General features: G+C 70.2%; 43 protein-coding genes (1 of these 43 running past the window's edge). 19 read left to right on the top strand and 24 right to left on the bottom strand.

Going from position 1 to position 57047, the window contains the following annotated elements; genetic code table 11:
- Window positions 1–115 precede the first annotated feature (115 nt).
- The 6 genes from tagF to phnD all read right to left on the bottom strand — a co-directional run bounded on the left by tagF (window position 116) and on the right by phnD (window position 9476).
- Window positions 116–772 (bottom strand): type VI secretion system-associated protein TagF, encoded by a 657-nt coding sequence (gene tagF, locus ACTJLF_RS14635; RefSeq protein WP_440883328.1) that lies wholly within the window; start codon window positions 770–772, stop codon window positions 116–118.
- Window positions 769–4371, bottom strand: a complete 3603-nt coding sequence (gene tssM / locus ACTJLF_RS14640; protein ID WP_132802558.1) for a type VI secretion system membrane subunit TssM — start codon at window positions 4369–4371, stop codon at window positions 769–771. The genes tagF and tssM overlap by 4 nt, the downstream gene beginning before the upstream one ends.
- Window positions 4368–5738, bottom strand: coding sequence for a DotU family type VI secretion system protein (locus tag ACTJLF_RS14645; protein WP_126183939.1), 1371 nt, complete (start codon window positions 5736–5738; stop codon window positions 4368–4370). The genes tssM and ACTJLF_RS14645 overlap by 4 nt, the downstream gene beginning before the upstream one ends.
- A gap of 121 nt (window positions 5739–5859) precedes the next feature.
- Window positions 5860–7191 carry a type VI secretion system baseplate subunit TssK gene (gene tssK, locus ACTJLF_RS14650; RefSeq protein ID WP_126183940.1) on the bottom strand — a complete coding sequence of 444 codons (1332 nt, stop codon included), beginning with the start codon at window positions 7189–7191 and terminating at the stop codon, window positions 5860–5862.
- Window positions 7192–7380: 189 nt separating this feature from the next.
- Window positions 7381–8442 (bottom strand): phosphate/phosphite/phosphonate ABC transporter substrate-binding protein, encoded by a 1062-nt coding sequence (locus ACTJLF_RS14655; RefSeq protein WP_132752054.1) that lies wholly within the window; start codon window positions 8440–8442, stop codon window positions 7381–7383.
- A complete protein-coding gene (gene phnD / locus ACTJLF_RS14660; protein ID WP_019655679.1) occupies window positions 8439–9476 on the bottom strand; it encodes a phosphate/phosphite/phosphonate ABC transporter substrate-binding protein in 1038 nt (345 codons plus the stop codon). The genes ACTJLF_RS14655 and phnD overlap by 4 nt, the downstream gene beginning before the upstream one ends.
- Window positions 9477–9637: 161 nt before the next feature.
- Between phnD and ACTJLF_RS14665 the strand changes: the two genes are divergently transcribed.
- From ACTJLF_RS14665 to ACTJLF_RS14675, 3 genes are all read left to right on the top strand, one after another.
- Window positions 9638–11530, top strand: coding sequence for an ATP-binding response regulator (locus ACTJLF_RS14665; protein ID WP_126183942.1), 1893 nt, complete (start codon window positions 9638–9640; stop codon window positions 11528–11530).
- A gap of 381 nt (window positions 11531–11911) precedes the next feature.
- A complete protein-coding gene (locus tag ACTJLF_RS14670; RefSeq protein WP_440883329.1) occupies window positions 11912–12982 on the top strand; it encodes an ABC transporter substrate binding protein in 1071 nt (356 codons plus the stop codon).
- Window positions 12979–14970, top strand: a complete 1992-nt coding sequence (locus ACTJLF_RS14675; protein ID WP_354327503.1) for a hybrid sensor histidine kinase/response regulator — start codon at window positions 12979–12981, stop codon at window positions 14968–14970. Before ACTJLF_RS14670 ends, ACTJLF_RS14675 begins: the two co-directional genes overlap by 4 nt.
- Before the next feature lie 223 nt (window positions 14971–15193).
- Here ACTJLF_RS14675 and ACTJLF_RS14680 read toward each other — a convergent pair whose 3' ends face one another.
- A complete protein-coding gene (locus ACTJLF_RS14680) occupies window positions 15194–16159 on the bottom strand; it encodes a GlxA family transcriptional regulator (protein ID WP_354327502.1) in 966 nt (321 codons plus the stop codon).
- Between the two features lie 99 nt (window positions 16160–16258).
- On the opposite strand from ACTJLF_RS14680, the gene ACTJLF_RS14685 reads away from it, so the two are divergent.
- A complete protein-coding gene (locus ACTJLF_RS14685; RefSeq protein ID WP_019655673.1) occupies window positions 16259–16897 on the top strand; it encodes a cysteine hydrolase family protein in 639 nt (212 codons plus the stop codon).
- Window positions 16898–17110: 213 nt separating this feature from the next.
- Here ACTJLF_RS14685 and ACTJLF_RS14690 read toward each other — a convergent pair whose 3' ends face one another.
- From ACTJLF_RS14690 to ACTJLF_RS14710, 5 genes are all read right to left on the bottom strand, one after another.
- Complete coding sequence (locus tag ACTJLF_RS14690) at window positions 17111–22477, bottom strand: two-partner secretion domain-containing protein (protein ID WP_440883330.1); 5367 nt, start codon at window positions 22475–22477, stop codon at window positions 17111–17113.
- 254 nt (window positions 22478–22731) lie between these two features.
- Window positions 22732–24450, bottom strand: coding sequence for a ShlB/FhaC/HecB family hemolysin secretion/activation protein (locus ACTJLF_RS14695; protein ID WP_019655671.1), 1719 nt, complete (start codon window positions 24448–24450; stop codon window positions 22732–22734).
- Window positions 24451–24472: 22 nt separating this feature from the next.
- Entirely contained in the window at window positions 24473–26527 is a 2055-nt protein-coding gene (locus ACTJLF_RS14700; RefSeq protein WP_260310460.1) for a CHAT domain-containing protein, read from the bottom strand.
- 253 nt (window positions 26528–26780) lie between these two features.
- Window positions 26781–28982, bottom strand: coding sequence for a catalase HPII (katE, locus tag ACTJLF_RS14705; RefSeq protein ID WP_440883424.1), 2202 nt, complete (start codon window positions 28980–28982; stop codon window positions 26781–26783).
- A 66-nt stretch (window positions 28983–29048) separates the two neighbouring features.
- The gene (locus ACTJLF_RS14710; protein WP_019655668.1) at window positions 29049–29198 is read right to left on the bottom strand and encodes a hypothetical protein; all 150 of its coding nucleotides are present in this window, start codon (window positions 29196–29198) and stop codon (window positions 29049–29051) included.
- 224 nt (window positions 29199–29422) lie between these two features.
- Between ACTJLF_RS14710 and ACTJLF_RS14715 the strand changes: the two genes are divergently transcribed.
- Window positions 29423–30241, top strand: coding sequence for a transglutaminase-like domain-containing protein (locus tag ACTJLF_RS14715; protein WP_440883331.1), 819 nt, complete (start codon window positions 29423–29425; stop codon window positions 30239–30241).
- Between the two features lie 21 nt (window positions 30242–30262).
- Here ACTJLF_RS14715 and ligD read toward each other — a convergent pair whose 3' ends face one another.
- From ligD to ACTJLF_RS14730, 3 genes are all read right to left on the bottom strand, one after another.
- Entirely contained in the window at window positions 30263–32875 is a 2613-nt protein-coding gene (gene ligD / locus ACTJLF_RS14720; RefSeq protein ID WP_440883332.1) for a DNA ligase D, read from the bottom strand.
- A gap of 21 nt (window positions 32876–32896) precedes the next feature.
- Window positions 32897–33907, bottom strand: a complete 1011-nt coding sequence (ku, locus tag ACTJLF_RS14725) for a non-homologous end joining protein Ku (protein WP_440883333.1) — start codon at window positions 33905–33907, stop codon at window positions 32897–32899.
- A gap of 72 nt (window positions 33908–33979) precedes the next feature.
- Window positions 33980–34987 (bottom strand): succinylglutamate desuccinylase/aspartoacylase family protein, encoded by a 1008-nt coding sequence (locus tag ACTJLF_RS14730; RefSeq protein WP_440883334.1) that lies wholly within the window; start codon window positions 34985–34987, stop codon window positions 33980–33982.
- 172 nt (window positions 34988–35159) lie between these two features.
- On the opposite strand from ACTJLF_RS14730, the gene ACTJLF_RS14735 reads away from it, so the two are divergent.
- Window positions 35160–35426 (top strand): hypothetical protein, encoded by a 267-nt coding sequence (locus ACTJLF_RS14735; protein ID WP_126183953.1) that lies wholly within the window; start codon window positions 35160–35162, stop codon window positions 35424–35426.
- Here the strand turns inward: ACTJLF_RS14735 and rpe are convergent.
- Window positions 35416–36111: a ribulose-phosphate 3-epimerase gene (gene rpe, locus ACTJLF_RS14740; protein WP_019655662.1), complete on the bottom strand. Its 696-nt coding sequence runs from the start codon at window positions 36109–36111 to the stop codon at window positions 35416–35418. The genes ACTJLF_RS14735 and rpe overlap by 11 nt on opposite strands.
- A 60-nt stretch (window positions 36112–36171) precedes the next feature.
- Here rpe and apaG point away from each other — a divergent pair, with 60 nt between their 5' ends.
- The 5 genes from apaG to thiL all read left to right on the top strand — a co-directional run bounded on the left by apaG (window position 36172) and on the right by thiL (window position 42081).
- On the top strand, window positions 36172–36567 hold the full coding sequence (apaG, locus tag ACTJLF_RS14745; protein WP_440883335.1) for a Co2+/Mg2+ efflux protein ApaG: 396 nt from the start codon (window positions 36172–36174) through the stop codon (window positions 36565–36567).
- Window positions 36568–36634: 67 nt separating this feature from the next.
- Window positions 36635–38626: a site-specific recombinase gene (locus ACTJLF_RS14750; protein WP_440883336.1), complete on the top strand. Its 1992-nt coding sequence runs from the start codon at window positions 36635–36637 to the stop codon at window positions 38624–38626.
- Between the two features lie 17 nt (window positions 38627–38643).
- The gene (locus tag ACTJLF_RS14755) at window positions 38644–39888 is read left to right on the top strand and encodes a cation:proton antiporter (RefSeq protein WP_038115212.1); all 1245 of its coding nucleotides are present in this window, start codon (window positions 38644–38646) and stop codon (window positions 39886–39888) included.
- Window positions 39885–41093: a YbdK family carboxylate-amine ligase gene (locus tag ACTJLF_RS14760; protein WP_019655658.1), complete on the top strand. Its 1209-nt coding sequence runs from the start codon at window positions 39885–39887 to the stop codon at window positions 41091–41093. Before ACTJLF_RS14755 ends, ACTJLF_RS14760 begins: the two co-directional genes overlap by 4 nt.
- A 31-nt stretch (window positions 41094–41124) precedes the next feature.
- Complete coding sequence (gene thiL, locus ACTJLF_RS14765) at window positions 41125–42081, top strand: thiamine-phosphate kinase (RefSeq protein ID WP_440883337.1); 957 nt, start codon at window positions 41125–41127, stop codon at window positions 42079–42081.
- 128 nt (window positions 42082–42209) lie between these two features.
- Here the strand turns inward: thiL and ACTJLF_RS14770 are convergent, their stop codons facing one another.
- Both ACTJLF_RS14770 and ACTJLF_RS14775 read right to left on the bottom strand, forming a co-directional pair.
- A complete protein-coding gene (locus ACTJLF_RS14770) occupies window positions 42210–42920 on the bottom strand; it encodes a DUF3053 domain-containing protein (RefSeq protein WP_019655656.1) in 711 nt (236 codons plus the stop codon).
- Between the two features lie 36 nt (window positions 42921–42956).
- Complete coding sequence (locus tag ACTJLF_RS14775; protein ID WP_354327496.1) at window positions 42957–43853, bottom strand: LysR family transcriptional regulator; 897 nt, start codon at window positions 43851–43853, stop codon at window positions 42957–42959.
- A gap of 97 nt (window positions 43854–43950) precedes the next feature.
- On the opposite strand from ACTJLF_RS14775, the gene ACTJLF_RS14780 reads away from it, so the two are divergent.
- Together ACTJLF_RS14780 and ACTJLF_RS14785 are read left to right on the top strand one after the other, a co-directional pair.
- Entirely contained in the window at window positions 43951–44985 is a 1035-nt protein-coding gene (locus ACTJLF_RS14780) for a tripartite tricarboxylate transporter substrate binding protein (RefSeq protein ID WP_132802522.1), read from the top strand.
- A 21-nt stretch (window positions 44986–45006) separates the two neighbouring features.
- A complete protein-coding gene (locus tag ACTJLF_RS14785; RefSeq protein WP_019655653.1) occupies window positions 45007–46722 on the top strand; it encodes an FAD-dependent oxidoreductase in 1716 nt (571 codons plus the stop codon).
- Between the two features lie 21 nt (window positions 46723–46743).
- Here ACTJLF_RS14785 and ACTJLF_RS14790 read toward each other — a convergent pair whose 3' ends face one another.
- Window positions 46744–48213: an MFS transporter gene (locus ACTJLF_RS14790; protein ID WP_440883338.1), complete on the bottom strand. Its 1470-nt coding sequence runs from the start codon at window positions 48211–48213 to the stop codon at window positions 46744–46746.
- Window positions 48214–48417: 204 nt separating this feature from the next.
- Here ACTJLF_RS14790 and ACTJLF_RS14795 point away from each other — a divergent pair, with 204 nt between their 5' ends.
- Window positions 48418–48945 carry a phosphatidylglycerophosphatase A family protein gene (locus tag ACTJLF_RS14795; protein ID WP_026346494.1) on the top strand — a complete coding sequence of 176 codons (528 nt, stop codon included), beginning with the start codon at window positions 48418–48420 and terminating at the stop codon, window positions 48943–48945.
- A gap of 40 nt (window positions 48946–48985) precedes the next feature.
- Window positions 48986–49498, top strand: coding sequence for a CinA family protein (locus ACTJLF_RS14800; protein WP_440883339.1), 513 nt, complete (start codon window positions 48986–48988; stop codon window positions 49496–49498).
- Between the two features lie 20 nt (window positions 49499–49518).
- On the opposite strand, the gene ACTJLF_RS14805 is transcribed toward ACTJLF_RS14800, so the two are convergent.
- Window positions 49519–50703 carry an Acg family FMN-binding oxidoreductase gene (locus tag ACTJLF_RS14805; protein WP_354410836.1) on the bottom strand — a complete coding sequence of 395 codons (1185 nt, stop codon included), beginning with the start codon at window positions 50701–50703 and terminating at the stop codon, window positions 49519–49521.
- Window positions 50704–50791: 88 nt separating this feature from the next.
- Here ACTJLF_RS14805 and ACTJLF_RS14810 point away from each other — a divergent pair, with 88 nt between their 5' ends.
- Window positions 50792–51286 (top strand): nuclear transport factor 2 family protein, encoded by a 495-nt coding sequence (locus ACTJLF_RS14810; protein WP_019655648.1) that lies wholly within the window; start codon window positions 50792–50794, stop codon window positions 51284–51286.
- On the top strand, window positions 51283–51603 hold the full coding sequence (locus ACTJLF_RS14815) for a GNAT family N-acetyltransferase (protein ID WP_019655647.1): 321 nt from the start codon (window positions 51283–51285) through the stop codon (window positions 51601–51603). The genes ACTJLF_RS14810 and ACTJLF_RS14815 overlap by 4 nt, the downstream gene beginning before the upstream one ends.
- Window positions 51604–51817: 214 nt before the next feature.
- On the opposite strand, the gene ACTJLF_RS14820 is transcribed toward ACTJLF_RS14815, so the two are convergent.
- Both ACTJLF_RS14820 and ACTJLF_RS14825 read right to left on the bottom strand, forming a co-directional pair.
- Entirely contained in the window at window positions 51818–53071 is a 1254-nt protein-coding gene (locus tag ACTJLF_RS14820) for an MFS transporter (protein ID WP_440870528.1), read from the bottom strand.
- A gap of 102 nt (window positions 53072–53173) precedes the next feature.
- A complete protein-coding gene (locus ACTJLF_RS14825) occupies window positions 53174–53965 on the bottom strand; it encodes a YecA/YgfB family protein (RefSeq protein WP_019655645.1) in 792 nt (263 codons plus the stop codon).
- Between the two features lie 58 nt (window positions 53966–54023).
- On the opposite strand from ACTJLF_RS14825, the gene ACTJLF_RS14830 reads away from it, so the two are divergent.
- A complete protein-coding gene (locus ACTJLF_RS14830) occupies window positions 54024–55811 on the top strand; it encodes an FMN-binding glutamate synthase family protein (RefSeq protein WP_184605736.1) in 1788 nt (595 codons plus the stop codon).
- Window positions 55808–56728, top strand: coding sequence for a hypothetical protein (locus ACTJLF_RS14835; RefSeq protein ID WP_019655643.1), 921 nt, complete (start codon window positions 55808–55810; stop codon window positions 56726–56728). Before ACTJLF_RS14830 ends, ACTJLF_RS14835 begins: the two co-directional genes overlap by 4 nt.
- Here the strand turns inward: ACTJLF_RS14835 and ACTJLF_RS14840 are convergent.
- On the bottom strand, window positions 56725–56967 hold the full coding sequence (locus tag ACTJLF_RS14840) for a hypothetical protein (protein WP_440883340.1): 243 nt from the start codon (window positions 56965–56967) through the stop codon (window positions 56725–56727). The two genes, ACTJLF_RS14835 and ACTJLF_RS14840, sit on opposite strands and share 4 nt — an antisense overlap.
- On the bottom strand, window positions 56964–57047 hold the 3' portion of the coding sequence (locus ACTJLF_RS14845) for a type VI secretion system amidase effector protein Tae4 (RefSeq protein WP_440883341.1). The gene runs 513 nt beyond the window's last position; 84 of the gene's 597 nt are visible here — the last part of the coding sequence; its start codon lies off the right edge, out of view — the gene reads right to left on this strand; the stop codon is at window positions 56964–56966. The genes ACTJLF_RS14840 and ACTJLF_RS14845 overlap by 4 nt, the downstream gene beginning before the upstream one ends.

Genomic DNA, 57047 nt, shown 5'->3' on the forward strand with positions numbered 1-57047 from the left:
AGACAGCAGGGTCGCCTTTTCTTTGCCTACTTTCTTTTGGCGAAGCAAAAGAAAGAAGGTCGCCCGCCGGGGCGAGACCCGGCTCCGAAACCCAAAACAAGAAGAGGCGTACATCTCACCCCTCCTCGGCAAAGCCCAGAAACAGAGCTTCAAACTGCTCATCCCGAGGCAACCCGGTACTGAGCATCCGTATCCCACTCTCAACAGAAGGATCACTCAACCACAACGAAGCCCCCGCCACCGGCAACTCCAGAGACTCCACAACCCCTTCCCGACCAACCGAAGAAAAAGCAACAACATCCGCCAAAAACAACCTCTGCAACACAGCATCAAACCGCACCGCATCCAGATCCCCATCAAGCCCCTCCAACGCAGCCTGCGTCGCATGAGCCCACCACTCCAGCGCAGCAGCCAGCGCTTCCCCCCGCAGGGTCCCGGGCGAGTTCGCGCTCAACTCCACCGCAATGGCAAACGGAAAGTACCGCCCCACCCCATCCACGGAAGGCATGAGCACCCCGATCCACGCCTGCTCGCCAGCCACCTGCCGCCCCAGCGCAAAGCACCAGATGGGCGCTTCGAGATACCGCTCGGTCCAATCCGCCCGATCCCGCAGCCGCGACATGCCCCGCTGCAGCCACTGGTCCCACACGGCGCGGAACGCCTCAGGCAGCCGCCGATGCGCGAAATCCCCCATGCCAGGCAATTTCCCGAACCACCCGGGCAGCGCAGCGGCGGGAGCAAGCAGCGACGACGAAGAGGACTCGACGCTCACAGCCCCTCCGGACATGAGAACTCGCGCAGCTCGCGCAGTCGGATCGGGTGCTGTACGCTGTTGGTCGTCACCTCGAAGCGTGTCTTGCGCGCGCCGACCTGGAAGGTGATGAAGAACTTCTCGGGCGCGTCGCCCGCTTCGAGCTGGCCGTCGTCGAGCGTGCGGAATAGAGCCCACGGGCCGTCCACCGCGGAGCCGGAGCTGCCGGTGGTCGAGGGCGGGCTGACCTGGATGCGCACCTGGTTGCTGCCCTTGGGGCCGGGCCACTGCACGGCCATGGGCACGACGGGGCCGTGCGCGTATTTCACGAGCTGGCCGTCGACGTCGAGGATGAACTGGGTGATGCCCGCATCCATCTCCACCGGCTTGAAGTCCAGCCGCATCGACGGGCCCCGGCCGCCGCCGCGGAAGAAGATCTCCTTGATGCGCGCGGCGCGCTCGAACTGCGCGATCGCCTGGGTGGTGATGGCGCCGCGCTCGGCCACGGGCTTGTAGCGCCACGGGCGCGTGCTGGTGTCGACGATGGCGGCCAGGCGCTTCTGGAAGAAATCGTCCATCAGGCCGCCGGGGCCGAACATCTGGCCGAAGTCCTCGGGCAGCACGTCGCGCTTGCTGCTCTGCACGAAGGGATAGCGGCCGGCGATCGCACGCGCGCAGAACTCGGTGACGGGGCGCAGGTCCTGGCTGAGGTTGCCGCGCTCGGCCACCTGCGCCTGCGCGGCGCCGGCCTGGCTCAGGTTCTCGACCATGGAGCGCACGGGCTCCGGCAGGCGGCCGGCGTCGGACTTGAGCTTGCCGGCCACGTCGCCCGGCGGCGGCGAGGTGCGGCCCTTCACGGCCGTGTCGACGGCGTTGAGGTACACGTAGACCTCGTTGAAGAGCTTCAGCGCATCGTCGATGGGCGCCGGCTGGTTGGGGCCGCCCGCGGTGACGAGCCGGCGCAGCGCCTCGAATCGGTCGTCCACGATGCTCTCGATGCGCTTGCCCGGGGCCACCTGCCGGCCGGGGTCGGCGCCGAACAGGTCTTCCAGGCCCTTGCGGGTGTTGCGCACGGTCTCGGTGGCCTTGCTGACCACGTCCTTGTTGGCGTCGGCGGCGGGGATCAGCGTGGTCTGCTTGACCACGGCGCGCAGGAAGTTCGCGAGCGGCGAATCGACGCCCGAGAGGATGCGCGCGGTCTCGATGTTCTTCTCCAGCCCGTTCACGCGGATCAAACGCACGTCGGCCAGCAGCGCCTCCCATTGCTTGACGTACTCCTCCAGGTAGAGGCGGCGCACGCGGTCGGTTAGCGCGCCGAGCGCGGCGGCGTCGCGCAGGCGGTCGGCGGCGTTGCGGTCCTGGCCGAGCACCCACGGGTCTTCGTTCGCGAGCAGGCCGGTGAGCACCACCACTTCGTTCTGGAAGCGCTTGTGGTAGCCGTCGTAGGTGAACATGCCCGGCACGCCCTCGGACAGCGGCTTGCCGCTGATGCGCTCGAACACCAGCGGACCCGACGGGCCGGTGGCTGCCGCCACGCTGAAGGCCGGGATGTCCTTGCTGGCGCGCTGGCGCTTGAGGCGGCTGAACACGCGCTGCTCCAGCGGGTAGCTCGCGAGCACGGCGCGCACGCTGCGCACCAGGTTCTCGTCCATCTTCAGCGGCGAGCGCGGCGGGCCCTGTGCGATGAGCACGTCGAGCTGGTCTTCCAGCTGCTTGCGCTGGTCCTCGGGAATGCCGCGGTCGAGGTTGCGCGCCCAGTCGAGCGTGATCCAGGCCTTCAGCGCCTCGGCGTCGAAGTGCTCGGGCTGGTAGAGCATCAGGTAGGTCTTGAGCGCCTCGTAGGTGAACTCGAGGTTGTCCTTCTGCGCGGTGCGCAGCTGGTCCTCGATGCGCTTGGCGATCTGCGGCAGGAAGGCGTCGTTGAGCGCACGCTGGTGCGTGAGCATGGCGGCGGCGTCGAGCTTGTCGCCCTGGTAGAGGCCCAGCGTCATCGACAGCGGCTCGTCGCCCTGGCGGTTCTCGGGCGTCTTCCAGATGTCGCGCAGGCTCTGCAGCACGGGCGCGACTTCCACCAGGTTCTGCACGCGCGCGGGCAGCGCAGCGAGGTTCTGCCGGGCGGGCTCGACGCGGGCCTCGACCGACTTCAGGTAGTTCATGTTCTGCAGCGTGCTGTAGCCCCAGGCCGCGAGCAGGCCGACGGTGACCAGCGTCATCGCCGTCACGCCGATCACGCGCAGCGTGTGGCGGCGACGCTCCAGCTTCACGTCGGCGCCGGCCAGGCGCTGCTCGGGAAACACCACGTCGCGCAGCAGCGAGGTGAGGAAATAGCTGCGCCCGCTGGACTTCTGCGGCGCGAGCATCGCGCGCTCGATGCCGAAGCTGCGCGCCAGGCTGCCCATCACGCGGTCGATGGGACTGCCTTCCTGCGTGCCGCTGGTGAAGTACACGCCGCGCACCCATGGCGGCTGCGCGAAGCGCGAGCCGGTGAACACCTGCTCCAGCAGGTCCGACAGCAGCGGCCCGATGGAGCCGAACTGCGCGGGAAAGCCGAAGATCGCCGCGCGGCGGTTGCCGTCGGTCTCGCGCTGCATGCGCGCGATGAGGCCGTCGTTCACGCGGTTGTGCAGCAGCGCGAACTCGCGGTTGAAGGCGGCGGAGAGTCCCTTCTCCTCCACCTGCAGATTCTCGTCGGCCGGCAGCGTGAAGCCGAAGACCTGCGCGCGCTGCTCCTTGCCGAGGTCGTCGAAGTAGTCGGTGAAGCCGTAGAGCAGGTCGCTCTTGGTGACGAGCACATACACCGGCAGCCGCGTGGTGAGCTTGCCGTCGAGCTCCAGCAGGCGCGCGCGGATCGATGCCGCGAGCTGCGTGCGCGCCTCGGGGCCCTGGCTCAGCAGGTCGGCCACGCTGACGGTGAGGAACACGCCGTTCAGCGGCCGGCGCGGGCGCACCTTCTTCAGCAGCCCCAGGAAGCCTTCCCACGCGCTCTTGTCTTCCGACTGGTGGCTGTCCTGCGTGGTGTAGCGGCCCGCGGTGTCGATGAGCACCGCCTCGTCGGTGAACCACCAGTCGCAGTTGCGCGTGCCGCCCACGCCGCGGATCGCGCCGGGACCGAACTTCTCGGCCAGCGGGAAGCTCAGGCCCGAGTTGACCAGCGCGGTGGTCTTGCCCGCGCCGGGCGCGCCGATGAACACGTACCAGGGCAGGTCGTAGAGATAGCTGCCGCCCGAGATGGAAAGCCAGTCGCGCCAGCCCGGCTTCCTGCCGGCGGCGTGCAGCCGCATCTGCTTGAGCGTGGCGACGGCCTCGCTGAAGCGCGTGTCGAGGATCTTCTGCTCGCCGTTGACCGGCGCATCGGCCTTGGCGGCCGGCGCCTTCATGAGGCCGTCGGTGAGATGCCGGCTCGCGCGGCGGGCGCGCCAGCGGCGGTACAGCGCGCGCAGCACCACGACGAGCACGATGACGCCGATGACGATGGCGCGCGTGGTCTCGCTCTCCAGCGGCGCGAGCGAGCCGATCTTCACCAGCGGACCGATCCACCAGATCAGCAGCGCGACGACGATCAGCGCCAGCAGCGTGAGCAGCAGCGGGCTGAAGAGGAAGCCGAAGATTTTCTTGATCATTTCGTCGCTCCCGTGGCCGGAGCAGGAACGGCGGCCGGCGCGACAGCAGTCGGCGCGGGTGTGACGCCCTCGGGGCCCGTCAGCAGCACGATCTCGACGCGGCGGTTGCGCGCGCGGTTGGCCGGCGTGTCGTTGGGCGCCACCGGCTCGGCGTCGGCCTTGCCGTCGGAACGCATGCGGGCCGGGTCGACCAGCGTGGAGAGCGCGCCCTTCACCGCATCGGCGCGCGCGGCCGACAGGTGCCAGTTGGACGGATAGCGCAGCGAGCGGATCGGCTGGTTGTCGGAGTGGCCGGTGATCAGCACCTCGCCCTTCACCTCGGACAGCGCCTGGCCGATGCGGCGCAGCACCGGCAGCGACTGCGGCATCGGGTCGGCGCTGCCGGAGCCGAAGAAGGAGTCGCCGCGCAGGCGCACCACGCTGCGGTCGGCCTCGTCGGTCACCGTCACCAGGCCCTGCTTCACCTCGGGCTCGAGGAAGCGCGCGAGGCGCGGCGTCTTCGCCGGCAGCGCGGGCGGCGCGATCTGGATGTTGGGCGCGCGCAGGCTGGACACCGCGGCGTAGGTGGTGTCGGAACGATGGTTGAGCGTGAGCCGCAGCCCGAACCATGCGAGCGCCAGCAGCAGCGCGAAGCCCGCTGCGAACACCCAAAGCGGCAGCGACTCGCGCAGCCGCACCGTGCCGGCGCCCTGCCCGCGCCAGTGCGGCGAGAGCTCGGCTTCCACGGGCGGACGGTCCTTCGCGATGAGGTCGGCCAGGCGCTGGCGCACCGAGTCGAGCTGCGCGCGGCCGTTGTCGATCACGCGGTAGCGGCCCTCGAAGCCGAGGGCGAGCACGCTGTAGATCAGCTCCAGCAACTGGCGGTGCGTGGGCACGTCCTGCGCGAGCTTGGCCAGCAGCTGGAAGACCTTCTCGCCGCCCCAGGTCTCGTTGTGGAACTGCACCAGCAGGCTCTGCTTGTTCCAGCCGGCCTGCACGCCCCAGGGCGTGTTGGCCACGGCCTCGTCGAGCGCGGTGCACAGCACGTAGCGCGCGGCCAGCACCGATTCGTTGCCCACGCCCGCACGGCGCGCGCTGGCGTCGAACTGGTTGACCGCATCGGCGGTCGATGCACGCAGCGCCGGCACGTTGGGCGGCTGCGCGAGGTTGCGCAGCTTGCCGATCAGCACCAGCAGCTTGCCGGCGGCCGACACCAGTGGATTGAGCAGGCCAAGTTCACCAACGTCGGCGGCGGGTGTCGGATCGGCCCCTCCGAAGAAAGGCGCGGGCGCGGGCGCACTCGGCGTGCCCGCCGGCGTGCGCGGCTTGGGCTTGATGACCGTGCGCTCCGACTCGAACGCTGCGAAGGGATCGGGAGGTGTGCTCATGATGGCTCCACGCTGACGGCGCCAATTCGTGAAATGCCGCGGAACCGGCTTTGCCGGGCAACAGGCGTTGCCCCCTCGAAGGGGGTTGGCGTAGCGGCACGAAGTGCGCGAAGACTGGGGGTCATGCTCGTATTGCCCAGAACTGGAGATCGAGCCCGGGGAAATCGCCTGCGATGTGCATCGCGATGCCCCCCGACTGCTCTAGCTGCCGCCACAGGTCGCTGTTGCGCGTCTCCAGCTCGAAATAACTGGCGCCCGTGTGGAAGGGAATCTGCCTCGGCGCCACCGGCATCGGCGTGAGCGTGACGCCCGGCAGCGCGAGGTTGACGAGGTCACGGATGCGCTCGACCGGCCCGATCTTGACCTGCGTGGGAAAGCGCGCGCGCAGCGCCTCGCTGGGCATGCTCGCGCTCACCGCGAGCACGAAGGTGGCCTTGCGCTGCAGCTCCACATCGGTGACCACCGCCACGCGCACACCGTGCTTGCGGTCGTGCAGGTCGATGCGGATGGCCGACTGCTCGAACACCATCGACAGGCTGCGGCGCAGGTCGTCCATGAGCGGACGGAAGCTCATCGCGAGGTCGTCGTGGATGTAGGGACCGAAGCGCGACACGCGGCGCGAGTCGCGAAAGCTCGCGAGGTCGCCCGCCAGGCCCAGCGCATGCTCGAAGAAGTGCTGCGGATGCAGCATCGCGCTCTTCGCGAGATGCGCGAAAACGGCCTCGTTGCGGTTGACGGCCTGCAGCAGCATGAAGTCGGCGATCTCTGCCACGCCGCCGGTGCCGCCCTGCGTGAGCCGGCCGGCCAGCGCCTCGCCACGCTGGCGCAGCAGGCCCAGCAGTTCGTCGAGCCAGGCGCGGATGACGGCATGGCCGGCCACGTCGAGCAGCGGCGGCAGCATCGCGCGATCGAGCTGCACCTGGTTGTCGACGCGGCGCTCGACCACGCGGGCCACGCCGAGGGTCGTCCACGCATCGGTGGCCTCGCTCGCGCGCATCAGGCGCGTGTGGAGCTGGCCCAGCTGCAGCATCGCGGTGCGCTCGCCGGCGGTGTTGGAGTCGGGCACCTCCGACTCGAGCACGCGGTGGCGCACCAGCTCCTCATACTCTTCCGCGTCGGCCTCGCGCGCGCCCGCGCGGCGCAGCGGCAGCGCGAGCACCACGGCCTCGTCGCGCATGGTGGATGGAATGTCGATGGGCTCGGGCAGCGGGTCGACCGCAGGCATGTCGAAGACGGTGCCGTCGCCGAACACGCCCACCGCGCGCACCAGCGCCAGCTTGCCCAGCGTGAGCGCGGCCGGGTCGATCTCCAGCTCGGCGAAGCCCCAGGCGTAGGGCGTGGTGGAACGCAGCAGCACGTGCCGCGCGTGATCGGCATGACGCTCGCTCTGCTGCAGGTGCTGAGGCTGCAACAGCATCCCCTCGCTCCAGACCACTTTTGTTCGCCAACTCATCCGCACTCCGTCAACGGCAAGGGTTGCCTGAAAGAAACACGAAGTTTCCGGCTCGGGGGGCTGGTGGCAAATCCGCCTTAAGGCCTAGCTAACGGCCTAGGCAGGGGCTCTGGAGCTACGGCGAAGGGAGTAGAGATTCGCCCTGCGCAGGCGGGTGGCCCGGCGGACGGGCAGCGGAGGACGGACGCTTCAGCGGGAGGCGGGCCGCAGCATCTCGACCTGCTCGGCGTAGGTCTTCTCGATGCGCTGCAGCCGCTGCTCGCGCGCGGCCTCGTTGACCCACGCGGCGGCCATGGCGTGTTGCCTGCCGAGCTGGCGCTCCAGCTGCGCCTGCGGCAGCAGCGCGCTGTCGTCGGCGGCGATGTAGCCGTAGGCCGCGCGCAGGCTCTTGAGCACCTCGCGCTCGGCGTCGCCGCGCGTGCCCTTGGCCTTGCCGTAGCCGGTCAGGAAGTTCTGCAGCCGCGCCTGGAACTCGGGCGGGAAGTCGCGCCGCACCACCATCTGCGCGCCTGGCGGCGGCTGCGACTCCCAGATCACCTTCAGCCGCTCGGCCTCGATGGGGAACTGCTGGCGGAAGCGCTCCAGGTCGGTGGTGTTGTTGGTCGCCACGTCGGCGTCGCCGTTGGCCACGGCCAGCGCGGTGGCCTGGTGGGTGCCGACGAACTCGCTGCGAAAGCGCGTCTCCATCTCGATGTTGTTCGGCAGGAAGAGCTGGCTCTGCGGCACGATGAAGCCGGTGACCGAGCGGCTGTCGCCGCGCGCCAGGCGCCACTTCTCGGGCTGCGCGAGCAGGCCCTCGAGCGTGTTGAGCGGGCCTGCCTTGCGCACCAGCAGCACCGCGCGGTGCTCGGGCATGCCGGGGTGCCGCGCGATCTGCGCCACCACCTTCATGCGACGCTGCATCACGGCGTCCAGCGCCATCTTTCCGGACAGGAAGGCCATGTCGATCTCGTCGCGGCCGATGGCGCGGTCGAGCTCTTCGTAGGTCGGCACCGAATACATGCTGACCGGCATGCCGAGCGCGCGGCCCAGGTCGTTCATGAGCGGCGTCCACAGCGCGCGCGACTCGACGGTGCCGCCCAGCGGCAGCACGCCGAAGCGGAGCATCCGGATGGCGGGCGACGGCGCGCCCTTCTCGGCCGGCGCCACCGCGGCTCCTGTCGCCGTGCCCTGCTGCGCCACGGCCGGCATCGCGATGAGGAAGGCCAGCAGCACGGCCACCGCGCGCCACAGCCCGGTGCGCAGCGTCATGGCGACACGTCCTTCAGCACGCTGACCTGCTCGGCGTAGCCGCTCTCGATGCGCTGCAGCCGGGCTTCGCGCGCGGCGTCGTTCACCCACTGCGCGGTCATGGCGTTCTGCTTCGCGAGCTGGTAGGCCAGCTTGGCGGCCGGCTGCAGCGAGCTGTTGTCGGCCGCCACGAAGCCGGCCAGATCGTGCAGCGACTTCAGCACCACGCGCTCGGCGTCGCCGCGCGGGCCCTTGCCGCGCCCGTAGGCCACCAGGAAGGCCTGCACGCGCTTGCGCAGCTCGGGCGTGTATTCGCGCCGCACCACGATCTGCGCATGCGGGATCAGGTCGGACTCCCACAGCACCTGCAGCCGCTCGGTCTCGGCCGGAAAGCGCGTCTTGAAGCGCTCGAAGTCGGCGGTGTTGTTGGTGGCCACATCGGCCTCGTTGTTGGCCACGGCCAGCGCTGTGGCCTGGTGGGTACCCACGATCTCGCTGCGGAAGCGCGTCTCCATCGCGATGTGGTTCGGCAGGAAGAGCTGCAGCTGCGGCACGATGAAGCCCGACACCGACTGCTTCTCGCCGCGCGCGAGCCGCCAGCGATCGGGCTGCTCCAGCAGGTTCTTCAGCGAATTGAAGGGCGGCGCCTTGCGCGACAGCAGCAGCGCGCGGTAGCCCGGCAGGCCGTCATGGCGCACCACCTGCGCCACCACCTTCATGCGCCGCTGGGTGACGGCGTCGAGCGCCATCTTCCCGGAGAGGAAGGCCATGTCGACCTCGTCGCGCTGGATGGCCTGCTCCAGCGCCTCGTACGAGTTGACCGACAGCACGCTCACCGGCCGGTTGATCGCGCGGCTGAGCTCGGCCAGGAGCGGGTCCCAGTCGCTGCGCGATTCGAACGCACCGCCCAGCGGCAGGATGCCGAAGCGCACCGGGCCGTCCAGCGGATTGACCTGGGCGGGCGCCGCGAGGGGCAGCGCCGTGAGCAGCGCCAGGGTGCCCGCGCGGAGCACGGCGGCTGAGAACTCGGCGAATCGGCGCAGGGAAGCCAGCATTTCTGAAGCGAAAGACATAGGGCCGGCGCGCATCGGCGGGTCTAACATGGCAGCGCGGACGCCATTAAATATCAATTGCAAACATTTGTTGTGATGTTTTTCCCAGCTTTCCTGCCCCGGAACGCCCTCCTAAGCTCGGCGCCCATGCCCGCGATGCCCTCATGAACTGGAACTTCCGCGTCATCAGGAGCCTGGGGCGCCTGACCTTCGCCCAGCAGCTGATCCTGCTGGCGATGGTGCCGGCGGCCCTGGCCACGCTGGCAGCCATCGCCGTGCTGACGCGCCAGCACCTGGGCAACCTCACCGAGTTGATGCGCGCCAACGCGCAGACCGTGGCGCTGCAGGTGGCCACGGTGGCGCAGGCGCCGCTGGCGCGCATGGACCGCCGCGCGCTTGCGCGCACCGCCCAGTCGGGCACCTACCAGCCGAACGTGCAGCAGGTGCAGATCTGGACGGAGGACGGCGAGATCGTCGCCAACTCCGAGACCATGGACCGCGCCCGCGCCGAGGGCCTGCAGGTGGTGGTGCCCATCGTGAGCGACGACGGCCGCCACAACGGCAAGGTGATGGTCGAGATGAGCCTGGCGGCCGTGCAGAGCGCGCGGCGCTCGGTGTGGCTCAACGTGGGCCTGGTGCTCGCGGTCAGCCTGGTGGGCGTGGGCCTGGCCGGCTGGTGGGCCGCCAGGCGCATCAGCGAGCCGATCCGCGCGCTGGGCAAGGCGGTCGACAGGCTGGGCGCGGGCGAGGACGCAAGCGTGGCCATCGAGGGCACGGCCGAGGTGCGCCACCTGCAGCAGGGCTTCAACGAGGCCGCGCGCGCGCTCGCCGAAAGCCACCGGCTGCTGCAGAGCCGCATCAACGAGGCCACCGCCGAGCTGGCGCGCAAGAACCAGCTGCTCGAAGTGGCCAGCCAGGCCAAGACCCGGCTGCTGGCCGCCGCCAGCCACGACCTGCGCCAGCCGCTGCACGCGCTCACGCTCTTCTCCGACGGGCTGGCCAACGGCGAGAGCGATCCGGTGAAGCTGCAGCGCATCGGCCACATCCGCGAGTGCGTGGATTCGCTGGACCGCCTCTTCTCCGAGCTGCTGAACCTGTCGCAGCTGGACGCGGGCGTGCTGCAGCCGCAGTGGATCGACTTCCCGCTCGACCGGCTCTTCGAGGAGATCAGCCGCAACTTCCGCCCGGTGGCCGAGCAGCAGGGCCTGCGGCTGGTGGTGCGCAAGACCGACGTGTGGGTGCGCTGCGACTACGTGATGCTCTCGCGCATCCTGAACAACCTGGTGTCGAACTCGCTGCGCCACACCATCGAGGGCGGCGTGCTGATCGGCGCGCGGCGGCGCGGCCGGGGCGTGCGCATCGACGTGGTCGACACCGGCGTGGGCATCGCCGCGCACCACCAGGCGCGGGTGTTCGAGGAGTTCTACCAGGTCGAGCCCGCGGGCCGGCAGGCGGCATCGCGCGGCGCGCGCGGCATGGGGCTGGGCCTGGCCACGGTGCAGCGGCTGGCCGAGCTGCTCAACACGCGCGTGGATCTGACATCGAAGCTGAACAAGGGCACCTGCGTGCGGGTGCTGGTGCGCTCGGCCGCCGCCGCGCTGCCGGTGCCCGCGGCGGCGCCCTCCCTCGCCGCCATCGAGGAAGAAGAGAGCCTGGCCGGCGTGCGCATCCTCGTGATCGACGACGAGCGCACCATCCTCGAGGGCCTGACGGTGGTGCTCTCCAACTGGGGCGCCGAGGTGCTGCCCGCGCAAACCCGCGCCGAGGCGCTGACCATGGCCGACGGCTGGGCGCAGCCGCCCGACGTGGTCATCAGCGACCTGCTGCTGCAAGGCGGCGACAACGGCCTGGACGTGATCGCCGCGCTGGAGCGCCATCCGCGCGGCATCGGCCCGGGTACCGCCCGCCTGCTTGTGACCGGCGAGACCAAGCCCGACCGCCTGCGCGAGGTAGCGAGCGCCGGCATCACGGTGCTCTACAAGCCGGTGTCGCCGCGCGTGCTACGCCAGGCGATCCAGGCGCAGCGAGCCGCGGCAGCGCAGGCAGCCAGCGCTTAAAAGCGCTCTCCTAGCGCGAAACACCGCGGAACCGGCTTCGCCGGGCCGCAGGTGTTGCCCCCGGAAGGGGGGTGGCGAAGCGACACGAAGTGCGCGAAGCCTGGGGGTGAGGCAAGTGCTACCGCGGAACCGGCTTCGCCGGGCCGCTGGTGTTGCCCCCGGAAGGGGGAAGGCGCGCGCGACACGAAGTGCGCGAAGCCTGGGGGAGAACCAGGTACTCCGTCAGGCATAGGCCTTGCGGCCACCGCCGCGAGGAATTCGTCACACCGGCAGGGCGCCGCGGACGCTGACATAAGCCCTCCGCCTTATCGCGCGAAGAAGGGGGCGTCCTTACATTGGGTCATTCGCCTCTCGCTGCGGAAGCAGTCCATGTTTGTTGCCGTGATTCCCGTCCTCCCGCCCTCCTCGAGAAGGCCGTGGCGCGCCGTCCGCATCGCGCTGGCGGCGATGCTCGCCTGGGCCGCGGCGGCCGGCGGCGCGGCGGCCGCGAGCCTCACGGTGCTGATGGGCGACGACATGGCGGCCTCTTCCGAGTTCGTGCAGCAGCTGCGCGCCGACCAGGAGCCCGGCGGCAGGTTCGAGCTGGTGCGCATCCCGCCAGGCGGTGCGGCCGCCGCGCAGCCCGAAGCGGCGGCCCTCGCTCCCGCCCCCGATCAAGAGCGCGCCGCCAACGCGGGCGTGCGCACGCGCAGCCTGCGCAGCGCGGCCGCCGATGCGCCGCTCACCATGGCCGTCGGCCCTGCCGCCGCGCGCGCCGCCATCGAGCGGCCGGGCCAGGAGCCGCTGGTGCTGGCGATGCTCAGCCGGCTCGAATACGAGACGCTCAAGGCCTCCAGTCCGGCATTGCGGCGCGGCGACCGCCGCGTGGGCGTGCTGCTGCGCGACCCGGCCATGGCCGACCAGCTCGCGCTGGTCAATGCGGTGCTGCCGCAGAAGCACCGCGTGGGCGTGGTCGCCACGCCGGAGTCGGAGCCGCTGGTGCGCGAACTGCAGCGCGCCGCCCAGGGCGCGAACCCGGCATGGGACCTGCGCGTGGAATACGTGCCCGACGCGCGGTCGATCGCCTCGGCGCTGCGGCTGGTGGTGCCGCAGAGCGACGCGCTGATGGTGCTGCCCGACCTGATCGGCGACAACCAGGCGGCCACGCTGTCGGTGCTGCGCGCCGGCGCGAGCGCGGGCCTGCCGGTGTTCGGCGCCAGCGAGGGGCTGGTGCGATCGGGCGGGCTGGCAGCGGCGGTCTCCACGCCCTCGCAACTCGCACAGCAGGCGCGTCAGCTCGGGCAGAAGGTCGCGAGCGCCGCCGCGGCCGGGGCGGGCAGCAGCAGCAACGCACCGCTGGTGGAAGCCGCTACGCCGGCCGCCGTGCGCGTCAACGCCACCGTGGCACGCGGACTCGGCCTGCGCCTGCCGGAGGAACGGGAACTGACCGACCGGCTCGCGGCCCCGCGATGAGCAGCGCTCCACCTTCCCTCGACCCGGCCGAGCCCACGGGGGCGGAGGGTGCGGATGCGCCGGCCGCTTCGGCTTCGCCGCCGCCCGCGTCCTTCCGCTCGCCGCACACGCTGGTCCTGCGCGGCAACCTCCAGCGCGACCTGTTCCGCCTCGGCGTGGTGCCGTGCGCGGCGGTGGCGCTGGCGCTCACCGGCTGGTTCACGCACAACCGGCTGCAGACGCTCGAAGCCGCCTTCGACGCCGAAGGCCAGTCCGTCGCGAAGCAGGTGGCGGCCATGTCCGACCTGAGCCTCTACGCAGGTGACGTGCCGGCCCTGCAGAACGTGGCCAATGCCGCGCTGCGCGGCGGGCAGGTCACGCGCGTGGAGATCAGCAACAGCGCCGGCATCTACGTGACCGCCGGGCCCAAGACGCCGTCGCTGGGGCAGCTGCGCATGTTCACCTCGCCGGTCACGCTGCGCGAGGCCTCGCGTGCCAGCGCCTTCGCGCCCGCCGGCTCCACCGCGGCGGGCGATGCGCCCATCGGGCTGGTGCAGACCTTCCGCGACACCACGGCCTACACGCGCGAGCGCAGCCGCTCGCTGATCGCGGGCGTCGGCATCGCGCTGGTCGCGCTGATCGCGGCGTGGGCCTCGGTGCGGCACATGGCGCGCACGGTGGCGCGGCCGCTGCGGCGCGTGTCCCGCACGGTCGCGGCGCTGGAGGCGGGGCATTTCGAGGTGCGCTGCGACGTGGCGGAAGGCGGCGCGCGCGGCACGCACGAGCTCGCGGTGCTCGCGCACGACATCGACCGGCTGGCCGAGCGCCTGCAGCGCAACCGCCAGGTCAGCGAGGAGCAGGTGCGCGAGGCCACCGCCGTCGCGCTGCAGCGCATGGCCGAGGCCGAGCAGGCGGCCCTCTCGCGCGCACGCTTCCTCGCGGCCGCGAGCCACGACCTGCGCCAGCCGCTGCATGCCATGGGCCTGTTCATCGACGGCCTGCTGCCCGGCGCCTCGCCCGCGCAGCGCCCGGCCGTGCTGCGGCTGCAGGAGAGCACCGAGTTCATGGGCGTGCTGCTGGACGACCTGCTCGAGATCTCGCGGCTCGACGCGCAGGTGCTCACGCCGGCCATCGCCAAGGTGCCGCTCGCGGAGCTGTTCGACCAGCTCGACGCACAGCACGCCGCAGCCGCCGTCGAGGCCCGCGTGCGGCTGCGCTGGAGCGACCGCGGGCTGGCCGTGCGATCCGATGCGTCGATGCTGCGGCGCATCGTCGGCAACCTCGTCACCAACGCGCTGCGCCACGCGCCCGAGGGCGGCACGGTGCTGGTGGCGGCGCGGCGCAGCGCGGGCGGCGTGCGCATCGAGGTGCGCGACAACGGCGTGGGCATCGCGCCCATCCACCAGGGACGCATCTTCGAGGAGTTCTACCAGGTGGCCAACACCGAGCGCGACCGGCGCCGCGGCTTCGGGCTGGGCCTGGCGATCTGCGCGCGCATCGCGGCGCTGCTGGGCACGCGCATCACCGTGCGCTCGGCGCTGCAGGCCGGCAGCACCTTCGCCTTCACGCTGCCGGCCGCGCGGCTGGCCGACGTGACGCCGCCCCAGCCGCCGCAGATCGCACCCGCGCCGCTGGCCGGACTGCGATGCCTGGTGGTGGACGACGACCCCGCCATCCTCGACGGCAGCCGCGCGCTGCTGGAGCAGTGGGGCTGCCAGGTCGAATGCGTGAGCACCGGCGCCGAGGCCATCGCGCGGCTGGGCACCGGCGACATCCACTACGACGCGGTGCTGTGCGACCTGCAACTCGCGGGCGACGGCGATGGCGTCGACGTGATCGACGCCGCCCGGCGGCTGCAGCCCGATGCGCTGGCGGTGCTGGTGTCGGGCGCCACCGGGCCCGAGGTGCTTCAGCGGCTGCGCCACGGCGGCGTGATGCTGCTGACCAAGCCGGTCGCGCCGGCCAAGCTGCGCGCGCTGCTGACGACGCGGCGGCAAATCATGGTCTGACCCCCAACTTCGTGTCGCTTCGCCAACCCCCTTCCAGGGGGCGATACCTGTGGCCCGGCAAAGCCGGTTCCGCGAGAGCTTGAGCTCACCCCCAGGCTTCGCGCACTTCGTGTCGCTTCGCCAACCCCCTTCCAGGGGGCGATACCTGCGGCCCGGCAAAGCCGGTTCCGCGGTATCCCTGGCACTCAGGGTTTCCTGATGCGAAGCACGCCCTCTTTCTCGTTCATGCGCGCGAGAACTGCTGGCGGTAGGCGGTGGGTGACAGCTTGAAGGCCGAGACGAAGTGCTTGCGCAGCGACACCGCCGAGCCGAAGCCGGCGCCGGTGGCGATGCGTTCCACCGGATGGTCGGTGGTCTCGAGCAGCCGCTGCGCGAGCGCGAGGCGCTGGTTCTGCATCCACTGGCCGACGGTGGTGCCGGTGGATTCGCGGAAGCGCCGCGTGAAGTTGCGCCGGCTCATGAGCGCGCGCCGCGCGAGGTCGTCGAGATCGTGCGGCCTGTCGAGGTGCCGGCCCAGCCATTCGAGCAGCGGCGCGAGCCGGTCGCGCTCGGCGGCGGCGGGCACGGGCTGCTCGATGTACTGCGCCTGGCCACCCTGCCGGTGCGGCGCCACCACCATGCGGCGCGCGGCGCGGTTGGCCGTCTCGGCGCCGTAGCGCACGCGCAGCAGGTGCAGGCAGCAGTCGATGCCCGCCGCGGTGCCGGCAGAGGTGAGCACGTTGCCGTCTTCCACGTAGAGCACCTCGGGCTGCAGCCTCACCTTCGGGTACTGCTTCGCGAAGGCGGGCGCCAGCTTCCAGTGCGTGGTGGCCGGGCGGCCGTCGAGCAGGCCGGCCTCGGCCAGCACGAAGGCGCCGAGGCACAGGCCAATCACGGTCGCGCCGCGCCGGTGCGCCGCCTGCAGCGCCCGGATGAGCGCCGGCGGCGCCGCGCTGCAGTCGTCGCGCCATGAAGGCACCACCACGATGCGCGCCCGGCGTATCGCCTCCAGCCCGTGCGGCACCACGAGCGAGAAGCCCGCGTTGGTGCGCAGTTCGCCGGGCTCCGACGCGCACACCTGCACGCGGAAGCGCGATGCGCCCGCGTCCGTGCGGTCTTCGCCGAAGACCATGCAGGGCACGGAAAGGTGGAAGGGGCTGATGCCATCGAAGGCGACGACGGCGACGGTTTCCGCAGCAGGCGAGCTCATGGCCCGATCTTATCGATGAATGGCTTTCGGGCCACTTTCGGGCGGCGGTGCCGGCAGGAAGAATCAAGCCATCCGAACCGACAGCAGAAGGAGCCACTCATGAGCAGCAACACGCCCGCGCCACGCCGCGCCCTCGTCGTCATCGACGTGCAGAACGAATACTTCGAAGGCGGTGGCCTGCCCATCGAATACCCGCCCATCCTGCAGACATTGCCCAACGTGACCCGGGCCATGGACGCCGCCCACGCCGCCGGCACGCCCGTGGTGGTGGTGCGCCACCATGCGCCCAAGGGCGCGCCCGTGTTCCAGGCCGATGCGCACAACGGCCAGCTGCATCCAGAGATCGCGAAGCGGCCGCACGACCACCTCGTCACCAAGAGCTTTCCGAGCGTGTTCACCGGCACCGACTTCGCCGACTGGATCGCGCGCCACGGCATCGACACGCTGAGCGTGGCCGGCTACATGACGCACAACTGCGACGCCTCCACCGTGTACGAGGCCATGCACCGCGGCCTGGCCGTCGAGTTCATCTCGGACGCCAGCGGCGCCCTCCCCTACGAGAACGCCGCGGGCAAGGTCACGGCGGAGGAGATCCACCGCGTCTTCAGCGTGGTGTTCCACAGCAACTTCGCGGCCGTGACCACGACGGACGCCTGGATCTCGGCGATGCGCGAGGGCCAGGCCATTCCGAAGGACAACGTGCTGATGTCGAACCGGCGCGCACGAGGCATCGCATAACCGGCACGAGCTTCGCGGGGCCGCGCGCCCCGCGCAAGGCGCTCACCTCGAGAAGCCGACCTCCAAAAGATCATTGGAAGGCCTCTCGAAATGCCGGCGAACCCGGTGTTGACGGTCTGGTTGCTCTCGACGCCGAAGACCATGTGCATGAGGCGGCCTTGCCTCCTTGCACAACGGTTCGCCACCGCCGCTCCGCAAGAGCGTTGACTCGCCTCAGAAATCGGCGCAGCCGTTGCGCTTCTCGGTGTCGACGCAGCTCGAGAGGTTGGGCCGCGAGCGCACGCGCGACCATTCGCGCGCCAGCACGTCGCCGCCCTGCGATGCGCGGTCGCCGTCGAGCGGGCCGGTGGCGAAGCAGATCGGCGGCGGACCGATGTTGCGGTCGTACACCCAGGTGGCGGGCAGGTCGCGCAGCGCATCGGGGCGCGGCAGGTCGGGCATCTGGTTGACGAACAGGTTGCCCGGCACCACGTTGACCGCATAACCCTCGGCCGAAGTGAAGCTGCCGTTGATCGGGTACACGCCCGGCGGACTGGTCTGCAGCGCGGGCGAGAACATGAATCCCGCGAAGCCGGCGCCCGTGTCGCCCAGGATCAGCCCGCCGATGCCATAGCTGAACAGCGGATTCGGAAAGCCGAAGGGCCTGCTCGCGTTGCCGATGACCACCGTGGCCACCGGCTGCTGCGCGTAGATGAAATGGTTGGCGCCCGCCGGAATGCTCACCGCGCACAGGCCAGAGTAGGCGCAGTGGTAGAGGTTCGGATACAGCCCCGATCCCGCGAGCCCGCCGCGCGTCTCGCCCACCCAGGTGTTGGCCCACACGCGCCAGGGCGCACCGGTGATGCCGTAGCTGCCGGTGTTCTGGAAACGCGAGCCCGCCACGAGGTCGACCCCGCCGGTGCTGCTCACGTCGGTGCCCAGCAGCAGGTCGCCGGTGAGCGTGCGCACCGCCACGGTATTGGCGGCCATCGACGTGGCCGACACGACCTGCGGCGCATTGCCCGCGGCGTCGTAGCCGGTGACGCTCACCGGGCCAAGCTTGACCGTGTCGACGTCCACGTAGCGGAAGGCACCGGCCGCGCCGCCGCCCAGGGTGTCGGCGCTGACGTTGTTCGCGGCCTGGTCCAGCAGCACGCTGCCGCCGGTGGAGCGCGCCAGCAGCGTGCCGGCGGTGATCGGTGCCGCGGCCGTCTGCGTGATGTCGCCGGCGGAGACCAGCCCCACGGTCGATGCGGTGATCGCACCGCCGAGCTGGATGCCGCCGCCACCGCCGTTCTGCAATGTCAGTGCGCCTGGCAGGGTGAGCGGACCCACCACGGCGATGTTGCCGGCGTGCGCGTTGCTGCCGGCCACGATGGTGGGCGCATCGAGGCGCGTGAACTCGTCGGCCGATACGGCGAAACCGTTGGCTGCGGTACCGCCCAGCGTGATGGGGTTGGCGGTGCGATCGACCGCGTTGCCCGCGGCGTCGACGCCGCCGGGGCGCAGGTTCAGTACGTTGCCGGCGCGGACGTTTCCGGCCAGCACCAGCGCGTCGGAGCTGCCGTTGTTGCTGGCGCGCAGCACCACGTTGTTGTTTCCGCTCACCCGCGCGCCGGCAGCGACCGTCAGGCCCGTGCCGTTGGCCTGGGATTCACCCGCGATATCGATGCTGCCGAGGCCCAGCGTGGTGACGAGCGTCGTACCGCCCACCAGAACGCCGCCGGATGGCGCATCGAGCGGGCCCGGCGTCACGAGGCCGCGGATGCCGATGTTGCCGTCGACGCTGCGGATCACCGTCGCGCCGGTGATGTCCACGCTCTGCACGGAGAGCGGCGAGAGGCTGTAGGTGTAGCTGGCGCCGACGCCGGCGATGGAGATGTCGCCGCTGGTGGTGAGTATCTGGCTGGGTGCCGTGCCGTTCTGTATGCGCACGCCGTCGCCGTGCTGGCCGATACCCGAGATCGTCACGTCGCCGGTGCTGCTGGTGATGGTGACGCCGGTGAGGTCCACCGTGGGCACCGTGTTGACGATCGTGGTCGGCAGGCTGCGCGTGCCGGTGATCGACACGGAGCCGCCCGGTCCGGCGTCGCCTGCCGTGGTGCGCGTGTCGATGGTGGTGCTGTTGAGCGAGATCGCAGAACCGGAGCTCGCACCGGCGGCGGCGTTCATCGTCACGTCGCCGCCGTTGGTGGCGATGCTGCCGTTGTAGCTGATCGCCCCGCCCTGCCCGCCCACGCCGGCGTTGAACACGACGTTGAGCGCGCCGCCGGTCGACTGGATCGAGTTGGTGGCGCCGGAGCCGCTGATGTTGTGTGCCGCGTCGAGCTGGAAGGTCACCGGCGCGCCGCCGGTGGTGCGCTGGATGGCCGCGAGCGTGTCGAAGCTGATGTTGCCGTCGGTCGCCAGCCCGCCCGTGCCGGTGGTGATCGTCACGCTGGTGCCCTTGTCGAGCGCCGCGTTGATGTCGCCGTCCTGCACGGTGGAGTTCGCGATCGGCACGAAGGGGTCCCCGGTGAGGCTGCCGCTGGCGGTGCCGTGGGCGATGGTGACGTTGTAGGGATCGATGGTCCACGTACCCGCCTGGCCCGCCGAGCCCGCCTGCGCCGACGCGTCCACACGCAGCCCCGCCAGCGCGAAGTGCGGGGCCGACGTCTCGATCTTGCCGCCGTTGCCTGCGCCCGCGCCGCGTGCGGAGATGCTGCCGTAGGCGCGCAGCGTGTCGCCCGAGATCACGTTGATGGTGCCGCCGTTGCCGCCCGCCGAGCCGGCGCTGGCATCCAGGCTGCTGTTGCTGCCGAGGGCGATGACATTGCTTGCGGTGATGTCGATGCTGCCGCCTCCGGTGGCACCGCCGGCATCGAGAGTGGCGGGCAGGACCGTACCGTCGAAGTTCTGCGAGCCTTCCACCAGCACGTTGCGCCCGGTCAGCGAGATATGCCCTCCCTGGCCGGTGCTGCTGGCCACCGACAGCATGGCGCCGTCGGGCGCGGCGCCGAGGCCGGAGCCGAAGGTGTTCATGCGCAGCGAGATGTCGGTGCCCTGGGCGTCGAGCGCGATGGTGCCGCCCGCGGTGCGCAGCGGATTCGGCTGCGACGAATCGGCACTCACCGCCACGCCATAGACCGGTATGCCGGTCGGCGTGGTCACCACCGCGCCGCCGCCGTCCAGCGCGGCGGTGAAGCCTGCGCTGCCGGCCTTGCCCACGATGTCGATGCGCCGGCCGTCGCCCGCGCTCACGCTGCCGGACAGCGCCACCCCGTTGCCGCCGCCGGCCGTGCGACCATTGGCCGCGAACTGGAGGTACTTGGTCAGCGCCTGCAGGTTCGCGCCCGTGCCTTCGATACGCACGTCGCCGCCGGCTTCGATCGACGAACTGTCGATGTTCACGGCCGTGGTGGTGTCGATGGAGCCGGCCGGCAACGTGTTGTCGGTCCAGTCCACGCCTCGTCCGGTGACCGTGACGTTGCCCGGTGTCGAGACCTTGGTGCCGTTGCTCAGGCGCACGCCGTCGCCGCCGAGCGAGGCCAGTCCGTCGATGCTGACGCCGCCGCTGCCACCCTGCACGGCGCTGTCCTGCAGCGACACGCCGCCGGTGCCCACGTAGACGAAATTGGTGTCGCTGTCCTGCGAGTCGACCCGCGTGCGTCCCTGGCCGCGCAGCGAGACCTGCCCGGCGCCGCTGGTCGCGAGCGTACTGTTGCTCAGGAAGATGCCGTCGCTCCACGTCAGCTCGCTGTGCGACAGAGAACCGCCGACCGCGCGCCCGTTGTTCGCGTCGCCCTGACCGAAGAAACGGATGTTGCCGCCGTTGGCGTCGATGGTCGCGCCGCTCATGATGATCGACGCACCGTAGTCGAGTTCGAAGCTCGGGTTGCCGCCGCCGACGTTCACCTGCGCGGCATTCTTCGCCACCAGCCCGGTCGAGTCGGCGTTGAAGTCGACGTTCAGCGCACCCACGCGCGCGTCGATGGCCGAGCCGCTGTTCATCGCGATGCCGCCGGCCGAGTCGACGCGCAGCGTGGCGCTGCCGCCCTCGTTCTTGACCACCTGCGCATCATTGCCGAAAGTCACGCCCGCGCTGTCGCCGGTACGTGTGCTCGACAGCGTCACGTCGGTGCCGCGCCCGAGCGTGGCGCCCACGGCGCGCGCGCTCACGTCGCTGAAGGACAGGGAGGGATAGGCGCCGTCGTAGGCCGGCATGTCGGCATCCGCGTCCACGGTGAGGTTGTTGCCCGTCGACACCGTCCATCGCCCGTTGGCCCCGCCCTGCGCGCCGCCTGCGGCGTCGACACGCGCCGGGTCGATGCGCACGAAGTCGCCGCTCGTGGTGATGCTGCCCCCGGCAGCGCTGCTGGCGCCCCGCGCGGTGAGTTCGCCGAAGACCTGCACATGCGACTCGCGCTCCGGCAGCGGGTTGGCGGCATCGCCTGCGAAGGCAGCGCCGGTGGCGGTGCCCACGCTGATCGTGCCGCCAGCGCCTGCGCCCGTGCCGTCGGCGCGCAGCACTGCGTTCGGCGAAAGTGCCACGTCGTAGCCCTGCACCGTGACCGAGCCGCCACCGGCCTGGCCGCTGGCATCGGCCACGCCCTTGGTGCCGTCGGCCAGCCCCTGCACGGTCACCTTGCCGCCCAGCACGCGGATGTCGCCGCCGCGTTCGCCTGCGGCGGCGCCGGTGGCGTCCAGCGTGCCGCCGGTGAGCTGCACTTCGTTGTCCTCGCCACCGCCCAGGAAGATCTCGCCGTTGCGCGTACCCACGCTGCGCGCGCGCACCGTGCCTCGCTGGTTCACCACCAGTTCGCCGACCGTGGCCGAGCGGCCGACGAGCGCCACGCGCCCGCCATCGGCCTGGAGGGTGCCGCTGTTGCTCACGCTGGCGTGCGTGGCCATCGCATCGGTCGCGATGACGATGTTGGTCAGGCCGTCTCCAGCAAGGTCGAGCGTGATCTTGCGGCCCGAGGCCAGCGCGACGGTGCCGCCGTCGGCCGTGATGCGGCCGCTGTCGTCATCGCTGCCGATGCGGGCATTGGCCACCGTGGCGCCCATCAACACCACGGGGCCGCCGCCCGTCGCAGTGATGCGGCCGTTGTTGATGACCGATGCCGTGCTGGCATCCGCACGCTCGAAACTGAACTTCGTCGTCGCCGGGTTGAGGAAATCGGCTTCGCTGGTCGTCATGGCCAGCGTGGACGCGATGATGCCTCCCACGTTGACCGTGGAGCCCTGGCTGAACAGCACCCCGGCGGGGTTGACCAGCACGATGCGCCCGTTGGCGTTGAGCTGGCCCGCGATGGTGGAAAGCTCGTTGCCCGTCACACGGTTGAGCAGCACGCTGGAAGCGCCCGGCTGCACGATGTTCACCACACCGCCCACGCCGATGGAGAAGCTCGTCCAGTTGACGATGCCGCGCGCCAGGCCCTGGTTGATGGTCATCACGTTCGCCGCCTGCGACATGGTGACGTTGCCGGCCAGCGGCGTGAAACCCGTGGGCAGCACCTGCGCCATGGCGGGCGCCGCACCCGCGCAGATCAGCGACAGCGCGATGGGCCGCAGCTGCAGGCGCCGCGCGGGAGCTCGCGAAGATGGATTGCGTTGTTTCATTTCAGTGTTCCACGACGTTCTCGCTTGAGCGCAATGCATGAAACCGGCGTGCGCAATTCGCGGGACACCGCGGAACCGGCTCTGCCGGGCCGCTGGTGTCGCCCCGGCGAGGGGGTTGGCGAAGCGACACGAAGTGCGCGAAGCCTGGGGGAGAACCTGGTCTCCGCGGAACCGGCCCTGCCGGCCGCTGGTGTCGCCCCTGGAGGGGGGTGGCGAAGCGACACGAAGTGCGCGAAGCCTGGGGGAGTGCCATGTCAGAACGCCTTGATGAGCTGCACGAACAGCCGCGGGTTGCGGCCCCCGCCATCGGTCTGCGCGGGCGGCGTGCCGGCGCGCCAGGCCAGCGTCGCGTTGATCGAGAAATTGCCCGGGCGCGACCAGCTCAGGCCCACGCCGTAACCGCGCAGGCTGTGGCTGTTGACGCCGTCGTAGGGCGTGGGGTTGCGCACGATCTTTCCGTGCGCGGCGTCGTAGAACAGGAAGGGCGTGAGCTCCTCGTTGAACGACCAGCGCCATTCGACGGTGCCGATCACGCCCTGGTCCACCAGCAGTTCGCCCGAGGGGTAGGCGCGCACCGCGCGCGCGCCGCCGAGCGAGAGCTTCTCCGACGCGTCGAGGTTCTTGCTGGCCCACTGCCCGCCCACCGACAGGTACAGCGAATGGCGCGGCACGATGGCCTGCAGGCGCGAGAACTGGAAGCTCAGCTTGGTGAAGCCGCCCGCGGTGTTGTGGCCCGTGGTGCTGCGGTCGAAGTCGCGGCTCTCGGGGTCGCGGATGGAGAGGTTGCCGTGGTACAGCGTGCCGGAGCTGGCCCAGTAGCCGCCGCCGAGCAGTTCGTCGCGCCGCTCCCACGTCCAGCCCAGGCTCAGGCCGTTGACGCGCTTCTTCGAATTGAAGTCGGCCGCGCGCAGCTCGTCGGTGAGGTCCTTCACGTCCACGCCCAGGCGCAGGAAGAGGTTCTGCTGGCGCTGGCGGATCAGCGGATAGCTCAGCGAGAAGTCGAGCACGTTGGCGCGCCCGCGCGCGTCGAGGTCGGCGAACTGCCCGCCCAGCTCGTAGCTCACGCGCGAGAGGCCGACGCCCGCGCGCAGCCCGCTGGTGCCGATGGGCGCCTCGTAGGCGATGCGGCCGAACTGCAGCGCATTGCTGTTGGACACCATCAGCCGCATGTCGAGGTTGTCGCCGATGCCGAAGGGGCTGAGCCAGCGCGCGGTGCCGCCTACGCGGTAGCGGCCCGATTCCTTGGTGCCGTGGTTGTCGCCCTCGGCGGTGAAGGCCCAGCGCGGCGCGGCGGCCACCTCGACCGAGAGATCGGTGGTGCCGGGCTGCGTGCCTTCCTGCAGGCCCGACGACACCTTGATGCCCGGCTGGTCCGACAGCAGCAGCATCGCGCGCTCGTAGTCGGGTGCGCTCACGGCGGCACCCGGCTGCAGCGGCGCGAGGAAGCCGCGCACGCGCGACTCGGCGATGGGCGCATCGGGCGCGACCGTCACGTCGACCTTGCCCAGGCGGCCCTCGATCACGCTGATCTCGACGATGCCGTCGCGCACCGTCTGCACCGGCACCACGGCCTGCGCGAGGAAGTAGCCGCGCTCCTTGTAGCGCGCGGTGATGGCCTTGGCGAGTTCCTCCAGGTCGGCGAGCGTCACGTCGCGGCCGATGAAGGGGCCGGTGATGGCCTGCAGCTCCTCGTTGCTCAGCGCCTTCACGCCGTTCAGGCGCAGGTCGTTGAGCCTGAAGCTCGCGCCGGCGGCACCGCCCCTGTCGCGCGGCGGCGCGGGCAGGCTCTGCGGCGCAACGGTGCCAGTGGGCGCCTGGGCGACCGGCCGGTCGCAGGTGCCGCAAGGGTCCGTGGTCGGCAGCAGTTCGGTGGCGTTGCCGTCCGCTTCGGCTGCGTGCGTGCGCTGGGCCGCAACGAGCAGCGTGGCGCCGACCAGGGCCGTGACTGCAAAGGCGATCGGCGTGATCGACATGGGGCGTTGGCAGGTTTTCATGTCAGCTACCCACCGTGAGACGCCAGTTGCCGATCAGGTTGAACGGCGCCCAGAAGAAGGGGTGGGACATCTTGGGATCCTTCAGCACCGCGAGCTGGCCGGCCTGCATGGCCTTCTGGATGTCGCGGCCCTTCGAGAGCTCGCCGTAGAGCGTGCTCATGAGCACGGCGGTGGCGTCGTCCGACACCGGCCACAGCGAAGCGATCAGGCTGGAGCTGCCGGCCGAGAGGAACGAGCGCGTGAAGCCCAGCACCTCGTCGCCCTGCGCGATGCGCCCCAGGCCCGATTCGCAGGCCGAGAGCGTGACCAGCGCGGTGCCGTCCATCGGCAGTCCGAGGATCTCGTGCGCCTCCAGGAAATTCTGCTTGCCGCCTTCGTTGGCCAGCAGGATGCGCGAGTACAGCGGATCGACCGCGTCGGCCTCGGCATGGGCCGCCACGTGCATCAGCGGGGAGCGCGCGGCCACGTCGCGGAACTGCGTCTTGGTGGCGGCCGCGCCCATGTAGACGGCGTTGCGCGGGAAGAGCTGCGCGAGCTGCTTCACCTCGGTCTCCGCGCCGGGCAGGTCGTACTTGTCCTCGATGCGCGGATTGCCGAACGCGGTGAGCGAGGCGTTCACGCGCGGCGTGCGCTGCGCGAGCTGCACCGCGATGCTCATGGAAGGCGCCACGGCCACCGGATGCGTCTCGATGATGTAGCGGCCGTCCAGCCGCAGCGCCTGGAACGGCAGGTAGTGCAGCGGCCCGTGCGGCACCACCACCAGCCGCTGGCCCGGTGCGATGCCCAGCGGGCCGAGCAGTGCGGCACCCAGCTTGTCGGCGTTGGTGATGGCGGTGCGCCGCCCGCGCACGATGGAGTTGCGGAAGGTCTCGACCAACTCGTTGAGCTCGTCGCGCTTCACCGCCACGGACTTCTCCACGATGCTGTCCGGGCCCACCACCCACACCACGAGGCGGTCGGGCAGCGAATGGAACTGCACCACGCGCTCGTCGGCCGCCAGCGTGCGCTGCAGTGCGGGGAGATCGACGGTGGCGGCAGCCTGCTCGCTGATCTTCGCGCGGCCGCGCACCGCGTCGAGCAGGGCGCGCGCACGGCTGCGTTCGCTCACCTCGAAGGCCTGGCGTGCATCGCCCGCGTCGCTGTAGACGGCCACGCCGCGCTCGAACACCGTCTGCAGGTCCGAGAACAGGCCCATCTTGAATTCCTCGCTGCGGAACCTCGCGCGCACCTTGTCGACGTCGCCCAGCGCGCGGCCCACGGCCTCGGCGGCGGCCTGCTTCTGGCCCAGCGCGAGTTCGCTGCGCGCCACGCCGTCCCAGGCCCAGAGGCGGTAGTACTCGGTGTCTGCGCCCACCTGCCGGGCGGTGAGCGCGCGGTAGGCATCGCGCGCCTCGGCGGGCTTGTTCTCGGCCAGCAGCAGCCGGGCGCGGGTGCGGTCGAGCTGCGCGGCGAGCGGCGCGTCCTTGGGCGGCCCCATGGTGCCGAGCACCTCGCGCGCCCGCGCCGCATCGCCCGATTCGATCAGCGCGTTGACCAGCGATGCCTGCACCAGCGGCGCATAGCGCTGCGAGCTGTTCGCCAGCGCCTCGTCATAGCTGAGCACCGCGCCCGAATAGTCGCCGCGGCGCGAACGCACGTCGCCGATCACCTTCTGCACCGGGCCGACCACCAGCTTGGGGTCGCGCGCCTGGTGCCTGAGCGCCTCGCGCGCGAACTCCTCGGCCTTCTCGAGCTGGCCCGAGTAGCTGTAGACGATGGCCAGGTCGCGGTTGGCCATGGCCATGAGGTTGGGATCGTTGGTGGCGTTGGCCAGGTGCAGCGCCTTGCTCGCGGCGCGCACGCTCTGGCGGAACTCGCCCGCCTCGGCCAGCGCGACGGCCTGGCTGCAGTACTGATAGCCGGAGAGCTTGACCGAGTCCTGCCCGTAGAGCACCGCGCCTTCGCTGGTCAGCGCCAGCAGCGTGTCGGTGTCCGCGAGGCGGGCCTGCTCTGCCTTGCTGGCGGCGGCTTCGGCGCTCGTCGGCTGCTGTGCCCACGCCACGGAGCCATGACCCATCAGAAGAATGCCTGCAAGACCGAGCGCACCTGCGATGCCGGCACGACGACGTGCAGGGCGCTCCCTTCCCCATCTCGAAAACCACGCCATTGGACCCCCGCGTATGGCCCTGTGGGTCCGCCTCGGCGGACCATCGACATCGCGGGAGTGCGCGCCGTTCAGGCCTCGGGGGGAAAGTCTAGGAGCGCCCCTGGGGCGCGCCTATTCGCATTACGGTCTAGCCCTAAAGGACTAGGAACGCGGGGCCTGCGGCCTATGCAGGAACGGCGTCGATGTTCGCGCGGTCCCAGTGGCGATGCTTGGCGATGGCGGCAATGAAGCGCTGCGCGATCTCGGTCGCGGCCGTGTTGTCGCCCAGGTTGGTGACCGGCGTCGCCGCGGCCACCACGCCGGCGGGCGTTTCCTCTGGCGGCGTGTTCTCGTCGATGCCCAGAGAGGACAGCAGCCGCGCGCCCTCGCCCACCGTGCAGATCGGCTTGCAGTGCTTGTACGCCTCCAGCACGAAGTGCACCGCGTCGCCCATGCCTGCGAGCGCCGCGGCGCCCTCGGCACCGGCGGGCACGAGCACCGCGTCGAACATCACCGAGGGCGTGTTGACGAAGGTCGTATCCACCTCGATCTGGCGCCTGGATGCGCTGGCGACGGTGCCCAGGCGCGGGCCCACCACCTTGCATTGCGCGCCCGCATGCTCGAGCGCGTCGCGGATCGGCTTGAGCGAGGCCGAGTCGACGCCGTCGGCCACGAGGATCGCGATCTTCCGCGTGCGGATGGAGCCGTCGCCGGTGTCGGCCATGCTCAGCGCGGGCGACTCGTCGATGGGCAGCGACATGCGGTGGTCGCGGAAGCCCGCGCGTCCCGCCGCCGCCCTCGCATCGGGCTCGCCGATGCCCAGCGGCTCGGCCACGCGGCGCGCCAGCTTCTCGTCCACGTGCGCGAGGTTGTCGACCATGCGCTGGCGGATGGCCGGCACCTCCAGCTTCGACAGCTCGAAGCGGAAGGCCGCGATGATGTGCTCCTTCTCGGCCGCGCTCTGGCTGTCGAAGAACAGGCGCGCCTGCGTGAAGTGGTCGTCGAAGGAGGCGCTGCGCCGCCGCACCTTGGGCGGATCGATCTCCTCGGGGAACGACTGGAAGCCGTGGCTGCCGCCGTCCACGCGGAACTCGGTGCCGCTGCCCAGCGTGTTGGGCTCGTAGGCCACCTGGCCGCGCGCGATGGTCTGGCGGTGCATGCCGTCGCGCTGGAAGTTGTGGAAGGGGCACACGCCCTTGTTGATCGGCAGCTCGTGGAAGTTCGCGCCGCCCAGCCGCGAGATCTGCGTATCGGTGTACGAGAACAGGCGCCCCTGCAGCAGCGGGTCGTTGGTGAAGTCGATGCCGGGCACGAGGTGGCCGGGATGGAAGGCCACCTGCTCGGTCTCGGCGAAGAAGTTGTCGGGGTTGCGGTTGAGCACCAGCCGGCCGATCTTCTGCACCGGCACCATCTCCTCGGGGATGAGCTTGGTGGGGTCGAGCAGGTCGAAGCCCAGCGAGTGTTCCTTGTCCTGCGGTATCAGCTGGACGCCGAGCTCCCACTCGGGGAAGTCGCCGTTCTCGATGGCTTCCCACAGGTCGCGGCGATGGAAGTCGGGGTCCTTGCCCGCGATCTTCTGCGCCTCGTCCCACGCGAGGCCGTGCACGCCGAGCTTGGGCTTCCAGTGGAACTTCACGAAGTGGCTTTCGCCGCGGCTGTTGATGAAGCGGAAGGTGTGCACGCCGAAGCCTTCCATCATGCGCAGGCTGCGCGGGATGGCGCGGTCGCTCATGGCCCACATCAGCATGTGGGTGCTCTCGGGCATCAGCGATACGAAGTCCCAGAAGGTGTCGTGCGCGCTCGCGGCCTGCGGCATCTCGTGGTGCGGCTCGGGCTTGACGGCGTGGATCAGGTCGGGGAACTTGATCGCGTCCTGGATGAAGAACACCGGGACGTTGTTGCCCACGAGGTCGTAGTTGCCCTCGCGGGTGTAGAACTTGACGGCGAAGCCGCGCACGTCGCGCACCGTGTCGGCAGATCCGCGCGAGCCGGCCACGGTGGAGAAGCGCACGAACACGGGCGTCTTCGCCTCCGGGTCCTGCAGGAAGTCGGCGCAGGTGAACTGCGACATCGACTTGTAGACCTGGAAGTAGCCGTGCGCCGCCGAACCGCGCGCATGCACCGCACGCTCCGGGATGCGCTCATGGTCGAAGTGCGTGATCTTCTCGCGCAGGATGAAGTCTTCGAGCAGCGTCGGGCCGCGCACGCCCGCTCTCAGCGAGTTGTGGTTGTCGGGAAACTGCAGGCCCTGGTTGGTGGTGAGCGTGGTGGGGTGCTCGACGGTGAAGCCTTCGAGCTGCTGCTGCTTGGGGTTCGCAGCATCGCCCGAGCCGGTCTTCGAGGCACTGGCGCGACGGCCTGCGGCGGCCTTGTTCTGAGGTGACATCGGGGACTTGCCAGGATCTTTCTTCATTGGTGGAGATTCGTGACGGAACAAGAAGGAACTGCTTCGTCAGCCTGCCTCGCCGTTGTCCAGGAACATGTCCAGCACGTTCACCAGGGCGATGAGGCAGATGCAGCCCGCCACCGCGGCGACACCCCAGACGAGGATTTCATCTCCCCAGGTGCTGGTGAACGAATCGAAAAGCGTCGAAAACTCCATGATTTCCCCTCCGGATTTCGCCCCTCTGGTGGCGGATGACTTGCAAGAGAGCAAAGGTTATGTTTTGCAACGCCTGCACACCGTAGTGGCGCCCCCTTCGCGTCTGTGGGAGAAAACGCGGGTGCGCGGTAGGAGCCCGCCGACAGCGCAGCGCACCCGCCTACGAAGCTTCGCGAGTCCGGCCCGTGGGCGCAACGCGCGGCGCTGAATAGGATCGGGCGACCATGTTGATCAGAATCGGCTTCGACATCGAACTGCAGGTGACGGCACCCACGGCGCTGATCCACATGCTGCAGGTGCACCCCTCGCGCGCAGGTGACCTGCAAGGCGGGGAGAACCTCGAACTCAGCCCCGCGCTGCACACGGACCACTACATCGACGGCTTCGGCAATCGCTGCGCCCGCGTACGCATACCGCAGGGTGTGGACAGCGTGCGCCTGCGCAACCACGCGCTGGTGTACGACACCGGCCAGCCCGACCCGGTGCATCTCGAAGCCCGCCAGCTCGCCGCGGCCGAACTGCCGGTGGAGACGCTGCCCTTCGTGCTGCCCAGCCGCTATTGCGAGGTCGACAGCGAACTGCTGGCCTTCGCCTGGGACCACTTCGGGCAGGTGGCACCCCGCTGGCCGCGCGTGCAGGCGATCTGCGACTTCGTGCACCGGCACCTTCGCTTCGACTACGGCAGCGCCCGCGCAACGCGCACCGCGCTGGAGGGCTTCCGCGAAGGCACGGGCGTGTGCCGCGACTTCGCGCACCTGGCGATCACGCTGTGCCGCGCCATGAACATCCCGGCGCGCTACGCGACCGGCTACCTGGGTGACATCGGCGTTCCGATCGCACCCTACCCGATGGACTTCAGCGCATGGTTCGAGGCCTACCTGGGCGACCGCTGGTACACCTTCGACGCGCGGCACAACACGCCTCGCATCGGCCGCATCGTGATCGCGCGCGGACGCGACGCGGCGGACGTGCCCATCACCATGGTGTTCGGCGCGAACACGCTCAAGCGCTTCGAGGTGACGACGGAGGAAGCGATCGGCTGAAGCGCTCCCCCGCGACGGCCTTCAGCCCGGCGGGTAGCCCAGCAGCTTCATCGCTGCGGTGAGGCTCTTGCGGCGGCGCTCCATACCGGCCCAGGGCTTGTTGCCGATGTCGAAGCGCTCCGCCACGTTGGCGACCGTCCATTGCGCGGGGCCGGCGAGCGAGGGCAGCTCTTCCCACTCGAGCGGCACCGACACGCCCAGCCCAGGGCGCGAGCGCGCCGACCATGCGCTCACGGTGGTCGCGCCGAAGCCGTTGCGCAGGTAGTCGACGAAGACCTTGCCCACGCGGTTGCGCGGCCCGCTCTTGGCGACGAAGCGCGCCGGGATCGTCTTCGCGAGATGCGCCACCACGGCCTGCGAGAAGCCCTTGACGGTGTCCCAGTCGTACTGCCGGCGCACCGGCACCACCACGTGCAGCCCCTTGCCGCCGCTGGTCTTCAGGAAGGCCGGCAGGCCCAGCTCGTCGAGCAGCGTGCGCACGAGCATCGCGGCCTCCTGCACCTGCGGCCACTCGACGCCTTCACCGGGGTCGAGGTCGAAGGTCATGCGGTCGGGCCTGCCGATGTCGTTCGAGGTGGCGTTCCAGGTGTGCAGCTCGATCACGTTCATCTGCGCGGCGCCGAGCAGCCCCTCCTTCCTGTCGATCTGCAGCAGCGGCTCGTGGCCGGGGTCGAGCGCGGGATCGAGCTGGTTCACGCCGGGAATCTCGCGCGCCTGCAGGTGCTTCTGGAAGAACAGTTCCCCGCCCACGCCCTCGGGCGCGCGCACCAGCGACACGGGCCGCCCGCGCAGGTGCGGCAGCATGAGCTTCGACACGCTGTCGTAGTAGGCGGCGAGCTCCCCCTTGGTGATGCCGCTGTGCTTGTCGATCACGCGGTCGGCGTGGGTGATCCTCTGGGCCATGGACTTGTTTCCTGCTCCTTCGTTGCGGGTGGTGCCGGGGCTCTTGCTCCTCATGAGGGGCTTGGTCGCCTTCGCCTCGATCGCGCGCACGCGCTGCGGCTGCTCGCGCCGGATCTCGCGCGCCGGCTTGTCGCTGCGCAGGCCCTGGAAGACGGCCTGGCGCACGCGATGCTCGCGCGTCCATTCGCCGAAGGAAACCTCGGCCACCAGCGACGGCTCGACCCACTGCGCCTTCACGCCGCGCGGCACGGGCTCGAAGGGGCAGCCGTCCACGGCCATCCTGTCGAGCTTCGCCTTGACGTCGGCCAGGCGGCTCGCATCGAAGCCGGTGCCCACGTTGCCGCAGTAGCGCAGCCGGCCGCCGTCTTCGTCGTCGTACACGCCCAGCAGCAGCGCGCCGAAGCCCTCGCGCGAGCCCTTGGGCGCGGTGTAGCCGCCGATGACGAACTCCTGGCGCTGCTGGTTCTTGAGCTTGATCCAGTCGGGCGAGCGCCGCGACACGTAGGGCGAGCCCTTGCGCTTGCCGACGATGCCCTCGAAGCCGATGCGCGCGGAAGACGCGAGCAGGTCGCGCGGCGAGACCTCGAAGGCATCGCTCAGGCGCAGCGGCGCGGGCGGCCTGCCGCCGAGCAGCGCGGCCAGCCTGCGGCGGCGCTCCTCCACCGGCAGCTCGCGCAGGTCCTCGCCGTCGATGAAGGGCGCGTCGAAGAGCCAGTAGACGATCGACGAGGTGGCGCCGCTGTCGAAGGCGTTCTGCAGCGCCTGGAAGTCGGGCGCGCCATTGGGCCCCTCGACGGTGATCTCGCCGTCGAGCCACGCCGAGCGGGTGTCGAGCCGCGAGAGCGCCTCGACGAGCCCCGGCAGCTTCGCGCTCCAGTCGTGGCCGTTGCGGGTGAAGCACCGGACCTTGCCCTTGCCGTCGATGCGCGACAGCAGGCGGTAGCCGTCGAACTTGAGCTCGTAGAGCCAGTCGTCCGGCGTGGAAGGTGGGGATGAGGCCAGCGTCGCAAGCTCGGGTTCGAGCGTGGCGGGCAGCGCGGTCTTCCCGCCTTTGCGCTGCGCCTGCACCTTCTTCGCCTTGGCGGGCGCGGTGGCGGGCTTCGCGGCCTTCGCCGTCTTCTTCGGCGCCTGCCCCACCTCGTCGACGCCCAGGCCGGTGATCACGCTCGCGGGCTCCTGCGCCACCACGTCGTACTCGTCGAGCGGGCGCGCCTCGTCGTCGCGCTCCTTGATAAGCAGCCAGGGCTCGTGCGATTCGTCGCCCTTGCCGCGCATGCGCACCAGCGTCCAGTGGCCGTGCAGCTTCTCGCCGCGCAGCTCGAACTTGAGCTTGCCGGCCGCCAGCGCCTTGCGCGCGTCGCCCTCGGGCAGCCAGTCGCCGCGGTCCCAGACGATGACGGTGCCGGCGCCGTACTGCTTCGGCGGAATGGTGCCTTCGAAGTCGGCGTACGAGATCGGATGGTCTTCCACGTGCACCGCCATGCGCTTCACGCCGGGGTCGAGGCAGGGGCCCTTGGGCACAGCCCAGCTCTTGAGCGTGCCGTCGAGCTCGAGCCTGAAGTCGTAGTGCAGATGGCTCGCATGATGCTTCTGGATGACGAAGCCCAGCGCGCCCTTGCCGCGCCGTCCGCCGGACTTCGGCTCGGGCGTGCTGGAGAAATCGCGCTTGCCGTGGTAGCGCGCAAGCGCCTTGCGGGCGGTGGAGGAGGAAGAGGACGCGTTGCGTGCCATGGCGTGCGGCGCTCCCCGGGATCAGGCGGCGCGCCGCTGGCGGGCCGATGCACTTCGCGCGGTGCTGCCGCTGCTGCTCCTTGCGGCGGTCTTTCGCTTCTTCGCCGCCGGGCGCCGGGTCCGCGGCGCTTCGGGTTCTTCCTCCTCTTCTTCATCCTCCTCTTCGGCGTCGGCGTTCCTCGCCCTGCCACCGCCACCACCGCCCTTGCGCAGGCTGCGCTTGAGCAGCTCGGTCAGGTCGATGACCTTGGCGCCGCGGCCGGTGTCCTGCGCCTCGCCTTCTTCCGGGTCGGGCCGGATCACGGTCTCGGTCTGGCCGGCCTTCACCTTCTTGTCGACCAGTCGAAGGATCTCGTCCTTGAACTCGTCGCGGAAGGCTTCGGGGTCCCAGTCGGCGCTCATGTCCTCGACCAGCTCCTTCGCCATCTCGAGCTCGCGCTCGCGCAGGCCGGCCTTCTTCACGTCTTCCGAGGGCAGCGGCAGGTCGCTCCAGGGGCGGATGTCGGCGCCCCAGCGCAGCAGGTTCAGCACGAGGCCGGGGCCGACGGGCACCAGCGCCGCGAGGTGCTGTTTGGTCTGGATGACGACGCGGGCCACGCCCACGCGGCCGGTGCGCTGCAGGGTCTCGCGCAGCAGCGCATACACCTTGGCGCCGCGATTGATCGGCGCCACGTAGTAGGGGCGCTCCAGGTACACGAAGGGAATGCCGTTGGCCGGCACGAAGCTCTCGATCTCGATGGTCTGCGTGGTCTTGGGGTAGGCGGCGGCGATCTCCTTGTCGCTGAGCACCACGTACTCGCCGCTCTCGTACTCGATGCCCTTGACGATCTGCTCGCGCGCGATCTCCTTTCCGGTCTTCTTGTTGACGCGCTTGTAGCCGACCGGGTCCATGGTCCGCTTGTCGAGCCAGTCGAAGTCGATGCCGTGGTCGACGGTGGCCGAATACAGCGCCACCGGGATGTGGACGAGGCCGAAGCTGATGGCACCCTTCCACAGGACGCGCGGCGCGGGTGCTTTCTTGGTGACGGGCATGTGCGCACTCCTTCATCCTCGAATGTGCGCCGCCCCGGCGGCAGCGCTGTAGGAGCGCGGCCCCAGGCGCCGTCAGGGCGCGCCGGTGCCGCCCAGGGGGCCCAGCTGGCGCTCGCTCGGGCGCGCGAAGTAGAACCACTCGGCGCCCGGCAGTGCCATCGCGTTGGGGAACACGATGAAGCCGTCGTCGGGGGCGCTCAGCAGCGTGCCGTCGTGCCGCATGCCGATGGGCTCGCCGCGCTGCACCTCGTCGAAGGTGGCCCAGTCGCGCACGAAGCTGTCTTCCTCGTGCAGTCGGTCGGTCACGCTGGCCAGGCGCAGCAGCCTGGGCGGCTGCGCGGGACCGCCGGAGAGCCCCTCGGGCAGTTCCGCCATGCCCAGCAGCGCCAGCGTGCGGCGGATGGCGCGCCACGCCACCTCGGGCGCCTTCGGGTCGAGATGCTGGCCGCATTCGAGCGTGACGCCGTAGCCGCCGCGGCTGCGGATGTACTCGTTGGTGCCGCGGCCGAAGTCGAGCTCGGCCTCGCTGGCCGGCGTGCCGCCCGCGCGCTGCGCGAGGCCGGCGGCGTAGATGTCGAGCCAGCCCTCCACCACGATCGGCGTGCCGATGTGCAGCGCGAGCTGGCCTTCCTCGTACGAACGGGCGAAGGGCTCCAGGGTGCCGGTGTTGTCGCGCGGGCCGATCATCGCGAAGGCCTCGCCCTCGCTCTGGAAGGAGTGCAGGTCCAGCAGGACCTCGTGGCGTTCGATGATCGGGGCCAGCGCGTTGGTCACGCGGGCTTCGTAGTCGGCCGGCGACCCGCTCGGGCGGAACATGCGGTTGAGGTTGCGCTCGCCCTCGCGCTGCAGGCGCCGCCGCGCGAGCGGGTTGGCCACCGGCACCATGGTGAGTTCGCCGCGCAAGAGCCGCAGCGAGCCCGACTCGAACTCGCCCAGCACGCGCTCGATGCCCAGGGTGCCGGAGATCTCGTCGCCATGCACGCCTCCCATCACGAGCAGCCGGGGACCGGGGTTCAGCGAGGCGAACGAATGGATGCGCAGGCTGTCGGTGGCCGCGCCGGCGAAAGGATCGGAAGACATCCGGGGATTATTGCGGAGCCCCTTGCCCGCAGGCAAAAGCGCTATGCGTTCGATAGCAGAAAGCCACGGCCCGCAAAGGCCGAGGCGAGGCCTACAGGGAGTGCCTCGCCCGTCCTACCGGGCAGGCCGGGGCGGCGGCGCAGGCTCGGTGGCTGTCAAAAGGAGTCCATGCATGAACAGCAAGAGCAACGCCGGCAAGGCGCAGCCCACCGACCCGCTGAAGGATGCCGGCGGCGGCGACACCAAGGTGGAGCAAGGCGGCGAATCGTCGCCGCGCCTGCCGCACGAGCGCGACCAGTCGTCCGACAGCCAGCAGACGCGGGAGGGCCGTCCGCCCGAGGTGGGCCGCAAGGCCCATGACGACGTGGAGCGCGGCTTGGTCGACACCGACCGCGGCCCGGTGACGGACCGCGTCTACAACGACAAGGTCAGGCGCTGACGACGCCGGCGAGCTGCCTGCGCATCTCGGAGATCACGGCGCCGTAGTCCTTGGCGTTGAAGATCGCGCTGCCGGCCACGAAGGTGTCGGCGCCCGCCGCGGCCACGCGCGCGATGTTGTCGGCCTTGATGCCGCCGTCCACCTCCAGGCGGATGTCGCGCCCGCTCTGCTCGATGCGCTTGCGCGCCTGCTCGATCTTGCGCAGGGCCGAGTCGATGAAGCTCTGGCCGCCGAAGCCGGGGTTGACGCTCATGATCAGGACGAGGTCGATGTCGTCGATCGCCCAGTCCAGCGCCTCCAGGCCCAGCCCGGGGTTGAACACCAGCCCGGCCTTGCAGCCGGCCGCCTTGATGGCCTGGATGCTGCGGTGCGTGTGGGGCGAGGCGTCGGGGTGGAAGCTGATGTAGTCGGCGCCCGCTTGCGCGAAAGAGGCCGCCAGTGCATCGACCGGCTGGATCATGAGGTGCACGTCGATCGGCACCGGCGTGCCGTCCGCCGTCTTGGCGTAGGGCTTGAGCGCCTGGCAGATCATCGGGCCGAAGGTCAGGTTCGGCACGTAGTGGTTGTCCATCACGTCGAAGTGGATCCAGTCGGCACCGGCCGCGATCACGTCGGTCAGTTCTTTGCCGAGGTGCGCGAAGTCGGCGGACAGGATGGAGGGCGCGATGCGGAACGGGGTGCTCATAACCCTCGATTCTCGCAGCCGGCGCAAGCCCGACCAAAGGCCTCCGTTACCATCCGCCCCATGTCACACAGTCCCTTCAGCGTCCAGGTCGAACCGCGCTACCTGGCCGACCAGTCCTCGGCCAAGGACAACATCTACACCTTCTCGTACACGGTCACCGTCACGAACACGGGTCCGGTGTCGGCCCAGCTGATCGCGCGCCACTGGCTGATCAACGACGCCTCGGGGCATTCGCAGGAGGTCAAGGGACTGGGCGTGATCGGCCAGCAGCCGCTGCTGGCGCCCGGCGAGACCTTCCGCTACACCAGCGGCTGCCGCCTGCAGGCCTCGAGCGGCACGATGCACGGCAGCTACTTCGTGGTGACGGAGGAAGGCGACCGCTTCGACGTGCCCATTCCGATGTTCGTGCTCGAGGCAGACATAGGCGGAGCACCGGTCTCCCGCGTCCTGCACTGATTTCCCCATGCGCTGATGCCCTGAGCACGGCGCGCCCGCTTTCTCCCTTTCTCCCCCGCCCCCCGACATGGCTGCCGCATCGCGCGACTTGCAGGGGCTGCTTGCCGGCCTCGATCCCTCGGCCGATGTGGCGCAGCGCCACATCTGGCTCATCGACATCTTCGACTGGGTGCGCGGCGACCGCGCCTCGCCACAGGCGGCCATCGGCCGCGTCCAGCTGCTGCTTGACGCCGTCGAGGCGCGGCCCGAGCTGCGCGAGCGGCTGCGCGCCTGGTGGCGCGTCTTCACGCAGACGGTCGACCTGACGACGCTGCTGGCCGACTACGGCTTCGCACCGCGCACCGCCTTCGCGAGCGAGCTGACGGAGAGGCTGCGCCGCAAGATCCTGCCCGGCACGCCCGAGACCACCGACGCCTCCGACCTGTTTCGCATGGTGCTGCCGGGCGTCTTCGACGCGGGCTGGATCGCGCTGCTCGACGAGACGCAGCTCGCCCGCATCGGCGCCCTGCTGGCCGGCGCCGCCCCCGACACCGACGGCGCGCCGCGCTGGCGCCACACGGTGATCGACGCCGTCACCTACTGCGCGAGCCAGGTGGTGGCGGCAGGCTTCTCGCCCGAGCTGCGCCTGCGCATGAGCGCCGACGCGGTCGGCAGCGCGCGCCCCTTCCACGCGCTGATGGCCGACCTGGACGAACTGCGCGAGCAGATGTTCGACCGCCCCGGCCAGCCGCGCGACGAGGAGGCGCTGCAGGCCGCCTTCATCGCCTTCCGCGACAGGCTGGACGCCTGCCGCGCGGCCGCCGCCTCGGTCTACACCCACCTGGAGGACAACGGCATCTCGGTGGGCCTGGTGTTCCGGCTGCGCCAGCTGCGCGAGCGGGTGCTGCGCATCCGCGAGCTGCTCGACTGCCTGATGGCGCCCAACCCCGGGCCCAGCGTGGCGCGGCTGGTGGGCCGGCTGGTGCTGGCCGGCGGCGAGCGCAACAGCATCCGGGCGCTGATCGCCTCCAATTCGTCGATGCTGGCCGCCAAGGTGACCGAGCGCAGCGCCGAGACCGGCGAGCACTACATCACCCGCGACCGCGCCAGCTACGTGCAGATGGTGAAGAAGGCGGCCGGCGGCGGGGCCTTCACCTCCCTCACGGTGCTGATGAAGTTCGGCATCTACGCGCTGGGCCTGTCGGCCTTCTGGAGCGGGCTGAGCGCGGGCCTGATGTATGCGGCCAGCTTCGTCGCGATCCAGCTGCTGCACCTGACGCTGGCCACCAAGCAGCCCGCGATGACGGCGCCGGCCCTGGCGGCCCGGCTGCGCGACATCAGGTCGGACGCGGGGGTGGACGATTTCGTCGACGAGGTCGCCAACCTGGTGCGCTCCCAGGTGGCGGCCGTGCTGGGCAACGTGCTGGTGGTGGTGCCGGCGACGGCGGCCGTCGCGCTGCTGATCCAGTTCGCGCTGGACCGGCCGCTGCTGGACGCGGCGCATGCGGCTGCCACCCTCAAATCGCTCTCGCTGGCCGGGCCGACCGCTCTTTTTGCGGCAATCACCGGCATCCTGCTGTTTTCGGCCAGCATCGTCGCCGGCTGGACAGAAAACGCCTTTGTCCTGCATCGGATCGACTCTGCAATGCGTTACAACCCCCGCATCGGCGCTTTTCTCGGCGCCGCACGGGCTCGCCGCTGGGCCGACTTCATGCGCAAGAACATTTCAGGCTTCGCCTCCAACATCTCGCTGGGACTCATGCTCGGGCTGCTGCCCGCGGTCGCGGGTTTCTTCGGGCTCGGGCTGGATGTGCGGCACGTGACACTGTCGGCCGGACAGATCGCCGCCGCGGCGGCGTCCACCGGCCTGGCCGTGTTGCAGCAACCTGCGCTGTGGTGGGCGGTGGCGGCGATCCCGGTGATCGGCGCGCTCAATGTGAGCGTGAGTTTCTATTTCGCTTTCCGCCTGGCGCTGCGAGCGCACAGCGTGAGCCTGGACGACCGCGCACGCATCCGCAGCGCGATCTGGGCCCGCTGGCGCAGCCGGCCGGCGAGCTTTTTCCTGCCTGGACGAATTTGACGAGCTTACTCAACGATATGCTGGGTTTCTGGTCCGAGTGGGTGCGCCCCTCGGCCGGCCTGCCCACCGTGCTGTGGTCGCTGCTGCTGGCGGCCGCGGCGGCCTCCGGCCACCTCGTGCAACGCTACCTCGGGCTACCCAAGGTGATCGGCTACTCGCTGGTCGGCGCGGTGGTGGGTTTCGCGGGCTTCGAGGGCGCGATCTGGCCGCTGCGCGGCATCAGCCTCTTCCTGCTCGAACTCGCCGCGGCCGTTGTGCTGTTCGAGGCGGGCGGGCGCCTGCCGCTGCGCTGGTTCCGCCACAACCCGATGGTGCTGGTGCAGAGCCTGCTCGAAGCCACGCTGACCTACTTCGGCGTGTACTGGGTGCTCACGCTGCTGGGCCTGCCCGAGCCCGTGGCCAACCCGATCGCGCTGATGGCCATCGTCGCCTCGCCGGCGGTGCTCAGCCGCGTGATCATCGACACGCGCGGTGCCGGCCCGGTGACCGAGCGCGCGATGACGCTGGCCACGCTCAACACCTTCTATGCGCTGGCCCTGGGCTACGCGCAGGCCGGCCTGATCGAGCGCGCGCCGCAGACCCTGCTGCAGAAGCTCTACCCGGTGGCGGTGGTGCTGGGCCTGTCGTTCGTGGTGGGCGCGATCATGGCGCTGGCGCTGCGCTCGGCGCTGCGGGTGATGAGCCCGACGAGCGAGAACACCTCGATCCTGCTGCTGGCGATCATCGCGGCGGGCGCGGCGCTCACCGCGCACATCGGCGGCTCGGCGCCGCTCGCGGCTCTGATCGGCGGCGTGCTGCTCAAGACGCTGAATCCCAAGCCCTGGGCCTGGCAGCGGCAGCTGGGCACGGCCGCCTCGCTGCTGACCATGCTGATGTTCGTGCTGGTGTCCATCGTGGCCGCGCAGGCCGACTGGACGCTGCCGGTGGCCAGCGTGGTGCTGGCCGTGATCGCCGTGCGGCTGCTGACCAAGATCGCCGGCGTGGCTGTGGCCAACCCCGGCAGCGGCGCGAGCTGGAAGCAGGCCTTCTGGGTCGGGTGCGCGATGTCGCCGCTGTCGTCGATCGCCTTGCTCATCGCATCGAATTTCGCCACCGCCTCGCCGCTGCTGGGCACGATGATCACCCAGGTGGCCCTGCCCTCGATCCTGCTGATGGAGGTGGTGGGCGCGGTGCTCGCCACCGTGGCGATCCACGCGGTGGGAGAGAGCTCGGTACCCTGGGCGCCACGGGCCTTCAGCATCACGGAGGACACGCAGCGATGAGCACCACCGCAGCCACCCCCATCGATCCGGACAGCGACGACGTGCGCTCCGCACCGCTGCCTGCCGACCCGGCCAGCCGCGCGGTCAAGCTCGAGCCCTTCAACAAGTCGGAGGCGCTGTCGCTGGGCGTGGAGCTCGAGCTGCAGCTCGTGAACACGCACGACTACGACCTCGCCCCCTACGCCGAGGACATGCTGCGCCTGATGGCCCAGACCCCGCTGCCCGGCAGCGTGGTGCCCGAGATGACCTCGAGCATGATCGAGATCTCGACCGACATCTGCCACTCGGCGCAGGACGTGATCACGCAGCTCTCGCCCATCCGCGAGGCGCTGATCCGCAATGCCGACAAGCTCAATATCGCGGTGGTGGGCGGCGGCACGCATGCCTTCCAGCAGTGGCACGAGCGGCGCATCTACGACAAGCCGCGTTTTCGCGAGCTGTCGGAGCTGTACGGCTACCTGAGCAAGCAGTTCACCATCTTCGGCCAGCACGTGCACATCGGCTGCCCCGATGCCGACGCGGCGCTGCTGATGCTGCACCGCATGTCGCGCTACATCCCGCACTTCATCGCGCTGTCGGCGTCCTCGCCGTTCGTGCAGGGGCAGGACACGCAGTTCGACTCGGCGCGGCTGAACTCGGTGTTCGCCTTTCCGCTGTCGGGCCGCGCGCCCTTCACGCTGAGCTGGAAGGAGTTCGAAGCCTACTTCGAACGCATGACCCGCACCGGCGTCGTGCGCAGCATGAAGGACTTCTACTGGGACATCCGCCCCAAGCCCGAGTTCGGCACCATCGAGATCCGCGTGTTCGACACGCCGCTGACGGTGGAGCGCGCCGCCGCGCTCGCCGGCTACGTGCAGTCGCTGGCCGCATGGTTCCTGCAGGAGCAGCCCTTCGAGCCGACGGAAGACGACTACCTCGTCTACACCTACAACCGCTTCCAGGCCTGCCGCTTCGGCCTCGACGCGGTGTACGTCGACCCCGCCACCGGCCAGCACATGCCGCTGCGCGACCACATCCTGATGACCATGACCCAGCTCGAATGGCACAGCGAGGCGCTCAACGCCACGAAGGCGCTGGGCGAGCTGCGCACCAGCGTGGAAGCCAACCGCAACGACGCACGCTGGCTGCGCGAGAAGCAGGGCAAGGAGCGGCTGCTGGCGGAGGTGGTACGGCAGGCGGCGCTGAGGTTCCGGGGGCAGGCCTGAGCCGCGCCGCAGCGCTTATGCTCTCACCCCCATGGGTGAATTCGACCTGATCGCACGCTACTTCAAGCGCCCCGCCGCGCGCTCGCCGCTGGGTGTGGGCGACGACTGCGCATTGCTCGCGCCGGCTGCCGGCATGCAGCTGGCCGTCTCCTCCGACATGCTGGTCGAGGGCCGGCATTTTCTTTCCACCGTCGATCCGGCGCGGCTGGGCCACAAGGCGCTGGCGGTGAACCTCAGCGACCTGGCGGCCTGCGGCGCGAAGCCGCTGGCCTTCACGCTCGCGCTGGCGCTGCCGGGCGTGGACGATCCCTGGCTCGAAGGCTTCTCGCGCGGGCTGCTCGCGCTGGCCGATGCGCACGGCTGCGAGCTTGTGGGCGGCGACACCACGCGCGGCCCGCTCAACATCTGCATCACGGTGTTCGGGGAAGTGCCGGCGGGCGCCGCGCTGCTGCGCTCGGGCGCGCGCGCGGGCGACGACATCTGGGTGAGCGGGACGGTGGGTGACGCGCGGCTGGCGCTCGAGATGTTCCGCGGCTCGATCTCGCTGCGCGCCGAGGCCTTCGAGTCGGCGCGCGAACGCATGGAACAGCCCACGCCGCGCGTGGCGCTCGGGCAGGCCCTGCGCGGCATCGCCACCTCGGCGGTGGACGTGAGCGACGGGCTGATCGGCGACCTGGGCCACATCCTCGCATCGAGCGGCGTGGGCGCCACGCTCGACGCCGATGCGACCACTGCGCTGATCTCGGTCGACACCGGCAACCTGGGCCGCGAAGTGCTGCGCACCTGCGCGCTTTCGGGCGGAGACGACTACGAGCTGGTGTTCACCGCGCCCGCTTCGGCACGCGAGGCCGTCATGCAGGCCGGCCTGGGCAGCGCCACGCGCGTCACGCGCATCGGCCGCATCGAGGCCGATGCGGGCCTGCGCATCGTAGACACGGCCGGCGCGACGGTGTCGCAGCGCTTCGGCTCGTTCGACCATTTCATCTAGTTTTCCTTCGGCGCCGCTTTCCCGGGAAGCACCGGGAAGCACCGAGGAGCCGGCGTTGCCGGCCTCTGGTGTTGCCTCCGAAGGGGTTGGCCCGCGCGACACGAAGTGCGCGCAGCCTGGGGGAGAGCCTATCCCCCTCGCACCACCGCCTGCATCTTCTGCTGCGCCGCATTGATGGCGGCCGACTGGCCGTTCAACTGCTGCAGCATCTTGTTGAGCTCGGCCTGGACCGCCGGGTCGGTCACGGCGACGCTGCTGCCGCTGATCTGGATCTTCGACTTGTTCTTCTCGATGAAGTCGCCGATGGCCAGTGCACTGTCGAACACGTTGTCGAGCGCGGGGAACACCTCCTTGAAGGTGGCCGAGGGCGTGGTCACCGTCTTCTCATAGGCCTTGTCGTAGACCTGCTTGAGGTCGTCGGGCTGCTTGAGCTGCGCGTGCGCGGCGTCGGCCTTGGCGGACTGCTGGTCGAGCGCGGTGCGAAGGCCGCCGAGGCCTTCCTTCGCTGCCTTGAGGTCGTCGCGGCGCGCGGGCAGGTCGGCGATGGAGCGCAGCGCGCCCTTGGCCATGATCTGCGTCATGGGCTGGCTCACGGACTTGTTCATGCCCTCGTTGAAATCGGTGATCACCGCGTAGTGCTGCGCATAGTCGCCGAACGAGGCTTTTTCTTCCGGCGTGGGCACCGGCACGCGCAGGCCGGGCTTGTCGAGCACGCGGGTCTGCAGGAAGGAGATGAAGGCCTTGCGCTGCTCGGCCTCCTTGTTGCCGCAGGCCACCAGCGCGAGGCTGAAGGCGACGAGGAGCGACATGGCCCCGAGACGTTGAATGAAAGTTCTCATGGGCCGAGCCCCCTCTGTGTTGTTGTTCCTGAAAAATTATAGGGAGCGCTTCAGCGCCTCCACGAAGGCTCGCGCGGCGGCCGAGAGCGAGTGACCGCGCTTGGTGACGATGGAGATGTCGCGCGCCACGCGCGGCGAGCTGAGCACCTTGATGACCAGCGACGGATCGGCCTCGGCGCGCGCGAAGGCCGAGGGCATGATCGACGCGCCCATGCCGGCTCCCGTCATCCAGATGGCGGTGGAGAGGAACGACACCTCGTTGACCACGTCGAGCGCCACGCCCGCCTCGGCGGCAGTGCCGTCGATGAGCGGCCGCACGCCGTAGCCCGGGCGCACGGTGATGAGGGGGTGGCCCGCCAGGTCGCTCCAGCGCACCACGCGGGACTTGGCCAGCGGGTGGTCTTCGCGGCAGACCAGGGCGAGATGGTCGCGCATGAGGCGCTGCACCTCGACCTCGGCGCCGGGCCGCTCCGGCGTGCCGATGCCGAAGTCCACGTGCTCGCCGATGATGCGCGAGACGAACTGGTCGGGCGCGCAGTCGTTCACCAGCACGCGCACGCCGGGGTGCTGCTCGTTGAAGGCGCGCATCGCATCGGGCAGCAGGAAGGCCGCGAGCGTGGGCGTGATGGCGAGCGTGACGCGGCCGCGCTCGAGCGCGGCGAGTTCGCGGAAGTCGTTCGACAGCGAATCCACGTCGCGCAGGATGCGCTCGACCGTCACCATCATCTGCTCGGCCGCCGCCGTGGCCTTGAGCGAACGCGTGGTGCGGTCGAACAGTCGCGTGTCCAGCCCCTCCTCGAGCTGGCGGATCAGCATGCTCACCGCCGACTGCGTGACGAACAGCCGCTGCGCCGCCGCGCTGAGCTTCTTCAGCTGGTAGACGGCGAGGAACGCGCGCAGCTGGCGAATCGTAGGACTGAAGTTCGCATTCATCAGCAAACATGATATTTCATTAGAAATTTCTTGATTTACGAATGAATCCGCCCATCGTTCAATCGTCCGAAAGACGCATCACATTCAAGGAGACCCGATGCCCGCTGCACCTCTTGCACCCGGGAAGAGCGCGCTTCGCCGACGGCTGCTGCTGCTCACCGCGGCGGGCGCGGCGCTGACCGGCGGCAGGAGCTTCGCGCAGGCGCTCGCGTCGCCGCCGCAGCCCGGGGGCGACTTCCCGAACAAGCCGATCCGCCTCGTCGTGACCTTTCCTCCGGGCGGCAGCGCCGACGCGGTGATGCGCCTGCTGGTACCGCGCCTCAACGACAAGCTGGGCCAGCCGGTGGTGATCGACAACAAGCCGGGCGCGGGCGGCAACGTCGGGCTCTCGCTGGTGGCGAAGGCGCCGGCCGACGGCTACACGCTGGGCCTGGGCGCCGCGGGCGCGCTGACGGCCAACGTGAGCCTCTATGCGCAGATGCCCTTCGATCCGGTGAAGGACTTCAAGCCCGTGGGCATGGTCGCGGCCACGCCCTTCGTGATCGTGGGGCATCCGTCGATCGCGGCGCGCACGCAGCGCGAGCTGATCGCGCTGGCGAAGGCGAGCCCCGGCACGCTGTCGATCGGCCATGGTGGCAACGGCACGGCCATGCACCTGTCGGCCGCGCTCTTCGCGCAGATGGCCGACGTGAAGCTGGTGGAGGTGCCCTATCGCGGCTCGGGGCCGGCAGCGCTCGATGCCATTGCGGGGCAGATTCCGCTCGCGCTGGTCGACCTGCCCGCATCGCTGCAGCAGATCAGGGCCGGCAAGCTCGTCGCCTTCGCGGTGACGAGCGCGCAGCGCGTGCCGATGCTGCCCGAGGTGCCCACGGTGGCCGAGGCCGGGCTCGCGGGCTACGACTCCACCGGCTGGTTCGGCGTGGTGGCGCCCACCGGCACGCCCGCGCCGGTCGTCGCGCGGCTCAACGCCGAGATCGATGCCGCGCTCGGCGACGAGCAGATCAAGGCCTCCATCCGCAACCTCGGTGCCGAGCCCGCACCGACCTCGCCCGCGGCCTTCGAGGCCTACATCCAGTCGGAAACGAAGAAGTGGGCGAAGGTGATCCAGACCGCCCGCATCCGGCTCGACTGACGACGACGCCACCGCCAGAGCATGACCGACCACAACCACACCTCCGCACTCGAGGCCGACGTGATGATCGTCGGCGCCGGCCCCGTGGGCCTGACCCTGGCCATGGACCTCGCCTCGCGCGGCGTCTCGGTCGTGATCTGCGAGACGCGCCGCTTCGCCGAGCCGCCGAACGTGAAGTGCAACCACGTGGCTTCGCGCACCATGGAGCAGTTCCGCCGCCTCGGCGTGGCGCAGAAGCTGCGTGACGCGGGCCTGCCGCCCGACTACCCGAACGACGTGGCGTTCCGCACCACCGTCACCGGCACCGAACTCACGCGCATCCCGATCCCGTGCCGGCGCGACCGCTACACCGAGACCGAAGGCCCCGACGCATGGTGGCCCACGCCCGAGCCGCCGCACCGCATCAACCAGATGTACCTGGAGCCGATCCTGCTGAAGCACACGGCCGCGCTGCCGGGCGTGCAGTTGCTCAACCGAACGCAGTTCGCAGGCTTCACGCAGGACGACGCCGGCGTGACCGCGATCGCCACCGACATGGACAGCGGCGTCACGCGCAGCATCCGCTGCCGCTACATGGTGGGCTGCGACGGCGGCTCGTCGGCCGTGCGCAAGCAGATCGGCGCGAAGCTCGAAGGCATGGCGGTGATCCAGCGCGTGCAGTCGACCTTCATCCGCGCGCCGGGGCTGCGCGCGCTCATCCCCGGCAAGCCGGCGTGGTCGTACTACGCGATGAACCCGCGCCGCTGCGGCACGATGTTCGCCATCGACGGGCACGAGACCTGGCTGGTGCACAACCACCTGAACGCGGAGGAGCCGGAGTTCGATTCGGTGGACCGCGACCAGTCGCTGCGCAACATCCTCGGCGTGGGCCCCGACTTCGAGTACGAGATCATCAGCAAGGAAGACTGGATCGGCCGCCGCCTCGTGGCCAACCGCTTCCGCGAGGGCCGCGTGTTCCTCGCGGGCGACGCGGCGCACCTGTGGGTGCCCTACGCGGGCTACGGCATGAATGCGGGCATCGCCGACGCGCTCAACCTCTCGTGGCTGCTGGGCGCTGTCGTGCAGGGCTGGGGCGACGAGGCCATGCTCGACGCCTACGAGGCCGAGCGCCTGCCGATCACCGAGCAGGTGTCGAACTTCGCGATGAACCATGCACAGAAGATGATCCGCGCGCGACGCGCGGTGCCGCAGAACATCGAGGAGCCCGGCTCCGCAGGCGACGCGCTGCGCGCCGAGGTCGGCCACGAGGCCTACGAGCTCAACGTGCAGCAGTTCTGCTGCGGCGGCCTGAACTTCGGCTACTTCTACAGCGGCTCGCCGATCATCGTGGCGGACGGCGAGCACACGGCACCGCCCTACTCCATGGGCGAGTTCACGCCCTCCACCGTGCCCGGCTGCCGCGCGCCGCATTTCTGGCTGGCCGACGGCCGCTCGCTCTACGACGCCTTCGGCCCCGGCTACACCATGCTGCGCTTCGACCGCAGCGTGGACGTGCGTCCGCTCGAACGTGCCGCGGCCGCCTACGACATGCCGCTCACCGTGCTCGACATCGAGACGGAGGACGTGCCCAAGGCCTACACGCACCGGCTCGTGCTCTGCCGCGCCGACCAGCACGTGGCCTGGCGCGGCGCGCACCTGCCGGCCGAGGTCTACGACCTGGTGGGCACGCTGCGCGGCGAGGGCCAGCGCGTCCGGGCGCGCCGCAAGGCGCTGGCGTGGGAAGGCGTGGTGGCCTGAACCTCCCGCAGCCTTGCCAGCTCACCAGCCGCGCCGCGCGACCACGCGGTACGCGAGCCACGCCGCTGCAGCGGGCGCGAACGCGAAGCCCGCGAACAGCCACACGGCCGCCGACTTCGCGCCGTCCACGCCGCCCGGCACGCTGAGCCCCGCCGCATTCGCCACCAGCCCCGCCACCGCCGCGCCCACGGCCATGCCGTAGAGCTGCACGGTGGTGATCGAGGCCGAGGCCAGGCCCTGCTCGCCCTTCGGCGCCAGCGACATCACGCGCGTGATCAGGTGCGGCCAGCCGATGCCCACGCCGAGCCCCACGGCCGCCAGCGCGATGGCGATCAGCACGGTCTGGGCGCCTGCGTCGACCGCGCCCGGCGAAGGCAGCAGCCACGCGAGCGCGAGCAGCCCCAGCGTGCAGGCCACCGGGCCCATGCGCAGCATGCGGTCGGCGCCCGCGCCGCTTCGGCCCGACGACAGCAGCGAGCCCGCGCTCCAGCCGCCCGCCATCGCGGCCGTGAGATAGCCCGCCGCCAGCGGCGAATGGCCGTGCAGCAGCTGCAGGAAGTACGGCACGAAGATCTCGGTGGTGCTGCCGATCAGCAGCAGCGCCACGCTGGCGTAGATGGCACCCAGCGGCGCGCTCACCGCATAGGCGCCGCGCGGCAGCACGCGCACCGTGGCGCGGCCGTCGATGCGGGTGGCGACGAAACCGATGGCCAGCCCCGCCGCCACGCCAGCGGCCTGCCAGCGCAGGTCGGGCACGAGGCCGCTGGCCGCGATGGCGAGCACCGAGGCCGCGAGCAGGCCGATCTGCAATGCCGGCACGCGCGGTGGCGCGGCAGGCCGCTCGTGCCTCACGCCCATCGAGGGCCGCAGCTGCACGAGCACCAGCAGCGCCTGCGCCGCCGCCACCGGCAGCAGGAACCAGAAGGCCCAGCGCCAGTGCCCCGCCTGCGCGAAGAGCCCGCCCACGGCCGGCCCGCACAGCGTGGCCACGCCCCACATGCCCGACACCAGCGCCACCGCGCGCGGCCACAGCCGCTGTTCGAACACCAGCTGGATCAGCCCGTAGCTCAGCGCCGCGAGCAGCCCGCCGCCCAGCCCCTGCACCGTGCGGCCCGCCAGCATCCACGGCATGGCCGGCGCGAGCGCACAGCCGACCGAGCCGGCGCTGAACACCGCCAGCGCCGCCAGGCAGGCGCCGCGCGGGCCGAGCACCGCGAGCAGCCGCACCGACAGCGTGGCGCCGAGGATCGAGCCGATCACGAAGAGCGTGGTGCTCCAGGCGTACCAGTCGAGCCCGCCGATCTCGCGCACCACCGAGGGCAGCACGGTGGTCACGATGTGCACGTTGACCGCGTGCAGCGCGACGCCGCCCGTGAGCGCCAGCGCGCGCCAGCCGTTGCGGCCGCTGAAGAGTTCGCCCCAGGCGGCGGTGGAAGTCGGCGGATGCAGGGCTGTGGAGGAAGAGGAAGGGGAGGAAGACGCGGAAGCCATGGGACGCGGCGGGCCGGAAGGCACGAAGAAGCGGAACGAGCCCGGATACTAGGCGTGATAGACCAATTAAACAAGCTATTGCTTTGATAAATAAACGTCGTCGCGCCGGCCCTACCCCGGATGCGCGACACTCCCTCCCCGATGCAAGCCGCTTCCCCCCATACTTCCTCTTCGTCTTCCTCGTCCACCACGACTTCCGGCGCCATGCCCCGCCCCCCGATGCGCCGCGCCACGCTGCGCTTCCTGCTGTCCCACCCCGCGCATTTCATCGCGCTGGGCTTCGGCTCGGGCATCTCGCGCATCGCGCCCGGCACGGTGGGCACGCTCTGGGCCTGGGTCGCGTTCTCGGTGATGCAGCTGTGGTTCACGCCGGCCGCCATCGGCTGGATCATCGCGGCCTCGCTGCCGATCGGCTGGTGGGCCTGCACCGTGACCGCGCGCGACATGAACGTGGCCGACCCCAGCCCCGTGGTGTGGGACGAAGTGGTCGCCTTCTGGATCGTGCTGTGGCTGGTCACGCCGGCGGGCCTGCTCGCGCAGACCGTCGCCTTCGCGCTATTCCGCTTCTTCGATGCCGCCAAGCCGGGCCCGGTGGCCTGGGCCGATTCGCTCTTCAAGCAGCGCGACTCGACGGAGGTGGGCTGGTGGCGCGCAGGCTTCGGCATCATCCTCGACGACCTGGTGGCGGCCTTCTGCACGCTGCTGGTCATCGCGCTGTGGCGCGCGTGGTGAACGCGATGATTTCCCTGTCTTCTTCTCCTGTTCTTCCTCCATGCAACTGAACAAAGCCCTCGCGGACCATGACACGCCCGAACTGGTCGTGGTGCTGGCCGAGCTGCTGCAGAAAAAACGCTGGATGCTGGCCACCGCCGAGAGCTGCACCGGCGGGCTGATCGGCGCCGCCTGCACCGACCTGGCGGGCTCGAGCGTGTGGTTCGAGCGCGGCTTCATCACCTATTCCAACGAGGCCAAGACCGAGCTGCTGGGCGTGGACGCGGACGTGATCGCCGCGCACGGCGCAGTGAGCGAGCCGGTGGCGCGGGCCATGGCCACGGGTGCGATCGCGCATTCGCCGCCCTCGCGCGTGGCGCTGGCCGTGACCGGCGTGGCCGGCCCCACGGGGGGCACGCCCGAGAAGCCTGTGGGCACGGTGTGGTTCGGCTGGTCGGTGGACGGCGAGGTGCGCACCGAGCGCCGCCGCTTCGACGGCGACCGCGCCACGGTGCGCGCGGCCACGGTGCATCACGCGCTGCAGACGCTGGTCGAGCTGCTGCTCGCGCACTGAAGGCGCACCGAGCGCGCAGCTCAGGCCGCCATGAAGTCGCCCAGCGGCCGGCGCGGCGCGGGCGGCACCGGCGCCATCGGGTAGCCGACGCGGCACATCATCTGCAGCGTGGTGCTGTGCCTGTCTCGCGGCGGCGCAACGCCCAGCAGCATGTGGTGCGCGGCGGCGTGGTGCGGCGCCATCTCGGCGAACTCCTCCAGCGGCTGGCTCATCGGGTGCATGCCCAGGCCCAGGTCGGTGGCGCGCAGCTGCTGGCGCACGTAGGTGCGGCCTGCCGCGATCTGCTCGGTGCGGCTGTTGCCGCGCGTGCTGAGCCAGATGAAGCCCATGGCGGTGTTGGCCTGGTCCTCGTAGAGCTGCAGCGTCCGGCGGAAGGCCAGGCTGTCCTCCGGCGCGGGCCCGCTGCGGTCGAACCGGCCCAGTGCCACGGCCACGCGCAGCGCCGGGTCGTTGAGCGAGAGGCCGTCGCGGTGCGCGAGGATCTCCTGCGGGCCGACGCGCAGCAGCCGCAGGTTTTCCATCGCGGTGCCGGGCGTGGTGAGCTCCACGCGTGCCGCCTCCGCGCAGAGCTTGCGCAGCGCGAGCACGCGCGCCGTGTCCACCGTGCCGGCCGAATTCACGATGCCGCCCGCGGGCACCATCGAGGACAGGCCCTGCAGGACCTCGGCGGACACCGGCCGCATGAGGTCGAAGCGCTGCTTGGGCGTGCGCCGCCGCAGCACCTGCGCGAACAGCGGATCGGGCACGCCGCCGCCTGCCAGCCGCAGTCGCGCCACCGGGATGTGCGGCCATCGCACCGGCTCGCCGGTCAGCTCTCCTTGAGGCCACAGCTGCACGCTGGCCTGCACGCCGTGGTGGGCCAGCGCCATCACCAGCAGTTCGATGAAGGCGCCATGGCCGATGACCACCTGGCGGCCGAAGGGGTCGCTCTCGGGCTGCACGCGCTCGCGGTCGCAATACACCACGATGGCGTCGGGCTCGCGCAGGTCGACCAGCCAGGGCTGGCGGTTGTAGGCGGTGGGTGCGGTGACGGCGTAGGCGATGGCGCGCCTGCGCAGGTCGGGCTCGTCGCCGGGGCCGTTCCATATCTCCAGCGCTGCCGGCGGCACTTCCGAGTTCAGCCACCAGGTCGCCAGCGCGGCCGCACCCGCTGCCATGACGACGCCGCCTCCCAGCAGCCGCACGAAGTTTCTGCGCTCATCCATCGCGCGGATTATCGAAAGGGCGCCAACAGTTAACAATGGCTTAAGCTCCGCCGACCGCCCCGAGGAACCCAACAACCATGAGCCTTCCATGACCGCAGCCACCAACGCACAGACCATCGAGCGCTTCTACAGCGCCTTCGCCCGGCTGGACGCCCCCGCCATGGAAGCCTGCTACGCGCCCGACGCGGTGTTCGACGACGAGGCCTTCTCGCTGCGCGGGCGCCGCGAAGTGGGCGGCATGTGGCGCATGCTGGCCGGCGGCACCAAGGCCAAGGGCGCCGACGTGTGGAAGCTCACCTGGCGCGACGTGAAGGCCGACGACAGCACCGGCAGCGCCCACTGGGACGCGCACTACCGATTCACCGCCACCGGCCGCATCGTCGACAACAGCATCGACGCACGATTCACCTTCACGCCCGACGGACTGATCGCCACGCACCGCGACAGCTTCCCCTTCTGGACCTGGTCGCGCCAGGCGCTCGGTGCGCCGGGCCTGCTGCTCGGCTGGTCGCCGATGCTGCGCAAGAAGGTGCGCGCCACCGCCGCAGCCAACCTCGCAACCTTTCTCGCACGACAGCCATGAGCACCAACGACACCGCCCTCGCCCTCTCCAACAACGAAGCGCAGCACCGCTACGAGGCCACCCTCGACGGCAAGCTGGCCGGCTATGCCGAATACAACCTGCTGACCGACGCGATCATGTTCACCCACACGGAGGTGCTGCCCGAATTCGAGGGCAAGGGCGTGGGCTCGGGCATCGCGAAGCACGTGCTCGGAGAGGCGCGCGCCAAGGGGCTGCACGTGATTCCGGTGTGCCAGTTCATCGCAGGCTACATCCGCAAGCATCGCGAGTACGCCGACCTGGTGCGGCCCGATATCCAGCGCGCCTTCAAGATTTGAACGTGATTTGAACGTGGCTCGCCCCCAGGCTTCGCGCACTTCGTGTCGCTTCGCCAACCCCCTTGCAGGGGGCAACACCAGCGGCCCGGCAAAGCCGGTTCCGCGGTAGCACTGGCCTCGCCCCCAGGCTTCGCGCACTTCGTGTCGCTTCGCCAACCCCCTTCCGGGGGCAACACCAGCGGCCCGGCAAAGCCGGTTCCGCGGTGTTCCTTGATCAGGCTTGGGTGTTCTTCGGCGCGGGCAACCAGGCGAATGCGGCGATGCCCGCCAGCAGCAGCGCAGCGATCGTGCCCAGCACGGCTGTCAGCGGGTCGGCGCCGTGCGCCGCTGCAATCGATGCGGCCACGCCGGTGCCCCACTGCATGAGCGCCACGCCGAGGAACATCGCCATCGTGAACACGGCCATCGCGCGGCCGGTGAGCGTGGCCGGATAGGCGCCGCGCACGTCGGCGTACTGCCAGACGATGAAGCCCGAGAGCACGCCGATCAGCACCATGCCGGCGATGTCGAGCCATGCCGAGTGCAGCACGGCGATCAGCGCGAAGAGTCCCGCATAGCCGAGGCAGCAGACCGTGATCCAGCGGCGGCGCGAAGCGGCGTCTTCGCGGTCGAGTCGGCCGAAGAGCGGCGCGCCGACGAGCGAGATCACCGACACTGCCAGCGCCACGTTGCCGCTCTGCACCAGCGAGTAGCCGTGGCGCTCCATCATCAGCGGCCCCAGCCAGAGGCCGCGCAGCGAGATGAAGGCCGCATACGTGACGGCGCCCAGCACCATGATGCCGAGCGTGTGCGGCATCGCGAAGAGCGCGCCGAACTGGCGGATCGCCTCGGGGATCGACTCCCGCCTGCCGTCGGAAGCCACGGTGGGCTCGTGCACCCAGAACCAGATCGCCAGCCACGCCAGCGCCGCAGCGAGAGCCAGCACCAGGAAGCCCGCGCGCCATGAGTACGCCTGCACCAGCCACGCCAGCGGCGTGCCGGTGACCAGCATGCCCACGCCGCCGATGGCCAGCACCATGCCCGACACGGTGGCGAAGCGCGCCGCCGGAAAGTGCCGCGCGATGAACACCGTGCACACCAGGAAGGCCGGCGCGCAGCCCACGCCGATCAGCGCCTGCCCCGCCACCAGCACCAGGTAGCTGGACGACACCGCCGACAGCAGCGCGCCCGCGATCGCGACCGGAAAGGCCACCAGCACCGTGCGGCGCACGCCGTGCAGGTCGATGCCGATGCCCATGAAGAGCTGCATCGCGCCGAACGCGAAATGAAAAGCCCCCGAGAAGATCCCGAGGGCCTGTGCGGAAAGATGGAAATCGGCCTGCAGCGGACTTGCCATGATGGCGCCCACCGTGCGGAACGCCTGGCTCAGCGCGACCCCGGCGCACAGCGCCAGGACCATCGCCCAGGCCGCGCGCGGCGTCAGCGGCTCGGCGGCCGGAGGCGGCGGCAGCGGCGCATCGGAGTTCATTCAGGAATACCGCGGAACCGGCTTCGCCGGGCCGCAGGTATTGCCCCCTGGAAGGGGGTTGGCGAAGCGACACGAAGTGCGCGAAGCCCGGGGTGAGCCAATTCACTCACCGTGGCACTTCTTGTACTTCTTGCCGCTGCCGCAGGGGCAGGGGTCGTTGCGGCCCGGCTCGGGTTGCTTGCGGATCGTCTCGGCCTTGGGCCCGAGGCTCTTCCAGAGCTGGCGCAGGTCGTACACCGCCCAGATGGCAGCGCCGAAATCGTCGAGCCGCTGCTGGCTCACGCTGGGCGGGGCGTCGTCGCTGTACATCGACAGCACGGGCTTGCCGGTGTCGTCCTCGGTGAGGGCGACGATGTTGTCGAGCGCGTCGTTCAGCATGCGCGCGGCGTCCTTGTCGCGCGGCTCGGCCCAGTCTTCGGGCCAGTTCTCCACGGCGTACATGAAGCCCAGCGCCCAGACCTGGGCGAAGGAAGGAATGGCCTCGCCGGCCACTTCGGCGCGCTCCTCCTCCGGCAGCGAGGCGATGGCGCCGCGGGTGTCGAGCACCTCTGGCTGCCAGCTGCGCTCGTCGTCCAGCGATTCGACGGGGGCGTCGAGACCTTCCTCGATCTCGATCCAGCGGCGCTTCCAGTTCCAGACGAACTCCATGTGCTGGGCGGACGAGAAGTTCTCGCCCAGCAGCACGGGCCAGTATTCGGACGGCATGATGGGCCGGCGGGTGCAGATCAGGGCGGCCATGAAGCCTTCGCAGAACTCCCACTGGGGGATTTCCTCGTCGTGCTCACGCATGGCATCGAGCGCCTGGTCGAGGGCGTCGAAATCGTCGGGACCGAGGGGGGTGCGGGCTGCGGGGGTGCTGTCGGGGGGCGAAATGGGGTCGGGAATGGTCGTCATGGCAAGTTCGGGGCAGCCCTCTATGATGCAGCAGGCCGCGGCCGAGACTATTTCTTCTATGCCCACGATTATTCCGTTTCCGACGCGCTACAGCGCTTTCGCCCTGTGCGTGGTCGGTCTGGTGGCCTGCCTGGCCTTCGTGCTGGTCTCGCCGCATCTCTGGCTGGCCTGGATCGGCGTGGTCGTCTTTGCGGTACTCACAGGTACCGGCGTGCACGACCTGCGGCAGGCCCGGCACGCCATCCTGCGCAACTATCCGGTGATCGGGCACCTGCGCTTTCTGCTGGAGTTCATCCGGCCCGAGATGCGGCAGTACTTCATCGAGAGCGACTCCGAGGCCGCGCCCTTCTCGCGCGCCCAGCGCTCGCTGGTGTACCAGCGCGCCAAGGGCGACCCCGACAACCGCCCCTTCGGCACGCAGCTGGACGTGACCCTCGCGGGCTACGAGTGGATCAACCATTCGATGCGCCCGACGAAGCTGGCGGGCCACGACTTCCGCATCGTGATCGGCGGCACGCCGCAGCCGGGGGGTGCGAACCCTGTCCAATCGGCCGAAGCCGGGCCGTCCCAAGGCGGCCGAGCCTCCCCCTCGGGGGGTGGCGAAGCACACGCAGTGGCGAGCCGGGGGGCCAACCATCCTTGCACCCAGCCCTACAGCGCGAGCGTTTTCAACATCTCGGCCATGAGCTTCGGTGCGCTGTCGGCCAACGCGATCCTCGCGCTCAACAAGGGCGCGAAGATGGGCGGCTTCGCGCACGACACCGGCGAAGGCTCGATCTCGCAGCACCATCGCGTGCACGGCGGCGACCTGATCTGGGAGATCGGCTCGGGCTACTTCGGCTGCCGCAACGACGACGGCAGCTTCAGCGAGGAGCGCTTCACCGCCAATGCGCGCGACCCGCAGGTGAAGATGATCGAGATCAAGCTGAGCCAGGGCGCCAAGCCCGGCCACGGCGGCGTGCTGCCGGCCCCCAAGGTCACGCCCGAGATCGCGGCCGCGCGCGGCGTGCCGGTGGGTGTGGACTGCATCTCGCCGGCCTCGCACAGCGCCTTCTCCACGCCGACCGAGATGATGCATTTCGTCGCCAGGCTGCGCGAGCTCTCGGGCGGCAAGCCCACCGGCTTCAAGTTCTGCCTGGGCCATCCGTGGGAATGGTTCGGCATCGTCAAGGCGATGCAGGCCACCGGCATCACGCCCGACTTCATCGTGGTCGACGGCGCCGAGGGCGGTACCGGCGCGGCGCCGGTCGAATTCAGCGACCACGTGGGCGCGCCGCTGCAGGAAGGCCTGCTGCTGGTGCACAACACGCTGGTGGGCGTGAACCTGCGGCACCGCATCAAGATCGGCTGCGCCGCCAAGGTGATCACCGCCTTCGACGTGGCACGCATGATGGCGCTGGGCGCCGACTGGTGCAACGCCGCACGCGGCTTCATGATGGCCCTGGGCTGCATCCAGGCGCAGAGCTGCCACACCGGCCACTGCCCCACGGGCGTGACCACGCAGGACCCGCTGCGCCAGAAGGCGCTGGTGGTGCCGACCAAGGCCGAGCGGGTGCACAACTTCCACCGCAGCACGCTGCATGCGCTGCAGGAGCTGGTGCAGGCCGCAGGCCTCGACCATCCGCAGCAGATCACCGCGCATCACATCGTGCGCCGCATCTCCGACACCGAGGTGCGCCTGCTGAGCAACCTGGTGATGCAGGTGCAGCCGGGCGCGTTGCTCGGCCCGCTCGACGAGCAGCACAATGTCTTCCGTACCTACTGGCCGCTGGCCAGTGCAGAGAGTTTCCAGCCCGTCACCCAGGGCCCGAAAGGGCTGGTGGAGGGCTTTGCAATGGCCGCATGAATCCACTGAGTAGAGGCGCCGGCCGGCGCCTGCAATCGCGCAAGGGCGCAGCTTCGGCGCCCGCGCCCCTCGACGCAGTCTCCCCGAACCCGCCCGCGCCCGGCGACTACGCGGAGTTCCTGCGCATCACCCTGCCGCAGCAGAAGAAGAACGTGGCCAGCCACCGCTTCGGCAGCGAGCGCGTGTGGCTCAAGAAGGCCGGCCCGCGCCACGGCAAGTGGGGCTACCGCGTGATGGCGGCGGTCGCACGCATGGCGCGCCTGGACATCATCAAGCCCGTGCCCAACCCCGGCGGCGAGGCCGCCATCGCCACCGAGGCGCGCCGCCTCAAGCAGCTCGCGGCGGCAGGCCTGCGCGTTCCCGTGGTGCTCGCACAGCAGCCCGACGGCCTGCTGATCTCCGACCTCGGCGAAAGCGGCCGCGCGACGGTCGTGCTGCAGGAGCGGCTCGACCAGGCCGCGGCCGCCGGCCCCGCCGCGCTGCTGTCGGTATGGCGCGAGGGCCTCGCAGCCATCGCCGCCGTGCACGTGTGCGGACAGCACCTGAGCCAGGCCTTCGACCGCAACCTCGTGCAGTGCCCCGACGGCGTGATCGGCTACATCGATTTCGAGGACGACCCCGCCGAGGTCATGACCCTGGCCGAATGCCAGGCCCGCGACTGGCTCAGCTACCTGCACTCCACCGCCATGATGCTCGAGGCCGCGGCCCCGCAGGCCGCCGGCCAGCACTGGCACGCAGCCCTGGCCGGCGTGGGCGAAGAGGTGCGCGAGCGCATCGCCAACGCCGCGAGGCGCATGAAGTGGGCGCAGAAGCTGCCGGCCAGCCGTCGCTGGGGGCGCGACACGCAGCGCGTGCGGGCGGTGGCGCGGCTGCTGGGGCGGTGGCATCTGCAGTCTGCCAATGGGGTGCAGCACTAGCGGCGGCCGAGGCGCTTCTGCTGCCACTTGCGAAACAGCCAGTCGCCGAGCCAGCCTCCGACGATCAACGCGGCAAGCTGGACTGCAAGCGCAACCATGTACGCCCGGCCCAGATCGTCATCGTTCTGTGCGAAGTTGATCTCGTACCAGTGCCCCACAGGTCCAATCACCTTGTAGGTGAGGAAACCGAGCGCCGCGGCTCCCGCGACGGCAGAGAGAATGCGAAGGATGAATCTCATGGCATGTACCAGAACCAGATGGCGGAGGCTTTTCGGTAATCGGTCATGAAGCCTTCCCAAGACAGGTGAAGGTGTATGCG

Source organism: Variovorax sp. 22077, assembly GCF_052044195.1.
In the GTDB taxonomy this organism is placed as follows: Bacteria; Pseudomonadota; Gammaproteobacteria; order Burkholderiales; family Burkholderiaceae_C; genus Variovorax; species Variovorax atrisoli.

Excerpts from the sequence above, each read along its gene's own strand:
- ACTJLF_RS14700 (WP_260310460.1), bottom strand. The coding sequence starts at position 26,527 with ATGGGTCATGGCTCCGTGGCGTGGGCACAGCAGCCGACGAGCGCCGAA.
- ACTJLF_RS14790 (WP_440883338.1), bottom strand. The coding sequence starts at position 48,213 with ATGGCTTCCGCGTCTTCCTCCCCTTCCTCTTCCTCCACAGCCCTGCAT.
- ACTJLF_RS14710 (WP_019655668.1), bottom strand. The coding sequence starts at position 29,198 with ATGGAGTTTTCGACGCTTTTCGATTCGTTCACCAGCACCTGGGGAGAT.
- katE (WP_440883424.1), bottom strand. The coding sequence starts at position 28,982 with ATGTCACCTCAGAACAAGGCCGCCGCAGGCCGTCGCGCCAGTGCCTCG.
- rpe (WP_019655662.1), bottom strand. The coding sequence starts at position 36,111 with ATGAGCACCCCGTTCCGCATCGCGCCCTCCATCCTGTCCGCCGACTTC.
- ACTJLF_RS14770 (WP_019655656.1), bottom strand. The coding sequence starts at position 42,920 with ATGAGAACTTTCATTCAACGTCTCGGGGCCATGTCGCTCCTCGTCGCC.
- ACTJLF_RS14840 (WP_440883340.1), bottom strand. The coding sequence starts at position 56,967 with ATGAGATTCATCCTTCGCATTCTCTCTGCCGTCGCGGGAGCCGCGGCG.
- ACTJLF_RS14675 (WP_354327503.1), top strand. The coding sequence starts at position 12,979 with ATGAGCAGCGCTCCACCTTCCCTCGACCCGGCCGAGCCCACGGGGGCG.
- ACTJLF_RS14835 (WP_019655643.1), top strand. The coding sequence starts at position 55,808 with ATGAATCCACTGAGTAGAGGCGCCGGCCGGCGCCTGCAATCGCGCAAG.
- ACTJLF_RS14690 (WP_440883330.1), bottom strand. The coding sequence starts at position 22,477 with ATGAAACAACGCAATCCATCTTCGCGAGCTCCCGCGCGGCGCCTGCAG.
- apaG (WP_440883335.1), top strand. The coding sequence starts at position 36,172 with ATGTCACACAGTCCCTTCAGCGTCCAGGTCGAACCGCGCTACCTGGCC.
- ACTJLF_RS14830 (WP_184605736.1), top strand. The coding sequence starts at position 54,024 with ATGCCCACGATTATTCCGTTTCCGACGCGCTACAGCGCTTTCGCCCTG.
- ACTJLF_RS14785 (WP_019655653.1), top strand. The coding sequence starts at position 45,007 with ATGACCGACCACAACCACACCTCCGCACTCGAGGCCGACGTGATGATC.
- ACTJLF_RS14755 (WP_038115212.1), top strand. The coding sequence starts at position 38,644 with ATGCTGGGTTTCTGGTCCGAGTGGGTGCGCCCCTCGGCCGGCCTGCCC.
- ACTJLF_RS14655 (WP_132752054.1), bottom strand. The coding sequence starts at position 8,442 with ATGACGCTGCGCACCGGGCTGTGGCGCGCGGTGGCCGTGCTGCTGGCC.
- ligD (WP_440883332.1), bottom strand. The coding sequence starts at position 32,875 with ATGGCACGCAACGCGTCCTCTTCCTCCTCCACCGCCCGCAAGGCGCTT.
- ACTJLF_RS14730 (WP_440883334.1), bottom strand. The coding sequence starts at position 34,987 with ATGTCTTCCGATCCTTTCGCCGGCGCGGCCACCGACAGCCTGCGCATC.
- ACTJLF_RS14795 (WP_026346494.1), top strand. The coding sequence starts at position 48,418 with ATGCCCCGCCCCCCGATGCGCCGCGCCACGCTGCGCTTCCTGCTGTCC.
- ACTJLF_RS14815 (WP_019655647.1), top strand. The coding sequence starts at position 51,283 with ATGAGCACCAACGACACCGCCCTCGCCCTCTCCAACAACGAAGCGCAG.
- ACTJLF_RS14695 (WP_019655671.1), bottom strand. The coding sequence starts at position 24,450 with ATGTCGATCACGCCGATCGCCTTTGCAGTCACGGCCCTGGTCGGCGCC.
- ACTJLF_RS14825 (WP_019655645.1), bottom strand. The coding sequence starts at position 53,965 with ATGACGACCATTCCCGACCCCATTTCGCCCCCCGACAGCACCCCCGCA.
- ACTJLF_RS14805 (WP_354410836.1), bottom strand. The coding sequence starts at position 50,703 with ATGGATGAGCGCAGAAACTTCGTGCGGCTGCTGGGAGGCGGCGTCGTC.
- ku (WP_440883333.1), bottom strand. The coding sequence starts at position 33,907 with ATGCCCGTCACCAAGAAAGCACCCGCGCCGCGCGTCCTGTGGAAGGGT.
- ACTJLF_RS14735 (WP_126183953.1), top strand. The coding sequence starts at position 35,160 with ATGAACAGCAAGAGCAACGCCGGCAAGGCGCAGCCCACCGACCCGCTG.
- ACTJLF_RS14715 (WP_440883331.1), top strand. The coding sequence starts at position 29,423 with ATGTTGATCAGAATCGGCTTCGACATCGAACTGCAGGTGACGGCACCC.
- ACTJLF_RS14820 (WP_440870528.1), bottom strand. The coding sequence starts at position 53,071 with ATGAACTCCGATGCGCCGCTGCCGCCGCCTCCGGCCGCCGAGCCGCTG.
- ACTJLF_RS14665 (WP_126183942.1), top strand. The coding sequence starts at position 9,638 with ATGAACTGGAACTTCCGCGTCATCAGGAGCCTGGGGCGCCTGACCTTC.
- phnD (WP_019655679.1), bottom strand. The coding sequence starts at position 9,476 with ATGCTGGCTTCCCTGCGCCGATTCGCCGAGTTCTCAGCCGCCGTGCTC.
- ACTJLF_RS14750 (WP_440883336.1), top strand. The coding sequence starts at position 36,635 with ATGGCTGCCGCATCGCGCGACTTGCAGGGGCTGCTTGCCGGCCTCGAT.
- ACTJLF_RS14775 (WP_354327496.1), bottom strand. The coding sequence starts at position 43,853 with ATGAATGCGAACTTCAGTCCTACGATTCGCCAGCTGCGCGCGTTCCTC.
- ACTJLF_RS14800 (WP_440883339.1), top strand. The coding sequence starts at position 48,986 with ATGCAACTGAACAAAGCCCTCGCGGACCATGACACGCCCGAACTGGTC.
- ACTJLF_RS14780 (WP_132802522.1), top strand. The coding sequence starts at position 43,951 with ATGCCCGCTGCACCTCTTGCACCCGGGAAGAGCGCGCTTCGCCGACGG.
- thiL (WP_440883337.1), top strand. The coding sequence starts at position 41,125 with ATGGGTGAATTCGACCTGATCGCACGCTACTTCAAGCGCCCCGCCGCG.
- ACTJLF_RS14645 (WP_126183939.1), bottom strand. The coding sequence starts at position 5,738 with ATGAGCACACCTCCCGATCCCTTCGCAGCGTTCGAGTCGGAGCGCACG.
- tssK (WP_126183940.1), bottom strand. The coding sequence starts at position 7,191 with ATGAGTTGGCGAACAAAAGTGGTCTGGAGCGAGGGGATGCTGTTGCAG.
- ACTJLF_RS14810 (WP_019655648.1), top strand. The coding sequence starts at position 50,792 with ATGACCGCAGCCACCAACGCACAGACCATCGAGCGCTTCTACAGCGCC.
- ACTJLF_RS14685 (WP_019655673.1), top strand. The coding sequence starts at position 16,259 with ATGAGCAGCAACACGCCCGCGCCACGCCGCGCCCTCGTCGTCATCGAC.
- ACTJLF_RS14760 (WP_019655658.1), top strand. The coding sequence starts at position 39,885 with ATGAGCACCACCGCAGCCACCCCCATCGATCCGGACAGCGACGACGTG.
- ACTJLF_RS14680 (WP_354327502.1), bottom strand. The coding sequence starts at position 16,159 with ATGAGCTCGCCTGCTGCGGAAACCGTCGCCGTCGTCGCCTTCGATGGC.
- tssM (WP_132802558.1), bottom strand. The coding sequence starts at position 4,371 with ATGATCAAGAAAATCTTCGGCTTCCTCTTCAGCCCGCTGCTGCTCACG.